This is a genomic window from Metabacillus sp. KJ11-3 (assembly GCF_055808295.1).
Genome location: NZ_CM147865.1, coordinates 4,355,344 through 4,411,679, shown reverse-complemented (window position 1 = coordinate 4,411,679; position 56,336 = coordinate 4,355,344). Strand labels below are relative to the sequence as shown.

63 protein-coding genes, 10 tRNA genes, 3 rRNA genes, 3 pseudogenes and 1 other annotated feature (2 of these 80 only partly in view) are annotated in these 56,336 nt (G+C 39.3%); of the genes and pseudogenes, 74 read left to right on the top strand and 5 right to left on the bottom strand.

Translation table 11 applies throughout. The features are described from left to right. The 50 genes and pseudogenes from nusG to asnA all read left to right on the top strand — a co-directional run. Positions 1-101, top strand: the 3' end of a protein-coding gene (gene nusG / locus AC0L8O_RS22020) for a transcription termination/antitermination protein NusG (RefSeq protein WP_473445327.1). 433 nt of this gene lie to the left of the window's left edge; only the last 101 of its 534 coding nucleotides appear in the window; its start codon lies beyond the left edge, outside the window; it ends in the stop codon at positions 99-101. A 229-nt stretch (positions 102-330) separates the two neighbouring features. After that, complete coding sequence (gene rplK, locus AC0L8O_RS22015; RefSeq protein ID WP_026561207.1) at positions 331-756, top strand: 50S ribosomal protein L11; 426 nt, start codon at positions 331-333, stop codon at positions 754-756. Positions 757-867: 111 nt separating this feature from the next. Continuing rightward, positions 868-1,566, top strand: coding sequence for a 50S ribosomal protein L1 (gene rplA, locus AC0L8O_RS22010; protein WP_026561208.1), 699 nt, complete (start codon positions 868-870; stop codon positions 1,564-1,566). A gap of 48 nt (positions 1,567-1,614) precedes the next feature. After that, positions 1,615-1,754 (top strand) — a sequence feature (ribosomal protein L10 leader region). Between the two features lie 45 nt (positions 1,755-1,799). Next, complete coding sequence (gene rplJ, locus AC0L8O_RS22005) at positions 1,800-2,300, top strand: 50S ribosomal protein L10 (protein WP_473445324.1); 501 nt, start codon at positions 1,800-1,802, stop codon at positions 2,298-2,300. Between the two features lie 65 nt (positions 2,301-2,365). Beyond that, the gene (gene rplL / locus AC0L8O_RS22000; RefSeq protein ID WP_078433096.1) at positions 2,366-2,725 is read left to right on the top strand and encodes a 50S ribosomal protein L7/L12; all 360 of its coding nucleotides are present in this window, start codon (positions 2,366-2,368) and stop codon (positions 2,723-2,725) included. A gap of 116 nt (positions 2,726-2,841) precedes the next feature. Next, positions 2,842-3,444: a class I SAM-dependent methyltransferase gene (locus tag AC0L8O_RS21995; RefSeq protein ID WP_473445322.1), complete on the top strand. Its 603-nt coding sequence runs from the start codon at positions 2,842-2,844 to the stop codon at positions 3,442-3,444. Between the two features lie 354 nt (positions 3,445-3,798). Continuing rightward, a complete protein-coding gene (gene rpoB / locus AC0L8O_RS21990; RefSeq protein ID WP_473445320.1) occupies positions 3,799-7,377 on the top strand; it encodes a DNA-directed RNA polymerase subunit beta in 3,579 nt (1,192 codons plus the stop codon). A gap of 175 nt (positions 7,378-7,552) precedes the next feature. Then, positions 7,553-11,152 (top strand): DNA-directed RNA polymerase subunit beta', encoded by a 3,600-nt coding sequence (gene rpoC, locus AC0L8O_RS21985; RefSeq protein ID WP_473445318.1) that lies wholly within the window; start codon positions 7,553-7,555, stop codon positions 11,150-11,152. A 183-nt stretch (positions 11,153-11,335) separates the two neighbouring features. Next, on the top strand, positions 11,336-11,584 hold the full coding sequence (locus tag AC0L8O_RS21980; protein WP_473445316.1) for a 50S ribosomal protein L7ae-like protein: 249 nt from the start codon (positions 11,336-11,338) through the stop codon (positions 11,582-11,584). A 101-nt stretch (positions 11,585-11,685) separates the two neighbouring features. Beyond that, a complete protein-coding gene (gene rpsL, locus AC0L8O_RS21975) occupies positions 11,686-12,108 on the top strand; it encodes a 30S ribosomal protein S12 (protein ID WP_026561215.1) in 423 nt (140 codons plus the stop codon). 42 nt (positions 12,109-12,150) lie between these two features. Next, positions 12,151-12,621: a 30S ribosomal protein S7 gene (rpsG, locus tag AC0L8O_RS21970; RefSeq protein WP_026561216.1), complete on the top strand. Its 471-nt coding sequence runs from the start codon at positions 12,151-12,153 to the stop codon at positions 12,619-12,621. Between the two features lie 52 nt (positions 12,622-12,673). Beyond that, a complete protein-coding gene (fusA, locus tag AC0L8O_RS21965; protein WP_026561217.1) occupies positions 12,674-14,752 on the top strand; it encodes an elongation factor G in 2,079 nt (692 codons plus the stop codon). Between the two features lie 117 nt (positions 14,753-14,869). Then, positions 14,870-16,060 carry an elongation factor Tu gene (gene tuf / locus AC0L8O_RS21960; protein WP_226530303.1) on the top strand — a complete coding sequence of 397 codons (1,191 nt, stop codon included), beginning with the start codon at positions 14,870-14,872 and terminating at the stop codon, positions 16,058-16,060. A 504-nt stretch (positions 16,061-16,564) separates the two neighbouring features. Beyond that, positions 16,565-16,873, top strand: coding sequence for a 30S ribosomal protein S10 (gene rpsJ, locus AC0L8O_RS21955; RefSeq protein WP_026561219.1), 309 nt, complete (start codon positions 16,565-16,567; stop codon positions 16,871-16,873). Between the two features lie 43 nt (positions 16,874-16,916). Then, positions 16,917-17,546 (top strand): 50S ribosomal protein L3, encoded by a 630-nt coding sequence (gene rplC, locus AC0L8O_RS21950; protein ID WP_473445313.1) that lies wholly within the window; start codon positions 16,917-16,919, stop codon positions 17,544-17,546. A 27-nt stretch (positions 17,547-17,573) separates the two neighbouring features. Then, on the top strand, positions 17,574-18,197 hold the full coding sequence (gene rplD, locus AC0L8O_RS21945) for a 50S ribosomal protein L4 (RefSeq protein ID WP_473445311.1): 624 nt from the start codon (positions 17,574-17,576) through the stop codon (positions 18,195-18,197). Beyond that, positions 18,197-18,484, top strand: coding sequence for a 50S ribosomal protein L23 (gene rplW / locus AC0L8O_RS21940; RefSeq protein ID WP_026561222.1), 288 nt, complete (start codon positions 18,197-18,199; stop codon positions 18,482-18,484). Before rplD ends, rplW begins: the two co-directional genes overlap by 1 nt. Before the next feature lie 27 nt (positions 18,485-18,511). Further along, positions 18,512-19,342: a 50S ribosomal protein L2 gene (rplB, locus tag AC0L8O_RS21935; RefSeq protein WP_026561223.1), complete on the top strand. Its 831-nt coding sequence runs from the start codon at positions 18,512-18,514 to the stop codon at positions 19,340-19,342. A 57-nt stretch (positions 19,343-19,399) separates the two neighbouring features. After that, the gene (rpsS, locus tag AC0L8O_RS21930) at positions 19,400-19,678 is read left to right on the top strand and encodes a 30S ribosomal protein S19 (protein WP_098798321.1); all 279 of its coding nucleotides are present in this window, start codon (positions 19,400-19,402) and stop codon (positions 19,676-19,678) included. A gap of 17 nt (positions 19,679-19,695) precedes the next feature. Continuing rightward, positions 19,696-20,040 (top strand): 50S ribosomal protein L22, encoded by a 345-nt coding sequence (gene rplV / locus AC0L8O_RS21925; protein WP_072581456.1) that lies wholly within the window; start codon positions 19,696-19,698, stop codon positions 20,038-20,040. A 3-nt stretch (positions 20,041-20,043) separates the two neighbouring features. Further along, entirely contained in the window at positions 20,044-20,700 is a 657-nt protein-coding gene (rpsC, locus tag AC0L8O_RS21920) for a 30S ribosomal protein S3 (protein WP_078433104.1), read from the top strand. Positions 20,701-20,702: 2 nt separating this feature from the next. After that, positions 20,703-21,137, top strand: a complete 435-nt coding sequence (rplP, locus tag AC0L8O_RS21915; RefSeq protein WP_473445307.1) for a 50S ribosomal protein L16 — start codon at positions 20,703-20,705, stop codon at positions 21,135-21,137. Continuing rightward, positions 21,127-21,330, top strand: a complete 204-nt coding sequence (gene rpmC / locus AC0L8O_RS21910) for a 50S ribosomal protein L29 (protein WP_078433105.1) — start codon at positions 21,127-21,129, stop codon at positions 21,328-21,330. Before rplP ends, rpmC begins: the two co-directional genes overlap by 11 nt. Positions 21,331-21,350: 20 nt before the next feature. After that, positions 21,351-21,614 (top strand): 30S ribosomal protein S17, encoded by a 264-nt coding sequence (gene rpsQ / locus AC0L8O_RS21905; RefSeq protein WP_026561229.1) that lies wholly within the window; start codon positions 21,351-21,353, stop codon positions 21,612-21,614. A 39-nt stretch (positions 21,615-21,653) separates the two neighbouring features. Continuing rightward, complete coding sequence (gene rplN / locus AC0L8O_RS21900; protein WP_026561230.1) at positions 21,654-22,022, top strand: 50S ribosomal protein L14; 369 nt, start codon at positions 21,654-21,656, stop codon at positions 22,020-22,022. A gap of 37 nt (positions 22,023-22,059) precedes the next feature. Continuing rightward, positions 22,060-22,371 carry a 50S ribosomal protein L24 gene (rplX, locus tag AC0L8O_RS21895; protein ID WP_078433106.1) on the top strand — a complete coding sequence of 104 codons (312 nt, stop codon included), beginning with the start codon at positions 22,060-22,062 and terminating at the stop codon, positions 22,369-22,371. Between the two features lie 24 nt (positions 22,372-22,395). Next, entirely contained in the window at positions 22,396-22,935 is a 540-nt protein-coding gene (gene rplE, locus AC0L8O_RS21890; protein WP_026561232.1) for a 50S ribosomal protein L5, read from the top strand. Positions 22,936-22,959: 24 nt separating this feature from the next. Further along, complete coding sequence (gene rpsN, locus AC0L8O_RS21885) at positions 22,960-23,145, top strand: 30S ribosomal protein S14 (protein ID WP_010285078.1); 186 nt, start codon at positions 22,960-22,962, stop codon at positions 23,143-23,145. A 31-nt stretch (positions 23,146-23,176) separates the two neighbouring features. Then, positions 23,177-23,575: a 30S ribosomal protein S8 gene (gene rpsH, locus AC0L8O_RS21880; RefSeq protein ID WP_026561233.1), complete on the top strand. Its 399-nt coding sequence runs from the start codon at positions 23,177-23,179 to the stop codon at positions 23,573-23,575. A 30-nt stretch (positions 23,576-23,605) separates the two neighbouring features. After that, positions 23,606-24,145 carry a 50S ribosomal protein L6 gene (gene rplF, locus AC0L8O_RS21875; RefSeq protein ID WP_473445302.1) on the top strand — a complete coding sequence of 180 codons (540 nt, stop codon included), beginning with the start codon at positions 23,606-23,608 and terminating at the stop codon, positions 24,143-24,145. A 33-nt stretch (positions 24,146-24,178) separates the two neighbouring features. Beyond that, positions 24,179-24,541, top strand: a complete 363-nt coding sequence (rplR, locus tag AC0L8O_RS21870) for a 50S ribosomal protein L18 (RefSeq protein WP_026561235.1) — start codon at positions 24,179-24,181, stop codon at positions 24,539-24,541. A gap of 23 nt (positions 24,542-24,564) precedes the next feature. Further along, positions 24,565-25,065 (top strand): 30S ribosomal protein S5, encoded by a 501-nt coding sequence (gene rpsE, locus AC0L8O_RS21865; RefSeq protein ID WP_078433109.1) that lies wholly within the window; start codon positions 24,565-24,567, stop codon positions 25,063-25,065. A 12-nt stretch (positions 25,066-25,077) separates the two neighbouring features. After that, complete coding sequence (rpmD, locus tag AC0L8O_RS21860) at positions 25,078-25,260, top strand: 50S ribosomal protein L30 (protein ID WP_026561237.1); 183 nt, start codon at positions 25,078-25,080, stop codon at positions 25,258-25,260. Between the two features lie 31 nt (positions 25,261-25,291). Next, positions 25,292-25,732 (top strand): 50S ribosomal protein L15, encoded by a 441-nt coding sequence (gene rplO / locus AC0L8O_RS21855; protein ID WP_473445299.1) that lies wholly within the window; start codon positions 25,292-25,294, stop codon positions 25,730-25,732. Next, positions 25,732-27,024, top strand: a complete 1,293-nt coding sequence (gene secY / locus AC0L8O_RS21850) for a preprotein translocase subunit SecY (protein WP_026561239.1) — start codon at positions 25,732-25,734, stop codon at positions 27,022-27,024. Before rplO ends, secY begins: the two co-directional genes overlap by 1 nt. A gap of 58 nt (positions 27,025-27,082) precedes the next feature. Further along, positions 27,083-27,737, top strand: a pseudogene (locus AC0L8O_RS21845) (adenylate kinase). Then, positions 27,734-28,480 carry a type I methionyl aminopeptidase gene (gene map / locus AC0L8O_RS21840; RefSeq protein ID WP_473445297.1) on the top strand — a complete coding sequence of 249 codons (747 nt, stop codon included), beginning with the start codon at positions 27,734-27,736 and terminating at the stop codon, positions 28,478-28,480. Before AC0L8O_RS21845 ends, map begins: the two are co-directional and overlap by 4 nt. Before the next feature lie 287 nt (positions 28,481-28,767). Beyond that, positions 28,768-28,986 carry a translation initiation factor IF-1 gene (infA, locus tag AC0L8O_RS21835; protein WP_003348578.1) on the top strand — a complete coding sequence of 73 codons (219 nt, stop codon included), beginning with the start codon at positions 28,768-28,770 and terminating at the stop codon, positions 28,984-28,986. Between the two features lie 36 nt (positions 28,987-29,022). After that, positions 29,023-29,136 (top strand): 50S ribosomal protein L36, encoded by a 114-nt coding sequence (rpmJ, locus tag AC0L8O_RS21830; RefSeq protein WP_003156543.1) that lies wholly within the window; start codon positions 29,023-29,025, stop codon positions 29,134-29,136. A gap of 22 nt (positions 29,137-29,158) precedes the next feature. Then, the gene (gene rpsM / locus AC0L8O_RS21825) at positions 29,159-29,524 is read left to right on the top strand and encodes a 30S ribosomal protein S13 (protein ID WP_026561242.1); all 366 of its coding nucleotides are present in this window, start codon (positions 29,159-29,161) and stop codon (positions 29,522-29,524) included. Positions 29,525-29,546: 22 nt separating this feature from the next. Beyond that, the gene (gene rpsK, locus AC0L8O_RS21820; protein ID WP_026561243.1) at positions 29,547-29,936 is read left to right on the top strand and encodes a 30S ribosomal protein S11; all 390 of its coding nucleotides are present in this window, start codon (positions 29,547-29,549) and stop codon (positions 29,934-29,936) included. Positions 29,937-30,116: 180 nt separating this feature from the next. Next, on the top strand, positions 30,117-31,061 hold the full coding sequence (locus AC0L8O_RS21815; protein WP_026561244.1) for a DNA-directed RNA polymerase subunit alpha: 945 nt from the start codon (positions 30,117-30,119) through the stop codon (positions 31,059-31,061). A 110-nt stretch (positions 31,062-31,171) separates the two neighbouring features. Then, positions 31,172-31,567, top strand: a complete 396-nt coding sequence (rplQ, locus tag AC0L8O_RS21810) for a 50S ribosomal protein L17 (protein WP_026561245.1) — start codon at positions 31,172-31,174, stop codon at positions 31,565-31,567. Positions 31,568-31,914: 347 nt separating this feature from the next. Beyond that, a complete protein-coding gene (locus tag AC0L8O_RS21805; protein WP_473445292.1) occupies positions 31,915-32,754 on the top strand; it encodes an energy-coupling factor ABC transporter ATP-binding protein in 840 nt (279 codons plus the stop codon). Continuing rightward, positions 32,730-33,597 (top strand): annotated as a pseudogene (locus AC0L8O_RS21800) (energy-coupling factor ABC transporter ATP-binding protein). The gene AC0L8O_RS21805 and the pseudogene AC0L8O_RS21800 overlap by 25 nt, the downstream one beginning before the upstream one ends. Further along, the gene (locus AC0L8O_RS21795) at positions 33,594-34,391 is read left to right on the top strand and encodes an energy-coupling factor transporter transmembrane component T family protein (RefSeq protein ID WP_473445290.1); all 798 of its coding nucleotides are present in this window, start codon (positions 33,594-33,596) and stop codon (positions 34,389-34,391) included. The pseudogene AC0L8O_RS21800 and the gene AC0L8O_RS21795 overlap by 4 nt, the downstream one beginning before the upstream one ends. A gap of 10 nt (positions 34,392-34,401) precedes the next feature. Continuing rightward, entirely contained in the window at positions 34,402-35,142 is a 741-nt protein-coding gene (gene truA / locus AC0L8O_RS21790; protein ID WP_473445288.1) for a tRNA pseudouridine(38-40) synthase TruA, read from the top strand. A gap of 153 nt (positions 35,143-35,295) precedes the next feature. Then, positions 35,296-35,733, top strand: a complete 438-nt coding sequence (gene rplM / locus AC0L8O_RS21785; RefSeq protein WP_026561250.1) for a 50S ribosomal protein L13 — start codon at positions 35,296-35,298, stop codon at positions 35,731-35,733. Between the two features lie 21 nt (positions 35,734-35,754). Then, a complete protein-coding gene (rpsI, locus tag AC0L8O_RS21780) occupies positions 35,755-36,147 on the top strand; it encodes a 30S ribosomal protein S9 (RefSeq protein WP_078433120.1) in 393 nt (130 codons plus the stop codon). A 282-nt stretch (positions 36,148-36,429) separates the two neighbouring features. Further along, positions 36,430-37,443, top strand: a complete 1,014-nt coding sequence (gene asnA / locus AC0L8O_RS21775) for an aspartate--ammonia ligase (RefSeq protein ID WP_473445285.1) — start codon at positions 36,430-36,432, stop codon at positions 37,441-37,443. Positions 37,444-37,492: 49 nt separating this feature from the next. On the opposite strand, the gene AC0L8O_RS21770 is transcribed toward asnA, so the two are convergent. The 3 genes from AC0L8O_RS21770 to AC0L8O_RS21760 all read right to left on the bottom strand — a co-directional run bounded on the left by AC0L8O_RS21770 (position 37,493) and on the right by AC0L8O_RS21760 (position 38,988). Beyond that, positions 37,493-37,795 (bottom strand): hypothetical protein, encoded by a 303-nt coding sequence (locus tag AC0L8O_RS21770; RefSeq protein WP_473445283.1) that lies wholly within the window; start codon positions 37,793-37,795, stop codon positions 37,493-37,495. Positions 37,796-37,846: 51 nt separating this feature from the next. After that, the gene (locus AC0L8O_RS21765) at positions 37,847-38,149 is read right to left on the bottom strand and encodes a DUF5634 family protein (protein WP_473445281.1); all 303 of its coding nucleotides are present in this window, start codon (positions 38,147-38,149) and stop codon (positions 37,847-37,849) included. 86 nt (positions 38,150-38,235) lie between these two features. Continuing rightward, positions 38,236-38,988: a uracil-DNA glycosylase family protein gene (locus tag AC0L8O_RS21760; RefSeq protein WP_473445280.1), complete on the bottom strand. Its 753-nt coding sequence runs from the start codon at positions 38,986-38,988 to the stop codon at positions 38,236-38,238. Positions 38,989-39,232: 244 nt separating this feature from the next. On the opposite strand from AC0L8O_RS21760, the gene AC0L8O_RS21755 reads away from it, so the two are divergent. The 3 genes from AC0L8O_RS21755 to AC0L8O_RS21745 all read left to right on the top strand — a co-directional run bounded on the left by AC0L8O_RS21755 (position 39,233) and on the right by AC0L8O_RS21745 (position 41,608). After that, positions 39,233-39,670: a DUF2521 family protein gene (locus AC0L8O_RS21755; protein WP_473445278.1), complete on the top strand. Its 438-nt coding sequence runs from the start codon at positions 39,233-39,235 to the stop codon at positions 39,668-39,670. Between the two features lie 84 nt (positions 39,671-39,754). Beyond that, a complete protein-coding gene (gene cwlD / locus AC0L8O_RS21750) occupies positions 39,755-40,468 on the top strand; it encodes an N-acetylmuramoyl-L-alanine amidase CwlD (protein WP_473445277.1) in 714 nt (237 codons plus the stop codon). 78 nt (positions 40,469-40,546) lie between these two features. Next, positions 40,547-41,608, top strand: coding sequence for an Mrp/NBP35 family ATP-binding protein (locus tag AC0L8O_RS21745; protein WP_473445275.1), 1,062 nt, complete (start codon positions 40,547-40,549; stop codon positions 41,606-41,608). Positions 41,609-41,627: 19 nt separating this feature from the next. On the opposite strand, the gene gerD is transcribed toward AC0L8O_RS21745, so the two are convergent. Continuing rightward, the gene (gene gerD, locus AC0L8O_RS21740) at positions 41,628-42,284 is read right to left on the bottom strand and encodes a spore germination lipoprotein GerD (protein WP_473445273.1); all 657 of its coding nucleotides are present in this window, start codon (positions 42,282-42,284) and stop codon (positions 41,628-41,630) included. A 147-nt stretch (positions 42,285-42,431) separates the two neighbouring features. Here gerD and AC0L8O_RS21735 point away from each other — a divergent pair, with 147 nt between their 5' ends. Next, positions 42,432-43,043 carry a KinB-signaling pathway activation protein gene (locus tag AC0L8O_RS21735; protein WP_473445271.1) on the top strand — a complete coding sequence of 204 codons (612 nt, stop codon included), beginning with the start codon at positions 42,432-42,434 and terminating at the stop codon, positions 43,041-43,043. A gap of 86 nt (positions 43,044-43,129) precedes the next feature. Here the strand turns inward: AC0L8O_RS21735 and pdaB are convergent, their stop codons facing one another. Next, complete coding sequence (gene pdaB, locus AC0L8O_RS21730) at positions 43,130-43,894, bottom strand: polysaccharide deacetylase family sporulation protein PdaB (protein ID WP_473445269.1); 765 nt, start codon at positions 43,892-43,894, stop codon at positions 43,130-43,132. 110 nt (positions 43,895-44,004) lie between these two features. Here pdaB and AC0L8O_RS21725 point away from each other — a divergent pair, with 110 nt between their 5' ends. The 20 genes and pseudogenes from AC0L8O_RS21725 to glmS all read left to right on the top strand — a co-directional run. Further along, on the top strand, positions 44,005-44,184 hold the full coding sequence (locus tag AC0L8O_RS21725) for a hypothetical protein (protein ID WP_473445267.1): 180 nt from the start codon (positions 44,005-44,007) through the stop codon (positions 44,182-44,184). 253 nt (positions 44,185-44,437) lie between these two features. Next, positions 44,438-45,987, top strand: a 16S ribosomal RNA gene (locus AC0L8O_RS21720). 358 nt (positions 45,988-46,345) lie between these two features. After that, positions 46,346-49,275: ribosomal RNA gene (locus AC0L8O_RS21715) — 23S ribosomal RNA — on the top strand. 251 nt (positions 49,276-49,526) lie between these two features. Continuing rightward, a 5S ribosomal RNA gene (gene rrf, locus AC0L8O_RS21710) occupies positions 49,527-49,642 on the top strand. Together the 16S, 23S and 5S rRNA genes with 10 tRNA genes alongside form the textbook arrangement of a ribosomal RNA operon. A 9-nt stretch (positions 49,643-49,651) precedes the next feature. Next, positions 49,652-49,726, top strand: a tRNA-Asn gene (locus AC0L8O_RS21705). A gap of 2 nt (positions 49,727-49,728) precedes the next feature. After that, a tRNA-Thr gene (locus tag AC0L8O_RS21700) sits at positions 49,729-49,801 on the top strand. A 17-nt stretch (positions 49,802-49,818) separates the two neighbouring features. Then, a tRNA-Glu gene (locus tag AC0L8O_RS21695) sits at positions 49,819-49,893 on the top strand. Between the two features lie 9 nt (positions 49,894-49,902). After that, a tRNA-Val gene (locus tag AC0L8O_RS21690) sits at positions 49,903-49,978 on the top strand. Between the two features lie 39 nt (positions 49,979-50,017). Next, positions 50,018-50,090 (top strand) — tRNA-Thr (locus tag AC0L8O_RS21685). 17 nt (positions 50,091-50,107) lie between these two features. Beyond that, a tRNA-Tyr gene (locus AC0L8O_RS21680) sits at positions 50,108-50,191 on the top strand. Positions 50,192-50,272: 81 nt separating this feature from the next. Continuing rightward, positions 50,273-50,347, top strand: a tRNA-Gln gene (locus AC0L8O_RS21675). 3 nt (positions 50,348-50,350) lie between these two features. Continuing rightward, positions 50,351-50,423: transfer RNA gene (locus tag AC0L8O_RS21670), tRNA-Lys, on the top strand. Positions 50,424-50,427: 4 nt separating this feature from the next. Beyond that, positions 50,428-50,502, top strand: a tRNA-Gly gene (locus AC0L8O_RS21665). Between the two features lie 10 nt (positions 50,503-50,512). Next, a tRNA-Ala gene (locus tag AC0L8O_RS21660) sits at positions 50,513-50,588 on the top strand. 158 nt (positions 50,589-50,746) lie between these two features. Further along, on the top strand, positions 50,747-51,373 hold the full coding sequence (sigW, locus tag AC0L8O_RS21655; RefSeq protein WP_473445265.1) for an RNA polymerase sigma factor SigW: 627 nt from the start codon (positions 50,747-50,749) through the stop codon (positions 51,371-51,373). A gap of 14 nt (positions 51,374-51,387) precedes the next feature. Next, positions 51,388-51,990 carry an anti-sigma factor family protein gene (locus AC0L8O_RS21650; RefSeq protein WP_026562108.1) on the top strand — a complete coding sequence of 201 codons (603 nt, stop codon included), beginning with the start codon at positions 51,388-51,390 and terminating at the stop codon, positions 51,988-51,990. Between the two features lie 112 nt (positions 51,991-52,102). Further along, a pseudogene (gene cdaA / locus AC0L8O_RS21645) lies at positions 52,103-52,933 on the top strand (diadenylate cyclase CdaA); the annotation flags it as partial. Beyond that, complete coding sequence (locus tag AC0L8O_RS21640) at positions 52,934-54,184, top strand: CdaR family protein (RefSeq protein WP_473449083.1); 1,251 nt, start codon at positions 52,934-52,936, stop codon at positions 54,182-54,184. 26 nt (positions 54,185-54,210) lie between these two features. Next, positions 54,211-55,557, top strand: coding sequence for a phosphoglucosamine mutase (gene glmM, locus AC0L8O_RS21635; RefSeq protein ID WP_026562106.1), 1,347 nt, complete (start codon positions 54,211-54,213; stop codon positions 55,555-55,557). Between the two features lie 468 nt (positions 55,558-56,025). Next, positions 56,026-56,336, top strand: the start of a protein-coding gene (gene glmS, locus AC0L8O_RS21630) for a glutamine--fructose-6-phosphate transaminase (isomerizing) (RefSeq protein WP_473445262.1). Its footprint extends 1,495 nt past the window's final position; 311 of the gene's 1,806 nt are visible here — the first part of the coding sequence; its start codon is at positions 56,026-56,028; its stop codon lies off the right edge, out of view.

The window sequence follows — 56,336 nt, the reverse complement described above, 5'->3', positions numbered from 1 at the left end:
AAGAAATTGACCTTGATAAGAATAAACTAAAAGTTCTTGTTAATATGTTTGGTCGTGAAACACCGGTAGAATTAGATTTTGCGCAGGTTGATAAATTATAATCTGAAAAAACTTGAAATCATTTACGAAAAGTGGTAATATTTCATAGGTCAGTATGTCTCAATGGTTTGGGATATAATTTTGATCAGAAATTTCATTTCTGTATGTATAAGGGTAGGTAAACTTAATGTGAGTTGCCCTAATTTTACCGTTTAATTGAGATTGAATGGTTAGATGAGTGGGAGGGTTTTAACCCATTTACCACATCACGGACTTAAGGAGGTGTGTCTCGTGGCTAAAAAAGTAATTAAAATTGTAAAATTGCAAATTCCTGCAGCGAAAGCTAATCCAGCACCACCAGTTGGTCCTGCATTAGGTCAAGCTGGTGTTAATATCATGGGATTCTGTAAAGAGTTTAACGCTCGTACAGCTGATCAAGCTGGTTTAATCATTCCAGTTGAAATCACGGTATTCGAGGACCGTTCATTTACATTTATTACGAAAACTCCACCTGCTGCTGTATTACTTAAGAAAGCAGCTGGAATTGAGTCTGGTTCTGGTGAGCCAAACCGTAATAAAGTAGCGACTGTTAAACGTGACAAAGTACGTGAAATCGCTGAAACAAAAATGCCTGATTTAAACGCAGCAAGCGTTGAATCAGCAATGCGTATGGTTGAAGGTACTGCACGTAGTATGGGTATCGTTATCGAAGACTAATAATGAATTAGTCTGGTATGTTTTAGGGGGTTGCGAGTTTGCTTAAAAACAAGTTCGCAACCTTTATTCGTGGGAGGTTATTCCGCTAAAACCACTAAGGAGGAAATAAAAATGGCTAAAAAAGGTAAAAAGTTTTTAGAAGCTGCTAAACTTGTAGACCGTGCTAAATTTTACCCGGTACAAGAAGCAGTTGAACTAGTGAAAAAAACTAGTGTAGCAAAATTTGATGCGACTGTAGAAGTTGCTTTCCGTTTAGGAGTAGACCCTAAGAAAGCTGACCAACAAATCCGTGGAGCAGTAGTACTTCCAAATGGTACTGGTAAAACTCAACGTGTGTTAGTTTTTGCTAAAGGTGAAAAAGCGAAAGAAGCTGAAGCAGCTGGTGCAGATTATGTAGGAGATGCTGATTACATCAACAAAATCCAACAAGGTTGGTTTGAATTTGACGTAATCGTAGCTACACCTGACATGATGGGTGAAGTTGGTAAATTAGGTCGTGTATTAGGACCAAAAGGTTTAATGCCAAACCCTAAAACTGGTACAGTTACATTTGATGTAACAAAAGCTGTTAATGAAATCAAAGCTGGTAAAGTTGAATACCGCCTTGATAAAGCTGGTATCATCCACGTACCTATCGGAAAAGTTTCTTTTGAAGATAGCAAACTTGTTGAGAACTTCACAACAGTTTATGAAACTTTACTAAAAGCTAAGCCATCTGCAGCTAAAGGAACTTACATGAAGAGCGTAAATGCTACTTCTACTATGGGCCCTGGTGTGAAAGTAGATTCTTCTAGCTTCGCTGTAAAATAATAACTATTGACTTCATAAAGAAGTTTATATATAATTATCAATGTTGTTTAAACGAATATCGCTATACCGTAGACAGTAGGTGCAATTAGCTTAAATATCCTACCGAGGTGTATTTACGAATAAAGCATGTTTTGCTTATTGTATATACAAAACCTCCATGTCTATCGTGGAGGTTTTTTAATGACCAACACCGAACGGTACTAGTGTTACATGAATCTACAGGAGGTGTAACAATGAGCGCAATTATCGAACAAAAGAAACAGATCGTAGATGAGATTTCTACTAAGTTCCGTGAAAGTAAGTCTACAATCGTTGTAGATTACCGTGGACTAACTGTTAGTGAAGTAACTGAATTACGTAAGCAATTACGTGAAGCTGGAATTGACTTCAAAGTTTACAAAAACACAATGACTCGCCGTGCTGTTGAGCAAGCTGAGATTACTGGTCTTAACGATGTTTTGACTGGACCTAACGCTATTGCTTTCAGTAATGAGGACGTTGTTGCTCCAGCAAAAATCATTAACGATTTTGCTAAAAAGCACGAAGCTCTTGAAATCAAAGCTGGTGTTATCGAAGGTAATGTTGCATCTGTTGAAGAAGTGAAAGCTCTTGCTGAACTTCCATCACGCGAAGGCTTACTTTCTATGTTGCTTAGCGTTCTTCAAGCTCCTATTCGTAACTTTGCTCTTGCTACTAAAGCAGTTGCAGATCAAAAAGAAGAACAAGGTGCTTAATCTGAACGAAGTTGCATGTGTATGACAATAAAACTATTAATTGAAAAATCAAGGAGGAAATTATAATGACTCAAGAACAAATCATTGAAGCAGTTAAAAATATGACTGTTTTAGAATTAAACGACTTAGTTAAAGCAATCGAAGAAGAGTTTGGTGTAACTGCTGCAGCTCCTGTAGCTGTTGCTGCTGCTGGTGGTGAAGCTGCTGCAGAACAAACTGAATTTGACGTAGTACTTGCAAGTGCTGGCGGACAAAAAATCAAAGTTATCAAAGTTGTACGTGAAGCTACTGGCTTAGGCTTAAAAGAAGCTAAAGAATTAGTAGACAACGCTCCAAAAGCTCTTAAAGAAGGCGTTTCTAAAGAAGAAGCTGAAGAATTAAAAGCTAAACTTGAAGAAGTTGGAGCTTCTGTAGAAGTTAAGTAATTTATGATAATAAAAAGCTCGCCATCATAGGCGGGCTTTTTATTTATCAAAAATATACCTGGTATAAAATAGCGCAAGTATGTAAATCCTATACTTTTGAAAGAGGAGGAACGATCATGAGTGATCATTATTATTCAGAAAAGCCTACTGTACAAAGTGAGCGAAAGACTTGGTCTTTTTTGTTAAAAGGCCACCTCTTCACATTTCATAGTGATCGTGGGGTGTTTTCAAAAAATGAAGTTGATTTTGGTTCCCGTCTTTTAATAGAAGCGTTTGCTCTTCCTGAAATTGAAGGGGATTTTTTAGATGTTGGATGCGGATACGGACCGATTGGTCTCTCGGTTGCGAAATATTTTAACAGACATGTAGATATGATAGATATTAATGAACGTGCCGTAGAATTAGCTAAAGATAATGCGATATTAAACAAGGTTGAGAATGTGAAAATCTTTCAAAGTAATCTGTTTGAAAACATACAGGATGATCAGGTATATGCAGCTATTTTGACAAATCCACCTATACGTGCCGGGAAAAAAGTTGTTCATCAGATTTTTGAAAGAAGTTATGATCATTTATCTGATGGTGGAGAGCTTTGGGTTGTAATCCAGAAGAAACAGGGAGCGCCTTCTACAATCGATAAACTAAATGAAATGTTTGGAGAAGTTGATGTTGTAGAGAAGAAAAAAGGCTATTATATCATTAAAGCTAAAAAATGTTGACTCCAAATTCCTGTTGTGTTAGTATTATAAAATGCCAATATATAATTTCCATAACTATCTATTTTTTGAGGAAAATGATGTATAAAAGATAGCTTTTTGGAGATACTTATAAAATCAAAAGTACGTTTAAATTGTGGTTTTCTTACTAGAAACCCTTTTTATTTTTTGTTTTTTCCTTGCGTCTGTACTAGAATTTCCTATGTTTTTATTTCAGATATTTTATTGGTAGTATATTAAGATATTATGTTTAAAGAGAATGATCTTATGTGAGTTCTCTTATTCGTCTGTCTAAAAAAAGGTATACATAATGGTACGACGCAAAACCTATTACGCTTGATTTGAGGGGTGAATGAGTTGACAGGTCAACTAGTTCAGTATGGACGACACCGCCAACGCAGAAGTTATGCACGCATTAGTGAAGTGTTAGAATTACCAAATCTTATTGAGATTCAAACCTCTTCCTATCAGTGGTTTCTTGATGAGGGCTTGAGAGAAATGTTCCAGGATATTTCTCCTATTGAGGATTTCACTGGTAACCTCTCGCTAGAGTTTATTGATTATAGCTTGGGAGAACCTAAGTATCCTGTAGAGGAATCAAAAGAACGCGATGTTACCTACTCAGCGCCATTACGTGTGAAGGTGCGTTTGATTAACAAGGAAACTGGTGAAGTAAAAGATCAGGATGTCTTTATGGGAGATTTTCCTCTCATGACAGAAACAGGTACATTTGTGATTAATGGAGCAGAGCGCGTTATCGTGTCTCAATTGGTCCGTTCACCAAGTGTTTATTACAGTGGTAAAGTAGACAAAAATGGTAAAAAAGGCTTTACTGCGACTGTTATCCCAAACCGTGGAGCATGGTTAGAATACGAAACAGATGCGAAAGATGTTGTTTATGTACGTATTGATCGTACGCGTAAATTACCAGTGACTGTCTTGTTACGTGCTCTTGGGTTTGGCTCTGATCAAGAAATCACCGACTTACTGGGTGAAAATGAGTACTTACGTAATACTCTTGATAAGGATAATACGGAAAGTACAGAGAAGGCTCTGCTTGAAATCTATGAGCGTCTTCGTCCGGGTGAGCCACCAACTGTGGATAATGCCAAGAGTTTGTTAGATTCAAGATTTTTCGATCCAAAGCGCTATGATCTAGCAAATGTAGGTCGCTATAAAATTAATAAAAAGCTTCACATTAAGAATCGTCTTTTCAACCAAAGATTAGCTGAAACGCTTGTAGATCCTGAAACTGGTGAGATTATTGCAGAAAAAGGTGCAATGATTGACAGAAGAACACTTGATCGTATTCTTCCGAACCTGGAGAGTGGTGTAGGGTTTAAAAAAGAACAACCATCAGGCGGCGTTGTTGAAGAAGAAGTAACGATTCAGTCTATCAAGATTTATGCGCCAAATGACCCAGATGGTGAAAAGGTCATTAATGTATTAGGTAATGCATATGTAGAAGAGGCGGTTAAAAACATTACTGTTGCTGATATTTTAGCTTCTATCAGCTACTTCTTTAACCTATTACATGGTGTAGGTGATACAGATGACATCGACCATCTAGGAAATCGCCGATTACGTTCTGTTGGTGAGTTATTACAAAATCAATTCAGAATTGGTTTATCAAGAATGGAACGTGTAGTTCGTGAGAGAATGTCTATTCAGGATACGAATACAATCACGCCACAACAATTAATTAATATTCGCCCGGTTATAGCGTCTATTAAGGAATTCTTTGGTAGCTCTCAATTATCTCAGTTCATGGATCAAACAAATCCTTTAGCTGAGTTAACTCATAAACGTCGTTTATCAGCACTTGGACCGGGTGGTTTAACTCGTGAACGTGCAGGTTTCGAAGTTCGAGACGTTCACTACTCTCACTATGGTCGTATGTGTCCAATTGAGACACCTGAGGGTCCGAACATCGGATTAATCAACTCACTTTCTTCATATGCAAAAGTTAATCGTTTCGGTTTCATTGAAACTCCGTATCGTAGAGTTGACCCTGAAACAGGAAAAGTAACAGCAAGAATCGATTACTTAACAGCTGATGAAGAGGATAACTATGTTGTTGCCCAAGCAAACGCGAGATTAGCTGATGATGGATCATTTATCGATGATGATATCGTTGCTCGTTTCCGTGGGGAGAATACAGTTGTTAATAAAGATCGTATCGACTATATGGATGTGTCTCCTAAGCAGGTCGTTTCTGCTGCAACAGCTTGTATTCCATTCTTGGAAAATGATGACTCAAACCGTGCATTAATGGGTGCGAACATGCAACGTCAAGCAGTACCATTAATGAATCCTGAAGCTCCAATTGTTGGAACAGGTATGGAATATGTTTCTGGTAAAGATTCAGGAGCAGCTGTTATCTGTAAATATCCTGGTATTGTAGAGCGTGTGGAAGCGAAAAATGTATGGGTTCGTCGTTATGAAGAAGTGGATGGTCAAAAGGTAAAAGGTAATTTAGATAAATATAGCATGTTGAAATTTATCCGTTCGAACCAAGGTACTTGTTACAACCAACGCCCGATTGTTAGTGAAGGTGATGAAGTAGTAAAAGGTGAAATCCTTGCGGATGGACCGTCTATGGAAAAAGGTGAACTTGCATTAGGAAGAAACGTAATGGTTGCCTTCATGACATGGGATGGTTATAACTATGAGGATGCTATCATCATGAGTGAGAGACTTGTAAAAGATGATGTATACACTTCTATACACATTGAAGAATATGAGTCTGAGTCTCGTGATACAAAACTAGGACCTGAAGAAATTACACGTGATATCCCGAACGTTGGGGAAGATGCTCTAAGAAACTTAGATGAGCGTGGAATTATTCGTATCGGTGCAGAAGTAAAAGACGGAGATCTACTAGTAGGGAAAGTTACTCCTAAAGGTGTAACTGAACTAACAGCAGAAGAAAGACTTTTACATGCCATCTTCGGAGAAAAAGCTCGTGAAGTACGTGATACTTCATTACGCGTACCACATGGTGGAGAAGGAATCATCTTAGATGTTAAAGTATTTAACCGTGAAGATGGTGATGAATTACCACCAGGTGTTAACCAATTAGTCCGTGTATATATTGTCCAAAAGCGTAAAATCTCTGAAGGAGATAAGATGGCGGGACGACATGGTAACAAAGGGGTTATCTCACGTATTCTTCCTGAGGAAGATATGCCGTACTTACCAGATGGAACACCTGTGGATATCATGTTAAATCCATTAGGGGTACCTTCTCGTATGAATATCGGTCAGGTATTAGAGTTGCATTTAGGTATGGCTGCTCGCAGATTAGGCATTCATGTTGCATCCCCAGTATTTGATGGTGCTCGTGAGGAAGATGTATGGTCAACATTAGAAGAAGCTGGGATGGCACGTGATGCAAAAACAGTTCTTTATGATGGACGTACAGGTGAACCATTCGATAACCGTGTATCTGTAGGGATCATGTACATGATCAAACTTGCACACATGGTTGATGACAAGTTACATGCTCGTTCAACTGGACCATACTCACTAGTTACACAACAACCACTAGGTGGTAAAGCACAGTTTGGTGGTCAGCGTTTCGGTGAGATGGAGGTATGGGCACTTGAAGCATACGGTGCTGCATATACTTTACAAGAGATCTTAACTGTGAAATCGGATGATGTTGTTGGTCGTGTGAAAACATATGAAGCGATCGTAAAAGGTGAGAATGTACCAGAACCGGGTGTTCCTGAGTCATTTAAAGTATTAATTAAAGAACTTCAAAGCTTAGGTATGGATGTTAAAATGCTCTCAAGTGATGAGCAGGAAATAGAAATGAGAGACCTTGATGATGATGAAGATACACAACAAGCAGAAGGTCTTTCCGTTAATGAAACTGTAGAACCTGAGCCTGAAGTTGAGGAATTGGAAAAAGATACTGTAGCGAAAGAATAATTTTGTGATAGTTGCCTAACATGATGTGATAAACGAACGGGGAGAATTCATCTCTCCGTTCATAAAATTTCACCTCTAGGTACATACAATTTTCCGTTTGTGATAGATCTTAAAAATTCAATAAATAGCACTTAAATTAGGGTATAACCTGAAGACGAAAAGGGAGGTAGGCCCCTTGATAGATGTAAATAATTTTGAATATATGAGCATCGGCTTGGCTTCACCTGACAAGATTCGCTCTTGGTCCTTTGGTGAAGTTAAGAAACCAGAAACAATCAATTACCGTACATTGAAGCCAGAGAAGGATGGTCTATTTTGTGAACGCATATTTGGACCAACAAAAGACTGGGAATGTCATTGTGGTAAATATAAAAGAGTTCGTTACAAAGGTGTAGTTTGTGATCGCTGTGGTGTAGAAGTAACTCGTGCAAAAGTTCGTCGTGAAAGAATGGGACACATTGAGCTTGCTGCTCCTGTATCTCATATTTGGTATTTTAAAGGTATTCCTAGCCGTATGGGATTAGTATTAGATATGTCTCCACGTGCGCTTGAGGAAGTCATTTATTTTGCTTCTTACGTGACGACTGACACAGGGGATACTCCATTAGAGAAGAAACAACTTCTATCTGAAAAAGAATATAGAGCTTACCGTGAAAAGTACGGTAACACTTTCCAAGCAGCAATGGGTGCTGAAGCTATTAAAAAACTTTTATCAGATATTGACCTTGATAAAGAAGTTGATACATTAAAAGAAGAACTAAAAACAGCACAAGGGCAACGGAGAACACGTGCAATTAAGCGATTGGAAGTTCTTGAAGCTTTCCGTAACTCCGGTAATGATCCATCCTGGATGATCCTAGATGTGCTACCTGTTATCCCACCTGAACTACGTCCAATGGTACAGCTTGATGGCGGACGTTTTGCAACATCCGATCTGAACGATCTATACAGACGTGTTATTAACCGTAATAACCGTTTGAAAAGATTATTAGATCTTGGCGCACCTAGCATTATTGTGCAAAATGAAAAACGTATGCTTCAGGAAGCAGTAGATGCGTTGATTGATAATGGTCGTCGTGGTCGTCCTGTAACAGGACCAGGTAATCGTCCATTAAAATCACTTTCTCATATGCTTAAAGGAAAACAAGGGCGTTTCCGTCAAAACCTATTGGGAAAACGTGTTGACTATTCAGGACGTTCGGTTATCGTCGTTGGTCCTAACCTAAAAATGTACCAATGTGGATTACCAAAAGAGATGGCTCTGGAGCTTTTCAAGCCGTTTGTTATGAAAGAGCTAGTAGAAAAAGGATTAGCTCATAACATAAAGAGTGCGAAACGAAAAATTGAGAGAGTACAACCGGAAGTATGGGATGTATTAGAGTCAGTTATTAAAGAACATCCAGTATTACTTAACCGTGCCCCTACTCTTCATAGATTAGGAATTCAAGCTTTTGAGCCAACACTAGTAGAAGGTCGTGCAATTCGTCTTCACCCTCTTGTATGTACTGCATATAATGCTGACTTTGATGGTGACCAAATGGCTGTTCACGTTCCCCTTTCTGCAGAAGCTCAAGCTGAAGCACGTATTCTAATGCTAGCTGCACAAAACATCCTTAATCCTAAGGATGGAAAACCAGTAGTTACACCTTCTCAGGATATGGTACTAGGTAACTATTACTTAACTCTTGAGCGTGCGGGTGCAATTGGTGAAGGAATGATCTTTAAAGATACAGATGAAGCATTGCTTGCTTATCAAAACGGATATGTACATTTACATACACGTGTTGCTGTTCAGGCATCTTCATTAAACAAACAAGCGTTTACTGAAGAACAAAATAAAATGCTTCTTGTTACGACGGTTGGTAAGTTGATTTTTAATGAAATCTTACCTGAATCATTCCCGTACATGAATGAGCCGACTAAGCAAAACATTGAGGAGAAAACTCCTGAAAAGTATTTTATTGATCCTACAGTGAATGTGAAAGAGCATGTTTCAACTCTTGAGGAAATAGCTCCATTCAAAAAGGGTATCCTCGGTAAGATTATTGCTGAAATCTTTAAGAAATTCCATATTACTGAGACATCTAAAATGCTTGATCGCATGAAGAATCTCGGCTTTAGATATTCAACAAAAGCAGGTATTACCGTTGGTGTATCTGATATCATAGTTCTAAAAGAAAAACAAGAAATCATTAGTGAAGCACAGACAAAGGTTGATAATGTATTAAAGCAGTTCCGAAGAGGTTTAATTACTGAAGACGAACGATACGAACGTGTTATCTCCATTTGGAGTGCGGCTAAAGATAATATCCAAGGCAAGCTGATGGCGTCTCTTAATAAGCGTAACCCAATCTTCATGATGAGTGATTCAGGTGCCCGTGGTAACGCATCTAACTTTACTCAGCTAGCTGGTATGCGTGGTCTTATGGCCAACCCGGCTGGACGTATTATTGAGTTACCAATTAAGTCTAGTTTCCGTGAAGGATTAACCGTATTAGAGTACTTCATCTCAACACACGGTGCCCGTAAAGGTCTTGCGGATACAGCCCTTAAAACAGCTGACTCAGGTTACTTAACTCGTCGACTTGTTGATGTTGCGCAAGATGTTATCATACGTGATGATGATTGCGGAACAGATCGTGGTATCTTGGCTGAGGCAATTAGAGAAGGTACGGAAATTATCGAGAAGTTAGACGAACGTCTAATTGGACGTTATTGCCGTAAGGCTGTAAAGCATCCTGAAACAGGTGCTGTTCTTGTAGACGAAAATGAGCTAATTACTGAGGATATTGCAGTTGAAATTATCAACGCCGGCATTGATAAGGTTTGGATCCGTTCTGCATTTACATGTAACACCAGACATGGTGTATGTAAAAAATGTTACGGAAGAAACCTTGCAACTGGTAGTGAAGTAGAAGTTGGAGAAGCAGTGGGTATTATCGCTGCTCAATCAATCGGTGAACCTGGTACGCAGTTAACAATGCGTACATTCCATACGGGTGGGGTTGCCGGAGATGATATCACTCAAGGTTTACCTCGTATTCAGGAGTTATTTGAAGCTAGAAACCCTAAAGGTCAAGCGATTATTTCTGAAATTAGTGGTGTTGTAGCTGAAATCAATGAAGTACGTGATAAACAACAAGAGATTGTCATCCAGGGTGAAGTAGAATCCCGTTCTTATACAGCTCCGTATAATGCAAGACTTAAGGTTACTCAAGGTGATAAAATCGAGAGTGGTCAAGTCTTAACAGAAGGTTCTATTGATCCTAAAGAATTACTAAAAGTGAAGGATTTACAAGCAGTTCAACAGTATCTGTTACGTGAAGTTCAAAAAGTATACCGTATGCAAGGGGTAGAAATTGGTGATAAACACGTAGAGGTTATGGTACGACAAATGCTTCGTAAAGTCCGTGTTATGGATGCAGGTGATACAGACGTTTTACCAGGTACTTTATTGGATGTTCATCAGTTTACTGATGCGAATAAACAAGTACTGTTAGACGGTAAACGTCCTGCAACAGGTCGCCCTGTATTACTTGGTATTACAAAAGCATCTCTAGAAACAGATTCCTTCTTATCTGCAGCATCATTCCAAGAAACAACTCGAGTTCTTACAGATGCAGCAATTAAAGGAAAACGCGATGAATTACTCGGTCTTAAAGAGAATGTTATCATTGGTAAACTTGTTCCTGCGGGTACTGGTATGCCGAGATATCGTCAAGCAGAGCCAATTGCAAAGGTCGAACAACCTGAGGAAGTTGTATCTGTTGATTAAGATCTAAAATGACTACTGTAGCTCATTGAGGGAATTTCCCTCAATGAGTGATTTAACTAATTAGATAAACATGCAGAAAAAGGTAATAAAGTTTTTTTAATGCGTGTTGACATCTATCATGTTCAATGTTACTATATTCAAGGTGCTCAATCTTAAACCTGTTGCTTTGGAGGATATTTGATTATGTCTTATGATAAAGTATCACAGGCAAATGAAATCATTGTTGGTACTAAGCAATCAGTTAAAGCTCTCTTAAACAATGATGTTAAGGAAATAGTCATTGCTGAGGATGCTGATGAACGAATTGTACAAAAAGTCGTTCAAACAGCAGAACATAAGCAAGTGCCCTTAATTAAAGTTGAATCTATGAAAAAGCTTGGAAAAGCTTGTGGAATAGAAGTTGGAGCTGCAGCTGTAGCTATAATCCGGTAAAAAAGATGTTTTTGCAAGTTTAATATTGCAGAAACTTTGTTTTTGCCTAAATATGAACCACCTGGATGTGTGGTATTAATGATGAAGGGAGGAAAACTAAAATGCCTACTATTAATCAATTAGTGCGTAAAGGTCGCGTAAGTAAAATTGAGAAATCAAAATCACCTGCATTAAACAAAGGTTACAACAGCTTCAAAAAAGAGCAAACAAACGTATCTTCACCTCAAAAACGTGGTGTATGTACTCGTGTAGGTACGATGACGCCGAAGAAACCAAACTCAGCGCTTCGTAAATATGCTCGTGTTCGTTTAACAAACGGAATTGAAGTTACAGCATACATTCCTGGTATTGGACACAACTTACAAGAGCACAGTGTTGTTCTTATCCGTGGTGGACGTGTAAAAGATTTACCGGGGGTACGTTATCACATCGTTCGTGGTGCGTTAGATACTGCTGGTGTTGATGGTCGTATGCAAGGCCGTTCTAAATACGGTACAAAACGTCCGAAAGCAGCTAAAAAATAATAAACATTTAAAATAAAACCCAAAATGAAAGGAGGACATAACATGCCACGTAAAGGTCCTGTAACAAAAAGAGACGTATTACCAGATCCACTTTACAATTCAAAGCTTGTTACACGTTTAGTAAACAGAATTATGATCGACGGAAAAAGAGGTAAAGCACAATCTGTACTTTACAATGCTTTCGATCTAATTAAAGAACGTTCAGGTAACGATGCAATGGAAGTGTTCGAACAAGCACTTAAAAACATCATGCCAGTTCTTGAAGTTAAAGCACGTCGTGTTGGTGGTGCTAACTACCAAGTACCTGTAGAAGTACGCCCAGATCGTCGTACTACTTTAGGTTTACGTTGGTTAGTAAACTACGCTCGTCTTCGTGGAGAAAAAACGATGGAAGAGCGTTTAGCTAACGAAATTCTTGACGCTGCTAACAACACTGGTGCAGCAGTTAAGAAACGTGAAGATACTCATAAAATGGCTGAAGCAAATAAAGCATTTGCTCACTATCGCTGGTAATCAATACACTTTAAATACACTAAATTTCCTATAAGGAAGGAGAAATTACCCAATGGCAAGAGAGTTCTCCTTAGCAAATACACGTAATATTGGGATCATGGCTCACATTGATGCTGGTAAAACAACAACAACTGAGCGTGTACTTTATTACACTGGTCGTATTCATAAAATTGGTGAAACTCATGAAGGTGCATCACAGATGGACTGGATGGAGCAAGAACAAGAGCGTGGAATCACGATCACATCTGCTGCAACAACTGCACAGTGGAAAGGCCATCGTGTAAACATCATCGATACTCCAGGACACGTAGACTTCACAGTAGAGGTTGAACGTTCACTGCGTGTACTTGATGGTGCTGTAGCAGTACTTGATGCTCAATCAGGTGTTGAGCCTCAAACGGAAACAGTTTGGCGTCAAGCTACAACATATGGAGTACCACGTGTTGTGTTCGTTAATAAAATGGACAAAATCGGTGCGGACTTCCTATATTCTGTGAAAACATTACATGAACGCCTTCAAGCTAATGCTCACCCAATCCAATTACCAATTGGTGCGGAAGATCAATTCGAAGGTATCATTGACTTAGTTGAAATGAATGCTACGTTCTATGGTAATGACTTAGGAACTGATATCCAAGTGGGAGAAATTCCTGAAGAATACCAAGATCAAGCAAATGAATACCGAGAAAGCTTAGTAGAAGCAGTAGCTGAACTTGATGAAGAATTAATGGAAAAATACCTTGGTGGTGAAGAAATCACTAACGAAGAGCTAAAAGCAGCAATTCGTAAAGGTACATGTAGCGTTGATTTCTATCCAGTTATCTGTGGATCAGCTTTCAAAAACAAAGGTGTTCAAAAAATGCTAGATGCTGTTATTGACTATCTTCCATCACCATTAGATGTACCTGCTATTAAAGGTATCGTTCCTGATACAGATGAAGAAGTTACTCGCGAATCTAGTGACGAAGGTCCGTTTGCTGCTTTAGCATTTAAAGTAATGACAGACCCTTACGTTGGTAAACTTACATTCTTCCGCGTTTACTCTGGTACATTAAGTTCTGGATCTTATATCCAAAACTCAACGAAAGGGAAACGTGAACGTGTAGGTCGTATCCTTCAAATGCACGCTAACAGCCGTGAAGAAATCTCTGAGGTTCACTCAGGAGATATCGCAGCAGCTGTAGGTTTGAAAGATACAACAACTGGTGATACTCTGTGTGACGACAAAAACCTTGTTATCCTTGAGTCTATGGAATTCCCAGAACCAGTTATCCAACTTTCTGTTGAACCAAAATCTAAAGCAGACCAAGACAAAATGACAACTGCTTTACAAAAACTTCAAGAAGAAGATCCAACTTTCAGAGCACATACTGATGCAGAAACTGGTCAAACAATTATTGCTGGTATGGGTGAGCTTCACTTAGATATTCTAGTTGATCGTATGAAACGTGAATTCAAAGTAGAAGCAAACGTTGGTGCACCTCAGGTTGCGTATCGTGAAACATTCCGCCAAGGCGCTAAAGTTGAAGGTAAATTCGCTCGTCAATCTGGTGGACGTGGACAATTTGGACACGTGTGGATCGAATTCGAGCCGAACGAAGAAGGTAAAGGTTTTGAGTTCGAAAACAAAATCGTTGGTGGGGTAGTACCTCGTGAATACGTACCTGCTGTTCAAGCTGGTCTTGAAGATGCAATGCAAAACGGTGTATTAGCTGGTTATCCATTAGTTGATGTTAAAGCTGCATTAGTTGATGGTTCTTACCATGATGTTGACTCAAGTGAAATGGCGTTTAAAGTTGCTGCTTCATTAGCACTTAAAAATGCTGTATCAAAATGTAGCCCTGTAATTCTTGAGCCTGTTATGAAAGTTGAAGTAGTAGTGCCTGAAGAATACATGGGTGATATCATGGGCCAAGTTACAGCACGTCGTGGACGCGTTGAAGGTATGGAAGCTCGTGGGAATGCACAAGTTGTTCGTGCAATGATTCCACTTTCTGAAATGTTTGGTTATGCTACAGCATTACGTTCAAGTACTCAAGGTCGTGGTGTCTTCACTATGCACTTTGATCACTATGAAGAAGTACCAAAATCTGTTTCAGAAGAAATTATCAAAAAAAATAAAGGTGAGTAATTGATTTTTACCCCTTTTATGAAGTATAACTACTTATGTGAGAACAGAAAGTGAGAGTCTCGCTTTCTGTTACATATATTATCCTAAAAAATACAATCTCTAAGGAGGATTTTTAGAATGGCTAAAGAAAAATTCGACCGTTCCAAAACGCATGCTAATATCGGTACTATCGGACACGTTGACCATGGTAAAACAACTTTAACAGCTGCAATCACAACTGTACTAGCTAAACGTAGTGGTAAAGGTGCTGCTATGGCTTATGATATGATCGACGCTGCTCCAGAAGAGCGCGAGCGTGGAATCACAATCTCAACTGCACACGTTGAGTATGAAACTGAAACTCGTCACTATGCACACGTTGACTGCCCAGGACATGCTGACTATGTTAAAAACATGATCACTGGTGCTGCACAAATGGATGGCGGAATCTTAGTAGTATCTGCTGCTGACGGCCCAATGCCACAAACTCGTGAGCACATCCTTTTATCTCGTCAAGTAGGTGTTCCATACCTTGTTGTATTCTTAAACAAATGTGACATGGTAGATGACGAAGAATTACTAGAATTAGTTGAAATGGAAGTTCGTGATTTACTATCTGAGTACGAATTCCCTGGTGATGATGTACCTGTAGTTAAAGGTTCTGCTCTTAAAGCTCTTGAAGGAGAAGCTGAGTGGGAAGAAAAAATCGTTGAACTAATGAACGCTGTTGATGAGTATATCCCAACTCCAACACGTGACACTGACAAACCGTTCATGATGCCAGTTGAGGATGTATTCTCTATCACTGGTCGTGGAACAGTTGCTACTGGTCGTGTTGAGCGTGGACAAGTTAAAGTTGGTGACGTAATCGACATCATCGGTTTAACTGAAGAGCCAAAATCAACAACTGTAACAGGTGTTGAAATGTTCCGTAAGCTTCTTGATTATGCTGAAGCTGGTGACAACATTGGTGCACTACTTCGTGGTGTTGCACGTGATGATGTACAACGTGGACAAGTACTTGCTAAACCAGGTACAATCACTCCACACACAAAGTTCAAAGCAGAAGTTTACGTTTTATCAAAAGAAGAAGGTGGACGTCACACTCCATTCTTCACTAACTACCGTCCTCAGTTCTACTTCCGTACAACTGATGTAACTGGTATCTGCCAACTTCCTGAAGGCGTAGAAATGGTTATGCCTGGAGATAACGTTGAAATGACTGTTGAGCTTATCGCTCCAATCGCGATTGAAGAAGGTACTAAATTCTCAATCCGTGAAGGTGGACGTACTGTAGGCGCAGGCGTTGTTGCAACTATCCAAGAATAATTAGATAAACATAAAAAAAGACGAGCAAAATTGCTCGTCTTTTTTTATTCTATATATTAGATTTATTGTAGCTGACAATTAAATTTTATAGTTGTTTCTATTTAAATATAAAATATACGATTTGTTTAACCGATAGTTCCTTTTTCTACTATTAAAATAATCTACCTTATTAAAGTCATGGAAAAGAAGATATAAGTAGGTAACTTAAAATTGATCATTCCTGTTTATATCTACAGGAAAAAGTTACAGATTAAATCATTATGGATATTCTTGATATTCGTAAATAATCTATGTATAATATGAAAAGTGCGTAAGAGTAATAGGTATTTTTAAATTTATTCTTGCATCTATTATAGGTTTTATGTATAATAGACAATGTTGGTCTTTGACTGCGATGAAGCAGGAGGTTGCCGATACACACGGCCGCTTTGCCATGGCGTGTGTAGGGAAAATTCTTGCGGAGAAAATGTCTATTTTAAAAGTAGGCGAAAAGGAGGGAAAATAATGGCAAAACAAAAGATTCGTATTCGTTTAAAAGCATATGATCACAGAATTCTTGATCAATCTGCAGAGAAAATTGTTGAAACTGCAAAACGTTCTGGTGCAAATGTATCTGGTCCGATTCCACTACCAACTGAAAGATCAGTTTACACGATCCTACGTGCGGTTCATAAATACAAAGATTCTCGTGAGCAATTCGAAATGCGTACGCATAAGCGTTTAATTGATATCATCAGCCCAACACCACAAACTGTTGATGCTCTAATGCGTTTAGACTTACCGTCTGGTGTTGACATTGAAATCAAATTATAATTCTTAAAATAAATAAGAAAAAGACTATTAGGAGGTGTGACTCATGACCAAAGGAATCTTAGGAAGAAAAATTGGTATGACGCAAGTATTTGCAGAAAACGGTGATCTAATTCCGGTAACTGTTATCGAAGCTGCTCCCAACGTTGTTCTTCAAAAGAAAACTGTTGAAACTGATGGGTATAACGCAGTTCAATTAGGTTTTGAAGACAAACGTGAAAAGTTATCGAACAAACCTGAAAAAGGCCACGTTGCGAAAGCTGATACTGCACCTAAGCGCTTCGTTAAAGAACTTCGTGAAGCAAGCTTAGAGCAAATCGAAGTTGGTCAAGAAGTCAAAGTTGATATTTTCACAGCAGGTGAAACTGTAGATGTAACAGGAATTTCTAAAGGGAAAGGTTTCCAAGGCTCAATCAAACGCCACGGACAATCTCGTGGACCTATGTCCCACGGTTCTCGTTACCATCGTCGCCCAGGTTCTATGGGACCTGTAGCACCTAACCGTGTATTCAAAAATAAATTATTACCTGGTCGTATGGGTGGAGAACGTATTACAGTTCAAAACTTAGAGATCGTTAAAGTAGATGCAGAACGCAACCTACTATTAATCAAAGGTAACGTTCCAGGACCTAAAAAAGCCCTAATCACTGTGAAAAGCGCAGTTAAATCTAAATAATTTCACTAGGAAAGGAGGAATTGGGTAATGCCGAAAGTAGCATTATTAAACCAAGCTGGATCAAACGTTGGAGAAATCGAACTAAATGAATCTGTGTTTGGTATTGAACCTAATCAGCATGTATTATTTGAAGCGGTTATCATGCAAAGAGCTTCCTTACGTCAAGGAACTCACAAAGTAAAAAATCGTTCTGAAGTAGCAGGCGGAGGTCGTAAACCTTGGCGCCAAAAGGGTACTGGTCGTGCTCGTCAAGGATCTATCCGTTCTCCACAATGGCGCGGCGGTGGTATCGTATTCGGACCAACTCCACGTTCATATGCATATAAATTACCTAAAAAAGTACGCCGTTTAGCTATCAAATCAGCTTTATCATCTAAAGTAGTTGACAACAGCATCGTTGTATTAGAAGACTTAGCTCTTAACGCTCCTAAAACAAAAGAAATGGCTTCAGTATTAAAAGGTCTTTCTGTTGAGAAAAAAGCGTTAATCGTTACAGCTGACAACAACGAAAATGTTGCATTATCAGCACGTAATATCCCTGGAGTAACTGTAGTTACTGCAAATGGTGTTAACGTACTTGATGTACTAAATCATGATAAATTGATTATGACGAAAGCAGCGGTGCAAAAAGTAGAGGAGGTGCTTGCATAATGAAAGATCCTCGTGATATTATTAAGCGCCCCGTAATCACTGAACGTTCAACTGATTTAATGTCAGAGAAAAAATACACGTTTGAAGTTGATGTTAAGGCTAATAAAACTGAAGTTAAAGATGCGATCGAATCAATCTTTGGTGTAAAAGTTGAAAAAGTAAACATCATGAATTACAAAGGTAAATTCAAACGCGTTGGTCGTTACAGCGGTCTAACTAACCGTCGTCGTAAAGCGATCATTAAGCTTACAACTGATAGCAAAGAAATCGAATTATTCGAAGTATAATTTTAATAGAAAAGGAGGGATATCGATATGGCGATTAAAAAATACAAACCAACCTCAAACGGTCGTCGTGGTATGACAGTATCTGATTTTGCTGAAATTACGACAGACCAACCGGAAAAGTCGTTACTTGCACCACTTCACAGAAAAGGTGGACGTAATAACCAAGGTAAATTAACAGTTCGTCACCAAGGGGGCGGACACAAGCGCCAATATCGTGTGATCGATTTTAAACGCGACAAAGATGGTATACCAGGACGCGTTGCTACAATCGAATACGATCCAAATCGTTCTGCAAACATCGCACTTATCAACTATGTTGATGGTGAAAAAAGATACATTCTTGCACCTAAAAACCTTCAAGTAGGTTTAGAAGTTATGTCTGGTCCTGAAGCGGATATTAAAGTAGGGAATGCACTTCCATTACAAAACATCCCAGTAGGTACTGTAGTACACAACATCGAATTAAAACCTGGTAAAGGCGGACAATTAGTTCGTTCAGCAGGTACATCTGCTCAAGTATTAGGTAAAGAAGGTAAATATGTACTTGTACGTTTAAACTCTGGTGAAGTTCGTATGATTCTTGCTACTTGCCGCGCAACAGTAGGTCAAGTTGGTAACGAGCAACATGAACTTATCAACATTGGTAAAGCAGGTCGTTCTCGTTGGTTAGGTAAACGCCCAACTGTTCGTGGATCTGTAATGAACCCTAACGATCACCCACACGGTGGTGGTGAAGGACGCGCTCCTATCGGACGTAAATCACCAATGTCTCCTTGGGGTAAACCAACTCTTGGAGCTAAAACTCGTAAGAAGAAAAACAAATCAGATAAGTTTATCGTGCGTCGTCGTAAAAAATAACGTGATTGAACTACGGTTCATTCGAACCGTAGCACGATCGCGAAGGGAGGTACAATCATGGGCCGTAGCTTAAAAAAAGGACCATTCGTTGATGATCATTTAATTAACAAGGTTGAAAAGTTAAATGAAACTGAGAAAAAGCAAGTTATTAAAACTTGGTCTCGTCGTTCTACAATTTTCCCACAATTCATTGGTCACACTATCGCTGTTTATGATGGACGTAAACATGTTCCTGTATATGTAACTGAAGACATGGTAGGTCATAAACTAGGTGAATTCGCACCTACTCGTACTTACAAAGGTCATGCTAGTGATGACAAAAAAACAAGACGTTAATGAGAGGAGGCATTTAAATGCAACAATCTAAAGCTGTCGCAAGAACAGTTCGTATTGCTCCTCGTAAAGCTCGTTTAGTTCTAGATCTTATTCGAGGTAAGCAAGTAGGTGAAGCAGTGGCGATTTTAAATCACACACCAAAGGCTGCTTCTCCAATCATAGAGAAAGTTTTAAAATCAGCAGTGGCAAACGCTGAGCATAACTATGAAATGGACATTAATAGCTTAGTTGTATCTGAAGCTTATGCAAACGAAGGTCCAACTCTTAAACGTTTCCGTCCACGCGCTATGGGTCGTGCAAGTGCTATTAACAAGCGCACAAGCCACATCACAATCATCTTAACAGAAAAGAAGGAGGGATAATCCGTGGGTCAAAAGGTAAATCCAGTCGGTCTTCGTATTGGAGTTATTCGTGATTGGGAGTCAAAATGGTTCGCTGGTAAAGACTACTCAACTCTTTTACATGAAGATATCAAAATTCGTGAATATGTTACTAAACGTCTTAGTGATGCATCTGTTTCTAAAATCGAAATCGAGCGTGCAGCTAACCGTGTAAATATTACTATCCACACTGCTAAACCTGGTATGGTAATCGGTAAAGGTGGTACGGAAGTTGAAGCTCTACGTAAAGCTCTTAACCAATTAACTGGTAAACGAGTTCACATCAACATTTTAGAAATCAAAAAAGCTGATTTAGATGCTAAATTAGTTGCCGAAAATATTGCACGTCAATTGGAAAACCGTATTTCTTTCCGTCGTGCTCAAAAACAAACAATTCAACGTGCTATGCGTGCTGGTGCACAAGGTATCAAAACTCAAGTTTCTGGTCGCCTAGGCGGAGCAGATATTGCACGTGCTGAGCATTATAGCGAAGGAACAGTTCCACTACACACACTTCGTGCTGATATCGATTATGGAACAGCTGAAGCTGATACAACTTACGGTAAATTAGGCGTAAAAGTTTGGATCTATCGTGGAGAGGTTCTTCCTACTAAGAAGAAAAAAGAGGAAGGAGGAAATTAATTATGTTATTGCCAAAACGCGTAAAATATCGTAGAGAGCACCGTGGAAAAATGCGCGGTCGCGCTAAAGGCGGTACTGAAGTACATTTCGGTGAGTTCGGAATTCAAGCTCTAGAAGCTTCTTGGATTACAAACCGCCAAATCGAGGCAGCTCGTATCGCGATGACTCGTTACATGAAACGTGGCGGAAAAGTTTGGATTAAAATCTTCCCTTCTAAGCCTTATACAGCTAAACCTTTAGAGGTTCGTATGGGATCTGGTAAAGGTGCTCCAGAAGGTTGGGTAGCAGTTGTAAAACCAGGTAAAGTAATGTTTGAAATCTCAGGTGTATCTGAAGAGATAGCACGTGAAGCATTACGTTTAGCTTCTCATAAATTACCGATCAAAACGAAGTTCGTAAAACGTGAAGAAATTGGTGGTGAATCAAATGAAAGCTAATGATATTCGTGACCTAACCACTGCTGAAATTGAACAAAAAGTAAAATCTCTTAAAGAAGAGTTATTTAACCTTCGCTTTCAATTAGCGACAGGACAATTAGAAAATACTGCTCGCATCCGTGAAGTTCGTAAATCGATCGCTCGTATGAAAACTGTTATCCGTGAAAGAGAGCTCGCTGCTAATAATCGTTAATAAGAGAGGAGGTTTACAGAATGAGTGAACGTAACCAACGTAAAGTGTATACTGGTCGTGTTGTTTCTGACAAAATGGATAAAACTATCACAGTACTTGTTGAAACATACAAAACACATCCACTATACGGTAAACGTGTAAAATACTCTAAGAAATTAAAAGCTCATGATGAAAACAACCAAGCTAAAACAGGTGACATCGTAAAGATTATGGAAACTCGTCCATTATCAGCTACAAAACGTTTCCGTTTAGTAGAAGTTGTACAAGAAGCTATCATTATTTAATATTGTTCGGATAGTTAATTCCGAAGGGAGGTAACATAAGTGATCCAACAAGAATCTCGTTTAAAAGTTGCTGACAACTCTGGTGCTCGTGAAGTATTAACAATCAAAGTATTAGGTGGTTCTGGTCGTAAAACTGCTAATATCGGTGATGTAATTGTTTGTACGGTAAAACAAGCAACACCAGGTGGCGTTGTCAAAAAAGGTGATGTTGTTAAAGCTGTAATCGTTCGTACGAAGAGTGGTGCTCGTCGTTCAGATGGTTCTTACATCAAATTTGACGAAAATGCATGTGTTATCATTCGTGATGACAAAGGCCCTCGTGGTACTCGTATTTTCGGACCAGTTGCTCGTGAACTACGCGAAAACAACTTCATGAAAATCGTTTCTTTAGCTCCAGAAGTTCTATAATAAATTTCGATTGCCTTACTAAGGAGGTGCAACGAGGATGCATGTTAAAAAAGGTGATAAAGTAATGGTTATCTCTGGTAAGGATAAAGGTAAACAAGGCGTTGTTCTTGCTTCTTATCCTAAAAAAGATCGTGTACTTGTAGAAGGTATTAATATCGTGAAAAAACACGCTAAGCCATCTCAAGCTAACCCACAAGGTGGAATCTTAAACCAAGAGGCACCTATCCATGTATCAAATGTTATGCCACTTGATCCTAAATCTGGTGAACCGACTCGTGTTGGTTTTAAAGTGGTAGACGGTAAAAAGGTACGTGTAGCAAAAAAATCTGGTGAAACTTTAGATAAATAGTAAATCAGGAAGGGAGGTATATAGATGAACCGCCTTAAAGAAAAGTATCAAAGTGAAATCACTCCTTCATTAATGAAGAAGTTCTCATATAAATCAGTAATGCAAGCTCCAAAATTAGAGAAAATCGTTATCAACATGGGTGTTGGTGATGCAGTTTCAAACTCAAAAGCATTAGATGTAGCTGTTGAAGAGTTAACTCAAATCACTGGTCAAAAACCTGTTGTAACTAAAGCAAAAAAATCAATCGCGGGCTTCCGTCTTCGTGAAGGTATGCCAATCGGTGCAAAAGTTACACTACGCGGTGAGCGTATGTACCAATTCTTAGATAAATTAATCTCTGTTTCATTACCACGTGTACGTGACTTCCGTGGGGTATCAAAGAAATCTTTTGATGGCCGTGGAAACTACACTCTAGGTGTGAAAGAGCAATTAATCTTCCCTGAGATTGATTATGATAAAGTAAACAAAGTTCGCGGTATGGATATCGTTATCGTAACTACTGCGAATACTGATGAAGAAGCACGCGAACTATTAACATCGTTCGGCATGCCGTTCCAAAAATAATCGCTAGTAAAGGGAGGCGAAATTGTGGCTAAAAAATCAATGATTGCTAAGCAAAAACGCACGCAAAAGTTTAAAGTACAAGAGTACACTCGCTGCGAACGTTGCGGACGTCCACACTCAGTACTACGCAAATTTAAGCTTTGCCGTATTTGTTTCCGTGAACTTGCTTATAAAGGTCAAATTCCAGGCGTGAAAAAAGCTAGCTGGTAAAACCGTAAAACGGGAAGGAGGTTATTTAGTAATGGTTATGACAGATCCTATTGCAGATATGCTTACTCGCATTCGTAATGCGAATATGGTACGTCACGAAAAACTTGAGTTTCCTGCATCTACAATCAAGAAGGAAATTGCAGAAATTCTTAAACGTGAAGGTTTCGTACGTGATGTTGAATATGTAGAAGATAACAAACAAGGTATCATTCGTATTTTCTTAAAATACGGTGCCAACAATGAGCGTGTAATCACTGGTCTAAAAAGAATCAGTAAACCAGGTTTACGTGTATATGCTAAAACTGGAGAAGTACCACGTGTACTTAACGGATTAGGTATTGCGATCGTTTCAACTTCTCAAGGTGTTTTGACTGACAAAGAGGCTCGTGCAAAACAAACTGGTGGAGAAGTATTAGCATACGTTTGGTAAAAAGTTTAAAAAAGAATGGAGGTGTAATGAATGTCTCGTATTGGTAAGAAAATACTTGAAATCCCTGCCGGTGTTACGATTAACATCGCTGAGGATAATACTGTAACAGTTAAAGGACCTAAAGGTGAATTAACTCGTACATTCAGCCCTGATATGAAAATCGTTATTGAAGATAATGTATTAACAGTTGCTCGTCCTTCAGATGTGAAGGAGCACCGTGCATTACACGGTACTACTCGTAGTCTATTAGGTAACATGGTTGAAGGTGTTTCTAAAGGATTTGAAAGAGGTTTAGAACTTATCGGTGTTGGTTACCGTGCTTCAAAATCAGGTAACAAATTAGTTCTAAACGTAGGTTACTCTCACCCTGTTGAAATCACACCTGAATCCGGTATTGAAATCGAAGTACCATCACAAACAAAAGTTCTTGTAAAAGGAACTGATAAAGAGCGTGTTGGTGCAATTGCAGCTAACATTCGTGACGTTCGTCCACCAGAGCCTTATAAAGGTAAAGGTATTCGCTATGAAGGCGAACATGTGCGTCGTAAAGAAGGTAAAACTGCGAAGTAATATCGCCTAGATGATAAGAAAGGAGTGACCTAAATGATTACTAAAGCTGATAAAAATGTTGTACGTAAAAAAAGACATGCTCGTGTTCGTGCTAAATTAGAAGGCACTGCAGTTCGTCCTCGTCTAAACGTATATCGTTCTAACCAACACATTTACGCTCAAGTAATTGATGATTCAAATTCTGTTACTTTAGTAAGTGCATCTACTTTAGATAAAGATCTTAATTTAGATTCTAAAAGCAATGTTGATGCTGCTCAAAAGGTTGGAGAATTAGTAGCTAAACGTGCTATCGAAAAAGGCGTTAAAACAGTTGTATTTGATCGCGGGGGTTATTTATACCATGGTCGTGTTAAAGCTCTAGCTGAAGCTGCTCGCGAGGCTGGACTTGAATTTTAATTGCAAAAGGAGGGACATAAAGAATGCGTCGTATTGATCCAAACAAATTAGAGCTTGAAGAACGCGTAGTTACGGTAAACCGCGTTGCTAAAGTTGTTAAAGGTGGTCGTCGTTTCCGCTTTGCAGCACTTGTTGTTGTAGGTGATAAAAACGGTCATGTAGGTTTCGGTACTGGTAAAGCACAAGAGGTACCAGAAGCGATCCGTAAAGCAATTGAGGATGCTAAGAAAAATTTAATCGAGGTACCTATGGTAGGTACAACGATTCCTCACCAAATTATCGGACAGTTTGGTGCTGGTAACATCCTTTTAAAACCTGCATCTGAAGGTACTGGAGTTATCGCAGGAGGACCTGTTCGTGCGGTACTTGAGTTAGCTGGTGTAGCTGATATTCTTTCTAAATCTTTAGGTTCAAACACTCCAATCAACATGATTCGTGCTACAATTTCTGGATTAAATGAACTTAAGAGTGCTGAAGAAGTTGCGAAGTTACGTGGAAAAACGGTAGAAGAACTGTTAGGATAAGGAGGGAAAACAATGGCGAATAAGTTAGAAATTACCCTCACTCGCAGTGTGATTGGTCGTCCTGAAGACCAACGTATTACTGTTAAAACACTTGGTCTTAAAAAGTTACATCAAACTGTAGTCCAAGAAGATAATCCTGCGATTCGCGGTATGATTAATAAAGTTGCTCACTTAGTTACAGTTAAAGAACAATAATAGAAATATAAATAAATAAGGAGGTGTCCCGATGAAACTTCATGAGTTGAAACCAGCAGAAGGTTCACGTAAAACACGTAATCGTGTTGGTCGTGGTATCGGTTCTGGTAACGGTAAAACAGCTGGTAAAGGTCATAAAGGACAAAATGCTCGTTCTGGTGGTGGAGTTCGTCCAGGATTCGAAGGTGGTCAAACTCCTTTGTTCCAACGCTTACCTAAACGTGGATTTACGAACATTAACCGCAAGGACTTTGCAATTGTTAACCTTGATGTCCTAAATCGTTTTGAAGATGGCACAGAGGTTACTCCAGAATTCTTACTTGAAACAGGTGTTGTAAGTAATGTTAAGTCTGGTGTTAAAATCCTTGGTAACGGTCAGTTAGAGAAAAAACTTACTGTAAAAGCTAACAAGTTCTCTGCTTCTGCTAAAGAAGCAATTGAATCTGCTGGCGGTACAGCTGAGGTGATCTAATGTTTAAAACAATCTCCAATTTTATGCGCGTGGGTGATATTAGAAGTAAGATCATATTCACCCTTTTAATGTTAGTTGTATTTCGTATTGGAACGTTCATTCCTGTGCCAAATGTTAATGCTGATGTATTAAGAGCTCAGGATGAACTGAATGTATTCGGAATTCTTAATACCTTCGGTGGTGGTGCACTTTTTAATTTCTCTATTCTCGCAATGGGGATTATGCCGTACATCACAGCTTCGATCATCGTTCAACTTTTACAGATGGATGTTGTCCCGAAGTTTACTGAATGGTCTAAACAAGGTGATGTTGGGCGACGTAAGCTTGCTCAATTTACAAGATACTTTACGATAATATTAGGTTTCATCCAGGCGTTAGGTATGTCCTATGGATTTAACACCCAGTCAGGTGGGATGTTAATTGAAAATCCAGGTATAGGCACATACTTATTAATTGCGATTGTCTTAACTGCTGGTACAGCATTCTTGATGTGGTTAGGAGAACAAATCACTTCTAAGGGTGTTGGTAATGGAATTTCCATTATCATTTTTGCTGGGATTGCAGCTGGAATCCCCTCAACTGTTAACCAAATTTATGCACAACAATTTGAAGATGCAGGTGACCAATTATTTATTAAAATAGTGACGGTTGCCATTCTACTATTAGCAATTTTAGCTGTTGTGGTTGGAGTCATCTTTATCCAACAAGCACTTCGTAAAATACCAATTCAATATGCAAAAGGATCCAGTAATAAAAATATGGGTGGAGGACATACAACTCATCTCCCTTTAAAAGTGAATCCTGCCGGTGTAATTCCTGTTATCTTTGCAGTGTCTTTTATTATTACACCGCCAACAATTGCAGCATTCTTTGGTCCAAACGATGTCACAGATTGGATTCAGAAAACCTTTGACTACACTCAGCCTGTAGGTATGATTGTCTACATCGCTTTAATACTTGCTTTCACATACTTTTATACATTTGTTCAAGTTAACCCTGAACAAATGGCTGAAAACTTGAAGAAACAAGGCGGTTATATTCCTGGAATCCGTCCGGGAAAAAGCACGCAGGAATATGTTACAAAGGTATTATATCGTTTAACTTTTGTTGGTTCTCTTTTCTTAGCAGCTATAGCTGTTCTTCCTGTTTTCTTTATTAAATTTGCTGACCTTCCTCAATCTGCTCAGATTGGTGGAACAAGTTTACTTATCGTTGTGGGTGTTGCCTTAGAGACGATGAAGCAGCTTGAAAGTCAGTTAGTGAAACGTCATTATAAAGGCTTTATTAAATAATGAGGATATGGGAAATCCTTCCCATTCCCTCTAAATAGAGACTGAGGGGGGAATACAAATGAATCTAGTATTGATGGGTCTTCCAGGTGCTGGTAAAGGTACTCAAGCTGAACGTATTGTAGAAAAATACAATATCCCTCATATCTCGACAGGAGATATGTTCAGAGCTGCTATGAAAGAAGAAACAGAACTAGGTCTACAAGCAAAATCTTTTATCGACAAGGGTGAATTAGTACCAGATGAAGTAACAATTGGTATTGTTCGTGAGCGATTAGGCAAAAATGATTGTCAAAAAGGTTTTCTGTTAGACGGTTTTCCTAGAACAGTAGCTCAGTGCAGATGCGCTTGAGGGAATTCTATCAGAGCTTAACAAACAGATTGATTACGTTATTAATATTGAAGTGAACAAAGATATCTTAATGGAACGTTTAACTGGTCGTCGAATCTGTAAACAGTGTGGAGCAACGTACCATTTAGTATTTAACCCACCTGCTAATGAGGGCAAGTGTGATAAATGTGGTGGAGAGCTCTATCAACGTGCAGATGATAACGAAGAAACGGTTGCAAATCGTTTGGAAGTTAACCTTCAACAAACTCAACCTCTATTAGACTTCTATAACGAAAAAGGTTATTTACGAAACATAGATGGTGAGCAGGATATCGACATGGTATTTAATGATGTTGATCAGCTGGTTGGAGGACTAGGTGCATGATCATTTGTAAGACTCAGCGTGAACTTGATATTATGCGAGAAGCCGGCCGCATTGTGGCTTTAACTCATAAAGAGTTGAAAAAACATGTTAAATCTGGTATTACTACAAAAGAATTGGATGCAATTGCCGAAAAGTTTATTCGTGCAAATGATGCAATTCCTTCTTTTAAAGGGTATAATGGTTTCCGCGGAAGTATATGTGCTTCAGTAAATGAAGAACTTGTTCACGGGATACCGGGTGACCGCGTATTAAATGAAGGGGATATCATTAGTATCGACATTGGTGCGAATTATAATGGATATCATGGTGATTCTGCCTGGACATACGCTGTTGGCAAAATTTCCGATGAAGCCCAAAAACTGTTAGATGTAACAGAACAATCTTTATTTAAGGGCTTGGAGGAAGCAAAAGCTGGAGTTCGATTGTCCAATATCTCTCATGCAATTCAGACATTTGTCGAACAACACGGTTTTTCGGTTGTTAGAGAATATGTTGGTCATGGAGTAGGGCAGGAATTGCATGAAGATCCACAAATTCCACATTATGGTCCACCTAATAAAGGACCTAGATTAAAGCCAGGTATGGTATTAGCGATCGAACCTATGGTTAATGCAGGTACCCGATATGTTAAAACGTTGGCAGATGATTGGACTGTTGTTACAGTAGACGGTAAGTATTGTGCTCATTTCGAGCATACAATTGCCATTACTGAAAATGGCTTTGAGATTCTGACAATAGAGTAAATGAAGGTGACATTGCTTATTTTAGATCGGGACTTCCATTCCTGGTGTGTATGTGCTTGTCTAGCACCGACTGGATGAGCTATAATATATGCGCCAATTGAAAAGGAATTCGTTTTTTGACGGAGAAAAGCGAAAGTTTCTCTCTCTGATTAAAGGGATGATCATCATCAAGAATTACTAATTAGCGTATCTCCAGAAGTTCAGACAGTATAATGGAAACATGTCGTATGACAAATGGAAGTTTGTCGATGAGCAAGTTACTGATTTGAAGAAGGGAGAACAGTTCAATGGCAAAAGACGATGTAATTGAAGTTGAAGGAACTGTTGTTGAAACATTACCAAATGCAATGTTTAAGGTAGAACTAGAGAACGGTCATACGGTTTTAGCGCATGTATCCGGAAAGATTCGCATGCATTTCATTCGTATTTTACCAGGAGACAAAGTTACGGTAGAATTATCTCCATATGATTTAACTCGTGGCAGAATTACGTACCGTTTTAAATAATTTAGCACTCCGTACTACTAAGGAGGTATTAAAATCATGAAGGTCAGACCATCTGTTAAACCGATTTGTGAAAAATGTAAAGTCATTCGCAGAAAAGGCAAAGTCATGGTTATTTGTGAGAATCCTAAACATAAGCAAAAACAAGGTTAATCTATAAGGAGGTGCAAGCATAATGGCTCGTATTGCAGGTGTTGATATTCCTCGCGACAAACGTGTTGTGATTTCTTTAACATATATTTTTGGAATCGGACGCTCTACTGCTCAGAAAGTTTTAGCTGAAGCTGGTGTTTCTGAAGATACACGTGTACGTGATTTAACGGAAGAAGAATTAGGGAAAATTCGTGATGTAATCGATAAGTTAAAAGTTGAGGGTGACCTTCGTCGTGAAGTTTCACTTAATATTAAACGTCTAATCGAAATCGGTTCATTCCGTGGTATCCGTCACCGTCGTGGCTTACCAGTTCGCGGACAAAACACGAAAAACAATGCTCGTACACGTAAAGGACCACGTCGTACTGTAGCAAACAAGAAAAAATAAGGTAAAAGGAGGTTAACCAATAATGGCACGTAAAACGAATACTCGTAAACGTCGTGTAAAAAAGAATATTGAAAGTGGAGTTGCTCATATCCGTTCAACATTCAATAACACGATCGTGACAATTACTGACACTCATGGTAATGCAATTTCATGGTCAAGTGCTGGTGCGTTAGGTTTTAGAGGTTCTCGTAAATCTACTCCTTTCGCTGCACAAATGGCTGCGGAAACTGCTGCAAAAGCATCACAGGATCATGGATTAAAAACTCTAGAAGTTACTGTTAAAGGACCTGGTGCAGGACGTGAAGCTGCAATCCGTTCATTACAAGCTGCAGGCCTTGAAGTAACTGCAATTAGAGACGTAACTCCTGTTCCACATAATGGATGCCGTCCACCAAAACGTCGTCGTGTGTAAATTTTCTGTATAGATTTTGTATCCCTGTCAATAATGGGTTATGATACAGTATATAAGTTCTAGCAGAATTCACTCTGTTGTTGTGCACATTCGGGAACTTTTGAATGGGGAATTTCGGTTAGACGCTAGTTTAATGAATTGTCTAGCCGGGGTTTCGACGTTTTGAAGGAGGGTTTATAGATGATAGAAATTGAAAAACCAAAAATCGAAACGGTTGAAATCAGCGATGATGCCAAATATGGTAAATTCGTCGTCGAGCCACTTGAGCGTGGATATGGTACAACTTTGGGTAACTCCTTACGTCGTATCCTTTTATCCTCACTCCCTGGTGCCGCTGTAACATCGATCCAAATAGATGGCGTACTTCATGAGTTTTCAACGATCGAAGGTGTTGTTGAAGATGTTACTTCGATTATCTTAAACATTAAAAAGCTTGCTCTTAAAATCTATTCAGATGAAGAAAAGACGCTTGAAATTGATGTTCAAGGCGAAGGTAGTGTTACTGCATCAGATATTACTCATGATAGTGATGTAGAAATTCTGAATCCAGATCTTCATATCGCTACTCTTGCTTCAGATGCAAGCTTCAGAATGAGGCTTACAGCTAAGCGTGGACGTGGTTACACTCCAGCTGATTCAAATAAAAGAGAGGACCAACCTATTGGTGTTATCCCGATCGATTCGATCTTTACTCCAGTTTCACGTGTTTCCTACCAAGTAGAAAAAACTCGTGTTGGTCAAGTTGCTAACTATGATAAGCTGACTCTTGATGTTTGGACAGATGGAAGTACTGGCCCTAAAGAGGCGATTGCTCTTGGTTCAAAGATCCTAACTGAACACTTAAATATTTTTGTAGGGCTTACTGATGAAGCTCAGAATGCAGAAATTATGGTGGAAAAAGAAGAGGATCAGAAAGAAAAAGTTCTAGAGATGACGATTGAAGAATTAGATCTATCTGTTCGTTCTTACAACTGTTTAAAACGTGCCGGTATTAATACCGTACAAGAGCTTGCTCATAAAACAGAAGAAGACATGATGAAAGTTCGTAATCTTGGTCGTAAATCTTTAGAAGAAGTTAAGGCGAAATTAGAAGAACTAGGTTTAGGTCTTCGAAAAGACGACTGATGACTAGTTTGTAATAAACTAGCGTTTTCGTATGCTATCATTAGAGAATAGCTTTCAGCCTATAAATCCATGAAATAACATTCATTATTTAATGAAGGAGGGGACATCTCATGTCATACAGAAAATTAGGCCGTACTAGTGCGGGTCGTAAAGCTATGCTTCGTGACCTAACTACTGATCTAATCATCAGTGAGCGTATCGAAACTACTGAAGCTCGTGCGAAAGAATTACGTTCAACTGTTGAAAAGATGATTACACTAGGTAAGCGCGGTGACCTTCATGCACGTCGTTTGGCTGCATCATATGTACGTAACGAAGTTGCTGAGGTTGTATCTGTTACAACTGAAGAAGGTAAAACTAAGGATAAACCTAAATATGCTTTAGAAAAACTTTTCAGTGATATCGCTCCACGTTACGAAGACCGTCAAGGTGGTTACACTCGTATTATGAAACTTGGACCTCGTCGCGGAGACGGTGCTCCAATGGTCATCATTGAATTAGTTTAATATATTTATCACAAGGGCGTGACAGTTTCATAACTGGATCAATGCCCTTTTTTTATATGATCATATAGATTGAAAATCTTTTGTTATAGTTTTGGGGTTTATAGATATTTTAAACTTTGGCTATGCCCACGACATCCAGCTCCGAAGCATTGGATGTGCGAGTGCAGTTAGTGCGACAGGACGTCGCTTGTTTTGGCTGTCAGGTCAGCGCCTAGTCCCTCTAGGGTCTAGTCACAAATGAATTGAAGACAAAGAACGCCTTCTATTCATTTGCGCCTTATTTGCCCAAGGCTGTTCAAGGCGCTTACGCTTTAGTTATTAGCAAGAAAGATTAGGAGAGACGAGAAATGAGTGAGACAATCATCAGTGTGGAAAACATTACTTTTCATTATGATCAAACAGCTCCTCCTGCATTAGATGATGTTTCTATACAAGTTAAAAAGGGAGAATGGCTTGCGATCGTTGGACATAATGGTTCAGGTAAATCCACATTAGCAAGAATTTTAAATGGACTTTATCTACCTGACACAGGAAAAATCAACGTGTGCGGAATTGATTTATCGCAAGATACTGTGTGGGATGTTCGTAAACACGTAGGAATGGTCTTTCAGAATCCGGATAACCAATTTGTTGGAACTACTGTAAAAGATGATGTAGCATTCGGTTTAGAGAATAATGGAGTTAAAAGAGACGAAATGGTAAAAAAAATTGAATGGGCGACTAAAAAGGTAAGAATGGATCAGTTTCTAGAACATGAGCCACATCACCTTTCAGGAGGGCAAAAGCAACGTGTAGCGATAGCTAGTGTAATCGCTGTTCAACCTGATATTATTATCCTGGACGAAGCTACTTCAATGTTGGATCCTATCGGTAGAGAAGAAGTTATCCAAACAGTCCGTGAACTGAAAGAACAAAGTGACTTGACTGTTATCTCGATTACCCATGATTTAGAAGAGGCTTCAAAGGCTGATAGAATAATTGTCATGAATGGTGGGAAAAAATTCACAGAAGGTAATCCTGATGAAATTTTCCAATTAGATGATCAGTTGGTCAAAATTGGGTTAGATTTACCATTTCCACTTCAATTAAGCAAACGGCTAAGAGAAGCCGGTATTCCTATTAAGGATCATCATTTAACTGAGGAAGGGTTGGTGGAAGAGCTATGGACATTACATTTAAAAATGTAGAGCACCGATATCAGTGCTCGGACACCATTTGAAAAATTAGCGTTATATGATGTGAATTTATCCGTTAAAAAGGGGTCTTATGTATCTATTATTGGGCACACTGGTTCTGGTAAGTCAACAATACTTCAACATTTAAATGGATTGTTAAAGCCAACAGAAGGATCTATTCAAATTGGAGACCACGTTATTGAGGCAGGTAAAAAACAAAAGAATTTAAAAGAAGTGAGAAGACTAGTAGGAATTGTCTTTCAATTTCCGGAACATCAACTGTTTGAAGAAACGGTTGAGAAGGATATTGCGTTTGGACCAATGAACTTTGGTGTTAATGAGAAGGATGCATATGAAAGAGCAAGAGAGTCTTTACAACTTGTTGGTTTACCAGAATCAATACTTCAGAAATCACCGTTTGACTTAAGTGGTGGCCAAATGAGAAGAGTAGCCATTGCCGGTGTTTTAGCAATGGGTCCTGAAGTGCTTGTATTGGATGAACCAACAGCTGGATTGGATCCTAAAGGTCGAAAAGAAATGATGGATTTATTTTATCGTCTCAAAGAAGAGAGAAATCTTACAATTATCCTGGTCACTCATAGTATGGAAGATGCTGCGAAATATGCTGATGAAATGATAGTCATGCATAAAGGCACGATTGCTATGCGAGGTACCCCTAGAGAAATCTTTAGCCAAGGCGAAAAGTTAGCTTCTTACGGATTGGATTTGCCCGAAACTGTTAAATTTCAACAAAAGCTAAAGGATAAAGGGTTGGCTTTTGAGGAAATCCCTCTCACTCTAGATGAGGCTGTTATGCAAATAAAAGCTCTTATGAAAGAGGAGGATCATCTATGATGAATAGTATGATAATCGGGAAATATGTTCCAGGTGATTCTCCTGTTCATAGAATGGATCCCAGAGCGAAGTTATTAATGATATTCGCTTTTGTCTTTATCGTTTTTTTAGCTAATAATTTACTCACGTATATCCTTTTAGGTATCTACACATTAATTTTCATACTTATGACAAAGTTACCTATTCAATTTTTAATTAGAGGGCTAAGGCCTGTTTTGTGGGTTATTCTCTTTACTTTCCTTTTACATCTATTCGTAACGAAGGAAGGGAATGTATTGCTTGATCTGGGTTTTATGAAAATATTTGAAGAGGGATTGATCCAGGGAATATATATATCTCTTCGTTTCTTTTATCTTATATTAATTACCACGATCTTAACGTTAACCACAACACCTATTGAAATTACAGATGGGATGGAGAGCCTATTAGGACCTCTGAAAAAAGTGAGATTACCTGTACATGAGCTTGCTTTAATGATGTCCATCTCGTTAAGATTTATCCCAACCTTAATGGAAGAAACAGATAAAATCTTAAAAGCACAAATGGCTAGAGGCGTAGACTTCACTGGAGGTCCTATAAAGGATAGATTTAAGGCCATAGTACCATTACTTGTTCCACTCTTTATCAGCGCATTTAAGCGTGCAGAAGAGCTTGCTACAGCTATGGAGGCACGGGGATACAGAGGGGGAGAAGGAAGAACGAAGCTTAGACAATTACACTGGGGCCTTATAGACACAGTATTTCTTATTTTATTAGTCGTATTAGGGCTGGCTTTACTATATTTGCGTACGTAGGAGTAAAAGAATGAGGGTTAAATGTATTGTTTCTTATGATGGCACACACTTTAGCGGCTATCAAGTTCAACCGAATAAAAGGACAGTACAAAGTGAAATAGAGGCTGTTCTAACGAAGCTTCATAAAGGCCAATCAGTGAAAGTACATGCTTCTGGTAGAACAGATGCAAATGTACATGCGCTAGGACAGGTTATTCACTTTGACACAACATTAACAATTCCTCCTGAAAAGTGGCCATATGCCCTGAATAGTCTATTACCAATTGATATTGTCATTTTGGAAGCTGAGTATGTTGCAGATCACTTTCATTCACGATTTAATGCTAGAAAAAAGGAATATCGTTATAAAATCTCAACACAAAAAATACCCAATGTATTTAAAAGAGATTATACCTACCATTTTCCTTATGCTTTAGATATAAAATCAATGAAAGAGGCTTGTCATCACCTCTGTGGTACACATGATTTTACTAGTTTTTGTGTTGCGAAAACCGAAGTAGAGGACAAAGTTAGAACGATTTATTCAATAGATTTAATTGAAGAGGGAACAGACATTACTTTTTGTTTTACAGGGAATGGTTTCCTCTATAATATGGTCCGAATATTAACGGGAACATTATTAGAAGTAGGCCAAGGTAAAAAAACACCTGATCAAATCCCTTTTATACTTGAAGGGAAGGATCGATCCCTAAGTGGTAAAACAGCACCGGGTCATGGATTATATTTATGGAAAGTTTATTATGACAACTAAACCAGGTGTAACATTCCCTTGACATTAGGTTCTATACAGTATATCATATCTAATGGTATGTATTTCAACCCCACGAATAAGCCCCGGAAACTTATCGTGTTATGAAATAGAATAGGAACCATCTTTATTTTAATCATTAGGAGGAAAACACATATGCGTACAACGTTTATGGCAAACGCTGCAAATATCGAACGTAAATGGTACGTAGTAGATGCTGAAGGCAAAACTTTAGGTCGCCTTTCAAGTGAAGTTGCATCTATTCTACGTGGTAAGCACAAACCAACTTACACACCACACGTTGACACTGGAGATCATGTAATTCTAATCAACGCTGAGAAAATTGAATTAACTGGTAAAAAATTAACTGATAAAATTTATTACCGTCATAGCCAATTCCCTGGCGGATTAAAGTCAAGAACTGCATTAGAAATGCGTACGAACTATCCTGAGAAAATGCTTGAATTAGCAATCAAAGGTATGCTTCCAAAAGGTTCTTTAGGTCGTCAAATGGCTAAAAAATTACATGTATATGCTGGTAGCGAACATCCACACCAAGCACAACAACCAGAAGTTTACGAACTTCGCGGATAATTATAAGAGGAGGTTATTAATTTGGCACAGGTTCAATATTACGGTACAGGCCGTCGTAAAAGCTCAGTAGCACGTGTACGTTTAGTACCAGGCGAAGGTCGTATTGTTGTAAATAGTCGTGATATTAAAGAATATATCCCATCAGCAGCACTAATCGAAGATATTAAACAACCATTAAACTTAACTGAAACTGCAGGTAGCTATGATGTACTTGTTAATGTTTCAGGTGGTGGATATGCAGGTCAAGCAGGCGCTATCCGTCATGGTATCTCTCGTGCTTTATTAGAAGCAGATCCAGAATACCGTGCATCACTTAAGCGCGCTGGTTTATTAACTCGTGACGCTCGTATGAAAGAACGTAAAAAATACGGTCTTAAAGGCGCTCGTCGTGCACCTCAGTTCTCAAAACGTTAATTTTACGTTTCAAAGGCTCTCAAGCTATATGCTTGGGAGCTTTTTTATATATTGAGAAATTTCTCCATTAGTTAATCTTACAGTAACGTCATAGCGCTACAATTGAACTATGTACACTACTTTTGTCTTTAAGCAAGAAATCTATAAGAAAACCTCTAAAATTTCTCTTCATCATCTGTTTTAAAACAAAATAGGCTAATATTTAGTTTACTTTAATGGGTGACGTTCATAGTTTAAATTAGTCAAGACCCTAGAAATTGAAACTGGAGGCTTTTTATAAGAATGAGTAAAACGTTTATTTCCCTAAAAGACTATAAAAAGATACTGAATCTAATTGAAACGGAAAAGGCTATAAAAAAGTTAAAAGATCATTTTGAAATGTATTTATCAGAATCACTAAATTTAATTAAGATCTCAGCTCCGTTAATGGTAAGAGAAGGCCGAGGAATAAATGATAATTTAAATGGCGTAGAGCGGATTGTTTCTTTCGATGCAGCGGATTTTGGAAAAAGTAGAATAGAAATTGTCCAATCATTGGCCAAGTGGAAAAGAGTTGCAATTGGACGTTATGGCTTCAAGGTAGGTGAGGGTCTATATACAAATATGAATGCAATAAGAAGAGATGAACAGTTGGACCATCTTCATTCTTTGTACGTAGACCAATGGGATTGGGAAAAGTCGATTAGCCAGGAGGAACGCAATGAGGAAATGTTAAAACAAGAAGTAAACAAAATTTACGGTGCCATCAAACAAACAGAACTTTATATGTATGAACAATATTCCGAACTTCAGCCAACACTTCCTAACAAAATTGTTTTTATTACTACACGAGAGCTCGAACAACATTATCCTCATTTATCACCAAAGGAAAGAGAAAATGAAATTGCTAAAGAACAAGGTGCTGTATTTATTATGGGGATTGGAGGTACTCTGCCATCCGGTGAAAAGCATGATGGACGATCTCCAGATTATGACGACTGGACATTAAATGGGGATATCATCCTTTGGAATCCTATATTAAAAAGTGCATTTGAGATATCATCAATGGGTATTAGAGTTGATCGAAAGGCACTTTTGAAACAATTAAGAGCTTCAAATTGTGAAGAACGTAAAGCACTTGAATATCATCAAGCGATTCTGAATGAAAAACTTCCTTTTACAATTGGTGGAGGAATTGGACAGTCACGGTTGTGTATGTTCCTTTTAAAAAAGGCACATATTGGGGAGGTTCAAGCTTCAGTATGGAGTGAAGAAATAATCAAAGAATGTATAGAAAGAAATATTTCCTTGCTATGAATAAATGTTGATATTTTAGTATGAAAAAAAGACATCAAGAGATGTCCCTTTAATTTTTTCTACCACTATTTGCTTCATTATACGGTTCCTCTGTTTCTTTGCTTTTTTCATCGTGAGTTGGATGTGCCCCAGGATCTTGTCTAGGTAAGTCTTCATGGAAATTGCGATCTTCATACACAAAATTGCTATAGAATTGTTGTCCGTGTTTCCATGGAGTTTCCTTATTCTTTACAGGTTCTGTTTTTCCTTCAGGTGATCCGAAAGGACCTTCCGGATACTCCTCTGCAGTTAAAAAGGTTCTTTGAGTCTCAACATTTGAAAAGTCAGTGTAAAATTCATCCTCGTTTCTCAAAATTAATTACTCCTTTTAAAGTAGTGTGTCATCTTCATAATTTGACCAATTCTATAGTGAACGCAAAGCTTCATCCAATCCTTTATACCCATTCACATCTTTTGAGTTAGGCTCATCTGTTTCAACTGTCCATTCATTATTAGCAGCTAACAGTTGACCACTTTCATTTTTTAAGTATGGGGTATGTACCATAAAGGTTTTTCCATCTTTTCTTATTGTATATCCCATATGGTATTGATCCTTTTGTCCTTGTTCTTCAAAAACACCGATATCTTCAATGTCATATTTACTTATTAATGGTTGAAAAGCTTTTTGAAGATCATTCATTACTTCATCACGATTACTAAATTTCATTTTTAAAAACGTCCTTTCAAATTGTTTATTCTTAATATGCCTATCAAGCTGTTTTTTCATCATAAAAAGAAAGAAAAAGCATCTTGTTAAGAATTTCTTTCCCATTTATAAATGATAGATGAAAATACGTTTTTATTCTGATTAAATTGTCTTATTCGATGACCGTTTGCACCAGATGGGTGTGGAAATCCGAACAGATATACATGCTTGGTAAGGATTCCGCTTTTGAGAATATGTTGTAAAATCTCTTCAACCATTCTTCCTAAAGGGATAACCAGAGCACTATTTTTTATTTGATTTAACTCATCTACAAAATTCCCATAGGCATATGTTGTTAAAAGTGGAGACTGCTTTACTTTGGGTTTATGTCCAGTATAGTTTTTATTTTGAAAAAACACAGGGTATTTTATAACAGATGTTGTATGGATAAGATCTCTATTTACACCAAATAAAGAAGCGGCGTCTGATATATGAAGTACTTGAGAGAGATTAGTTTGGTCAAGCATATCAATCAAATTTTTCCTCATTGTTCCTGAAAAACTCGCGGCTCTTTTTGTTTGTTCTAAGATGTGATCGAGTGAAAGATCTTGTTTTAAAGCTAAGTATTGTTTTATTTGTTCAAAGGCTACCTTCATCTGGTGCCAGCCTGGAGTAATTCCAACTATGATGAGTTTTGCTTGATCATTTACATATTCATTATGCGGTGAGTAATACATGGATAATGCATTTTCACTTGCAATTAAAAATGCATCTGTTAATAAATCCTGTTTTGTCAATGGTTTTGTAATATCAAGTAATTGTATAGCGGGTAAAAAAGTTTGAAGTTTTGCTTCTTTCATCAATTTCCGCTCCTAATATAAATAATGTGTGTTTAATTTTTATTCTAAAGGTGTTTTTTATTACACCTCATTTATTGGAAATTGATTTTTAATTTAACCAATAACGTTTAATAACGTTCATTTCTTGGGAAATATTTTTATTTCTCAACTAGACCAATTCTTCTTATCTAGATGAAATTGGAAGACATTTAACGAATGATAAAAAAGGACTGATAAACAATAGATAGAAAGGGAGGTATAGACATTGACTGAGATCATTTCTTTAAAGCAAAAGAGACACCAAAAGGAATTAAAATATGAAAGAAAAATGCTCAAAGAATTAAATTTAACAGAGATTAAGGCCAAAATAGATCATTGTTTTAGAAGCTTTGAAGGAAAATTCAAAAAGACGATCATTGAAGACGGGTGTATTGACTTTGCAATAGAGGCATTTTTGCTAGGAGCAAAATATAGTCGCTTTGGTTATTATGGAGAATCGATGCAGTCTGCAAATAAACGTTGTCAGTTTGAAGAAAAAAGGTTAATTGATGATTTCTTTGACTATTTAATGACTTGGGGAAAAATAAAAGAAGGCGAATTGTCTATTGAAGAACTTTTTTTAGCGTGTGAGTATTTTATCCATTCGTGGTGGGAACAGGGCTATACAAAGGGGGAGAAACGATATAAATTGAGACTACATTAATAGTAATGAAAACCCATTGAACTTTATCATATTCCTTCCGGTTGTCCCATATATTTAACCTGAGGACGAGCAGGAGGGAATGAGATGAAGAAAAAAATAAAATGGGTGGCTTTTATAAGTGGCTTTATTGTGTTATTAATTTTATTTCAATGGCAATTTACGAACAATAATTCATGGGATTCTTGGAACTTACCACTAACAGGAAAAGTTATATATATCGATCCAGGTCATGGTGGCCCGGATGGTGGGGCTGTTGGTAATAATTCTTTAGAAAAGGATATCTCATTAAGTATTTCGTTAATTATAAGAGATTATCTTCAAGAGCAGGGGGCACTTGTGTTACTAACTCGAGAAGAGGATGTAGATCTTGCAGATGAGGATACAAAAGGATATAGCAGACGAAAAGGAGAAGATTTAAAAAAGCGGGTGAAGATCATTAATGAGTCTGAGGCTGATTTATTTTTAAGTATCCACCTAAATGCTATTCCCTCAGCAAGATGGAGTGGGGCACAAACGTTCTATAGCGGGAGATATATTGAAAATGAACATGTTGCAAAATTTATTCAAGATGAGTTAAGAAGAAATCTCGAGAATACAACTAGAGTTGCAAAACCTATAGATGGTGTTTACCTGCTTAAAAATGTTGAAAAGCCGGGTGCTTTAGTTGAAGTTGGCTTTTTGTCTAATCCAAATGAGGAAGAACTGCTTTCTACAAAGGTATACCAAGAGAAGGTTGCTGCATCCATCTATAATGGAGTTTTAAGATATTTTTCAAATGAGAAAAATCCACCCGAGTGAAGTAATCACTGATATTCTGTCTTTAAATTAAAATATGGTATACTAATGTAAACGACTTCATGATAAGGGTGGAATAGTATGCTAAAAGAAGAAGCACTGCGCACAGTAATTGGACAACTCAAAGATCCTTTCTTACATATATCATTAGAAGAGTTAAAAGCTATAGAGGAAATTAAAATTAAGCAAGAGAAAAAACACGTTAGTTTAAGAATAAGTATCTCAAAAATGAACACTCCAGAGCAACTACAGTTACAACAGCATATCGTTGCATTAGTAAAAGAAGAAGGTGCTGAATCAGTAGGTCTGCGCTTTCAGGAGCTGCCGCAGGATACAATTGAATCCTATTATGATAAAACCGAAGATAAATCAAATTCTTTATTATCACCTGGGAACAAAACAACGTTTGTTGCAATTGCCAGTGGAAAAGGTGGCGTTGGTAAATCAACAGTATCAGTAAATTTAGCTGTAGCTTTAGCACGCCTAGGTAAAAAAGTTGGTCTGATTGATGCAGATATTTACGGATTTAGTGTTCCTGATATGATGGGGATCACGAAACGTCCGGAAGTTATAGGAGAAAAAATCATTCCAGTTGAACGTTTTGGTGTCAAAGTTATATCAATGGGGTTCTTTGTTGAAGATAATGCCCCAGTCATTTGGAGAGGTCCAATGTTGGGGAAGATGTTAAATAACTTCTTTTCCGAAGTTGAATGGGGAGATCTTGACTATCTTCTTTTAGATTTACCTCCGGGAACTGGTGATGTTGCTTTAGATGTGCACTCTATGCTGCCTGCTTGTAAAGAGATTATTGTCTCCACACCACATCCAACTGCTGCGTTTGTAGCGGCTAGAGCTGGGGCTATGGCGCTTCAAACAGACCATGAAATCATTGGAGTTGTAGAAAACATGGCCTATTTTGAAAGTGCAAAAACCGGGGAGAAGGAATATGTATTTGGCCGAGGCGGCGGAGAAAAGCTAGCTGAAGAACTAAGAGTACCCTTACTAGGAAAAATCCCTTTGCAACAGCCTGATTGGAATGATGATGATTTCGCACCTTCTGTATATGCTGCAGATCATACGATTGGAAAAATCTATACAGATATCGGAAAGGAAGTCACAAAGATAGTACCTGTCAAAGCATAAAAAGCGCCCAAGGCGCTTTTTATATTTTTGCAAGGATGCAAGGGTTAACTTCCCCACCTGCACCCTGTTCTTGACCGCCGCCACTGCCTTGATCTTTTTCTTGGCCTTGTTGGCTACCACCTGATTGTTGCCCAGCTTCTTCTGCTGCTTTTAAAAGAGTCTCCTGGATTTTTACTTTGTAAAGTGGACTTGATAAAGTCTCCATTACAATGTCTTGTAAATGTTTTCTGAATTCCTGACTTTTTGCAGCCTCGAGCATACTCTTTTCCATCTCAGGATCTTTCAATACATCTATTAGCATCTTTTGATACTCAGGATCAGTCATTAATCCTTTAATTACTTTTTCATGTTCATCTTTAATGCTTGTTGCGAAGCTTTCGACAAACTTAGGATCCTCAAAGACCTTTTTCCAAAATTCTGCACCCTTGTCTGAGGTCATCGTTGTTTCAATTGTTTCTTTGACTACATTTTGATCCATGATTAGGACTTGCTTCATTTCTTCATCCTTCATTACTTCCTGTAATGCTTTTTTACCATCATCTGTTTTAAGTATATCGACAACCATTTTCTTTGTTTCTTCATAGTCCATTTGTGTTCCGGATTCTTCCCTTGGAGCACAGGCGGATAATGCCAAAATACAAACAATGAGAGTCATGAGGAGCGAGTATCTCTTCATGGTAATCCTAGCTCCTTTCAATATTTACTTACTAGTTATATTTTGATTTAGAAAAGAGAATTTATACGAGGAAAATAGCATTCATATGGCTTTTTTTGAAAAGGATTGGTAAAATCAAAATGGAGTAATGTGATGGAGGATGTAAACGTGAACAGTAGAAATTGGGTACGGTTGTTTTTAAGCACGCTGCTTGTTGGAGGATTAACAACAGGTGTAATTGGATTTCTTCTTAAGTGGGCAGAATATAAGGATTTATTTTTGAACTTTGATATCATTGAGATTCTCTCGGTTTTATTTTGGCTATTTGGTGTAGGACTTATATTTAGTGTCATCAGTCAGATGGGTTTTTTTGCTTACTTAACAGTTCATCGATTTGGACTTGGGATATTTAAGTCAGCTTCGCTATGGAATTTTGCTCAAATCATTCTTATCCTCTTCGTCCTATTTGATTTGGCCTATTTCCGTTTTCAATTATTCGCTAATGAAGGAGACACCTATATTTCGTACATATTTTTGGCCCTTTATGTGCTTATAGTTGGATTGATTGTTGCGTTCTTTAAAAGAAAAGATACAAATAAGGGGGCATTTGTTCCAGCCTTATTCTTTATGATTGTTGTCACTGTTATTGAGTGGTTCCCTGCTCTGCGTGTAAATCAAGAGGACTGGTTATTGCTAATGCTGATTCCTTTGCAAGTATGTAACGCATATCAATTAATCATGTTGCCTAGATTCACCCATACAAAAAAGAGTCAGCGCTAAGCTGCTCTTTTTTTACAGGTAAGGAAGTTTAAGGTTTATGAGTTAGTTCTATAAAGCATCGGCTGTTTATAGCTATCTGGCTTATGCTATTTAACTTCTGAAGACTTTGTTTCAGCATTTGCAATAAGTTCATCGACTGTCACATTTTGAAGCCCTTTACTTCTAATTTCTTTAATAATTGTTGGTAATGCTTGAGCTGTTTGTTTTGCGGAGTCTGATGCATGTAGAAGAACGATATCTCCACCTTTAATAGTAGATGTCGTATTTTTTATTATTTCTTCTACACCTGGATTTTGCCAATCGTCAGAGTCTACGCTGTAATGAACAACAGTCAACCCTTGTTGATCTGCAATTTTAAGTACATCTTTATTAAATCCTCCACTGGGTGGTCGGAGTAAAGTGATGTCCTTCATTCCTAATTGTGTAAAAACTTCCTTAGCCAATGCAAGGTCTTTTCTAACTTCATTCGGTTCTAAATCCCGATAATCTTCATAATTGTATCCCATACTTCCAATTTGATGACCATCCTCTTGAATCCGTTTTACAACATCCGGATGTCTTTCAGCCCAAGAAGCAGATAAAAAGAATGTAGCATTATTTAGGTTTTGCTTTTTTAATGTGTCCAAAACAGTTGCAGCTTTTGCATCTCCCCAACTAATATCAAAAGTTAAAGCAATTTCTTTATTCTTCGTTTCACCTCTATAGACTGCTTTTGGCCCCTCAGATGTTGAAAACACAGGATAGTTCAAAGTGTTCTCCACAAATAAGATACCTGCTGTAAAAAAAGCAGCTAGCATAATGAGTGCAAGTTGTTTAATTTTCTTCATATGAATGACATGAAATTGATTCATTACGATCCCCCTTAAAACAGCATACTCTTGAGACAAGTCTATGCTTGGACTTCAATTAAAATGATTAAAAACCCAAATAATTAGAAAGAATGTAAGGGGAGGTTTACAAAATGATTTATTACCTGTTACATGAAAAAGAGAAAATTGAACTTGAAAGCATAATTAGTCGTGAGATTAAGGAAGTTCATCAACTTATAGGAACTACTGATAGTTCCGATTGGATAAAAAGAAGAGCCCTTCAAGAAAGAATAAATGTTTTATTTAGTATCAAAAAAAAGTTTGAAAATTAGGTTGACCTTAGAAATTAAAGGTGTTATATTAATAAACGTCGCTGCTGAGCGACTATAGAAACTTCTTTAAAAAAATAACAAAAAAAGAAGTTGACACACAATTTACTAAGTGTTATATTAATAAAGTCGCTTCTGAGAGAACGACAAACAAATGATCTTTGAAAACTAAACAAAACCAAGCGTGCCAACGTTAATTTCGATTAACAAAAACGTACTATATAGTACAAAACTTTTATGAGCTATATCAAACACTTTATTGGAGAGTTTGATCCTGGCTCAGGACGAACGCTGGCGGCGTGCCTAATACATGCAAGTCGAGCGAATCTGAGGGAGCTTGCTCCCAAAGATTAGCGGCGGACGGGTGAGTAACACGTGGGTAACCTGCCTGTAAGATTGGGATAACTCCGGGAAACCGGAGCTAATACCGGATAACATTTCGAACCGCATGGTTCGGGATTGAAAGACGGCTTCGGCTGTCACTTACAGATGGACCCGCGGCGCATTAGCTAGTTGGTGAGGTAACGGCTCACCAAGGCAACGATGCGTAGCCGACCTGAGAGGGTGATCGGCCACACTGGGACTGAGACACGGCCCAGACTCCTACGGGAGGCAGCAGTAGGGAATCTTCCGCAATGGACGAAAGTCTGACGGAGCAACGCCGCGTGAACGATGAAGGCCTTCGGGTCGTAAAGTTCTGTTGTTAGGGAAGAACAAGTACCAGAGTAACTGCTGGTACCTTGACGGTACCTAACCAGAAAGCCACGGCTAACTACGTGCCAGCAGCCGCGGTAATACGTAGGTGGCAAGCGTTGTCCGGAATTATTGGGCGTAAAGCGCGCGCAGGCGGTTTCTTAAGTCTGATGTGAAAGCCCACGGCTCAACCGTGGAGGGTCATTGGAAACTGGGGAACTTGAGTGCAGAAGAGGAGAGTGGAATTCCACGTGTAGCGGTGAAATGCGTAGAGATGTGGAGGAACACCAGTGGCGAAGGCGACTCTCTGGTCTGTAACTGACGCTGAGGCGCGAAAGCGTGGGGAGCGAACAGGATTAGATACCCTGGTAGTCCACGCCGTAAACGATGAGTGCTAAGTGTTAGAGGGTTTCCGCCCTTTAGTGCTGCAGCAAACGCATTAAGCACTCCGCCTGGGGAGTACGGTCGCAAGACTGAAACTCAAAGGAATTGACGGGGGCCCGCACAAGCGGTGGAGCATGTGGTTTAATTCGAAGCAACGCGAAGAACCTTACCAGGTCTTGACATCCTTCGCTACTTCTAGAGATAGAAGGTTCCCCTTCGGGGGACGAAGTGACAGGTGGTGCATGGTTGTCGTCAGCTCGTGTCGTGAGATGTTGGGTTAAGTCCCGCAACGAGCGCAACCCTTGATCTTAGTTGCCAGCATTCAGTTGGGCACTCTAAGGTGACTGCCGGTGACAAACCGGAGGAAGGTGGGGATGACGTCAAATCATCATGCCCCTTATGACCTGGGCTACACACGTGCTACAATGGATGGTACAAAGGGCTGCAAGACTGCGAAGTCAAGCGAATCCCATAAAACCATTCTCAGTTCGGATTGCAGGCTGCAACTCGCCTGCATGAAGCCGGAATCGCTAGTAATCGCGGATCAGCATGCCGCGGTGAATACGTTCCCGGGCCTTGTACACACCGCCCGTCACACCACGAGAGTTTGTAACACCCGAAGTCGGTGGGGTAACCGTAAGGAGCCAGCCGCCTAAGGTGGGACAGATGATTGGGGTGAAGTCGTAACAAGGTAGCCGTATCGGAAGGTGCGGCTGGATCACCTCCTTTCTAAGGATATGAGGCATGCTTGGTATTTTGTTTAGTTTTGAGAGATCATATGATCTTTCAATAAGTAAGAAAACACATAGGAGTGAAAATGCATTTAGCATTTGAGTATCCTGTGATTTATGTTCCTTGAAAACTAGATAACGAAAACAATTCAAGTAATTCACTGAGTTTAAACGCTTAGTTTAGTGATTCTCTTAATAATAGAACGGATATTCAGTAAGTACTGATATCCTAAGGCGAAGGAGAAGCAAAGAGTACGAGGCGGCGAGTGTTTGAGGAGCGGAGTGGACGTATTTTGTCCATGAGCACCGCAGAACGCGAAGCCAACGAAGTAATCTGCAGCTTATCGTTCGCCGAAGGTTAAGTTGTTAAGGGCGCACGGTGGATGCCTTGGCACTAGGAGCCGATGAAGGACGGTACTAACACCGATATGCTTCGGGGAGCTGTAAGTAAGCTTTGATCCGGAGATTTCCGAATGGGGAAACCCACTGCTCGTAATGGAGTAGTATTTTCACCTGAATACATAGGGTGATAAAGGCAGACCCGGGGAACTGAAACATCTAAGTACCCGGAGGAAGAGAAAGCAAACGCGATTTCCTGAGTAGCGGCGAGCGAAACGGAATTAGCCCAAACCAAGAGGCTTGCCTCTTGGGGTTGTAGGACACTCTATACGGAGTTACAAAGGAACGGAGTAAATGAAGAGGTCTGGAAAGGCCCGTCAAAGAAGGTAACAACCCTGTAGTTGAAACTTCGTTCCCTCCAGAGTGGATCCTGAGTACGGCGGGACACGAGAAATCCCGTCGGAAGCAGGGAGGACCATCTCCCAAGGCTAAATACTCCCTAGTGACCGATAGTGAACCAGTACCGTGAGGGAAAGGTGAAAAGCACCCCGGAAGGGGAGTGAAAGAGATCCTGAAACCGTGTGCCTACAAGTAGTCAAAGCCCGTTAATGGGTAATGGCGTGCCTTTTGTAGAATGAACCGGCGAGTTACGATCCCGTGCAAGGTTAAGTTGATAAGACGGAGCCGCAGCGAAAGCGAGTCTGAATAGGGCGAATGAGTACGTGGTCGTAGACCCGAAACCAGGTGATCTACCCATGTCCAGGGTGAAGTTCAGGTAACACTGAATGGAGGCCCGAACCCACGCACGTTGAAAAGTGCGGGGATGAGGTGTGGGTAGCGGAGAAATTCCAATCGAACCTGGAGATAGCTGGTTCTCTCCGAAATAGCTTTAGGGCTAGCCTTGAAATGAGAGTCTTGGAGGTAGAGCACTGATTGGACTAGGGGCCCCCATCGGGTTACCGAATTCAGTCAAACTCCGAATGCCAAAGACTTATGTTCAGGAGTCAGACTGCGAGTGATAAGATCCGTAGTCAAGAGGGAAACAGCCCAGACCACCAGCTAAGGTCCCAAAGTATACGTTAAGTGGAAAAGGATGTGGAGTTGCTTAGACAACCAGGATGTTGGCTTAGAAGCAGCCACCATTTAAAGAGTGCGTAATAGCTCACTGGTCGAGTGACTCTGCGCCGAAAATGTACCGGGGCTAAACGTATCACCGAAGCTGTGGACTGTTCTTTTAGAACAGTGGTAGGAGAGCGTTCTAAGGGCTGAGAAGCCAGACCGTAAGGACTGGTGGAGCGCTTAGAAGTGAGAATGCCGGTATGAGTAGCGAAAGAGGGGTGAGAATCCCCTCCACCGAATGCCTAAGGTTTCCTGAGGAAGGCTCGTCCGCTCAGGGTTAGTCGGGACCTAAGCCGAGGCCGAAAGGCGTAGGCGATGGCCAACAGGTAGAAATTCCTGTACCACCTCCTCACCATTTGAGCAATGGGGGGACGCAGAAGGATAGGGTAAGCGCGCTGTTGGATATGCGCGTCCAAGCAGTTAGGCTGACAATGAGGCAAATCCCATTGTCACATAAGCTGAGCTGTGATGGCGAGGGAACTATAGTACCGAAGTTCCTGATTCCACACTGCCAAGAAAAGCCTCTAGCGAGGTGAGAGGTGCCCGTACCGCAAACCGACACAGGTAGGCGAGGAGAGAATCCTAAGGTGAGCGAGAGAACTCTCGTTAAGGAACTCGGCAAAATGACCCCGTAACTTCGGGAGAAGGGGTGCTTTTTAGGGTGAATAGCCCGGAAAAGCCGCAGTGAATAGGCCCAGGCGACTGTTTAGCAAAAACACAGGTCTCTGCGAAGCCGCAAGGCGAAGTATAGGGGCTGACGCCTGCCCGGTGCTGGAAGGTTAAGGGGAGAGGTTAGCGCAAGCGAAGCTTTGAACCGAAGCCCCAGTAAACGGCGGCCGTAACTATAACGGTCCTAAGGTAGCGAAATTCCTTGTCGGGTAAGTTCCGACCCGCACGAAAGGCGTAACGATCTGGGCACTGTCTCAACGAGAGACTCGGTGAAATTATAGTACCTGTGAAGATGCAGGTTACCCGCGACAGGACGGAAAGACCCCGTGGAGCTTTACTGTAGCCTGATATTGAATTTTGGTACAGCTTGTACAGGATAGGTAGGAGCCTGAGAAGCCGGAGCGCCAGCTTCGGTGGAGGCGTCGGTGGGATACTACCCTGGCTGTATTGAAATTCTAACCCACAGCCCTGATCGGGCTGGGAGACAGTGTCAGGTGGGCAGTTTGACTGGGGCGGTCGCCTCCTAAAATGTAACGGAGGCGCCCAAAGGTTCCCTCAGAATGGTTGGAAATCATTCGTAGAGTGTAAAGGCACAAGGGAGCTTGACTGCGAGACCTACAAGTCGAGCAGGGACGAAAGTCGGGCTTAGTGATCCGGTGGTTCCGCATGGAAGGGCCATCGCTCAACGGATAAAAGCTACCCCGGGGATAACAGGCTTATCTCCCCCAAGAGTCCACATCGACGGGGAGGTTTGGCACCTCGATGTCGGCTCATCGCATCCTGGGGCTGTAGTCGGTCCCAAGGGTTGGGCTGTTCGCCCATTAAAGCGGTACGCGAGCTGGGTTCAGAACGTCGTGAGACAGTTCGGTCCCTATCCGTCGTGGGCGTAGGAAATTTGAGAGGAGCTGTCCTTAGTACGAGAGGACCGGGATGGACGCACCGCTGGTGTACCAGTTGTCTTGCCAAAGGCATAGCTGGGTAGCTATGTGCGGAAGGGATAAGTGCTGAAAGCATCTAAGCATGAAGCCCCCCTCAAGATGAGATTTCCCATAGCGTAAGCTAGTAAGATCCCTGAAAGATGATCAGGTTGATAGGTCAGAGGTGGAAGCGCGGTGACGTGTGGAGCTGACTGATACTAATCGATCGAGGACTTAACCTAAATAGAAAAGCGGAAGAAGCCCGCTTAAATCCATAGGGCATTGGAGCGATCGAGTTGAAGTCGTTCTTTGACTTCGTCGAGAGAGTGAAATGACCGTAGGATTTGGCTTCTGTAGCTGGACAAAGTAAGAGCATAAACTCAGTTAGTGAATTGAATTGTGTATCGTTATCTAGTTTTGAAGGAATATAAAAGTTTCAAAAAAACACTTGAAATATTCTTCTAATTTAGTATAATAATTTTTGTCACAAATATCTGGTGATGATGGCGAAGAGGTCACACCCGTTCCCATGCCGAACACGGAAGTTAAGCTCTTCAGCGCCGATGGTAGTTGGGGGTTTCCCCCTGTGAGAGTAGGACGTTGCCAGGCTTTGATTATTCCGCAGTAGCTCAGTGGTAGAGCTATCGGCTGTTAACCGATCGGTCGCAGGTTCGAGTCCTGCCTGCGGAGCCATTGCTTCCATAGCTCAGTTGGTAGAGCACTTCCATGGTAAGGAAGAGGTCACCGGTTCGAGCCCGGTTGGAAGCTTAAGAAAACACTTATACGGCCCATTGGTCAAGCGGTTAAGACACCGCCCTTTCACGGCGGTAACACGGGTTCGAATCCCGTATGGGTCACCATTTAAAATTGGAGGATTAGCTCAGCTGGGAGAGCACCTGCCTTACAAGCAGGGGGTCGGCGGTTCGATCCCGTCATCCTCCACCATGAAATTTTAATACTCAAAATAATATATACTCTATTTACGCCGGTGTAGCTCAATTGGTAGAGCAACTGACTTGTAATCAGTAGGTTGGGGGTTCAAGTCCTCTCGCCGGCACTCTTTCTTCTCAATTCGGAGGGGTAGCGAAGTGGCTAAACGCGGCGGACTGTAAATCCGCTCCTTAGGGTTCGGCAGTTCGAATCTGCCCCCCTCCACCATTTATAATAAAATATAAAATTCATCTAATGAATTGTGAATACTTTCACTATTAAAGGGGAAAGTATTACTATCATAATTAATGGGCTATAGCCAAGCGGTAAGGCATCGCACTTTGACTGCGACATGCGTTGGTTCGAATCCAGCTAGCCCAGCCATTAGAGCCATTAGCTCAGTTGGTAGAGCATCTGACTTTTAATCAGAGGGTCGAAGGTTCGAGTCCTTCATGGCTCATAATGCGGAAGTAGTTCAGTGGTAGAACACCACCTTGCCAAGGTGGGGGTCGCGGGTTCGAATCCCGTCTTCCGCTCCAACGGCACCATGGGGCCTTAGCTCAGCTGGGAGAGCGCCTGCTTTGCACGCAGGAGGTCAGCGGTTCGATCCCGCTAGGCTCCACCAAAATTGTATATAATGATTTTACATATATTAAGCGATAAACAATGTTTATCGCTTTTTTGATGCACTGTTAATTAACATAACGGAAAAGAAATGAAAAGAAATAAAAGTTTTCTCCATACATCAACCAAAATTTGTTAAAATAATTTATGTGAAAAAAAATGAAACTTAGCAGCATCCTATTACGTATAAAAGATAGCCGCAGAGTGCGGGGGTATGATAAATATGGAGACACTGATAAAAAAAGAATTAAACAAGTAAAAAAGGGCGATCAAAATGCATTTGCTGAAATAGTAGATATTTATAAGGACAAAATTTATCAACTATGCTATCGAATGCTTGGGAATGCACATGAAGCAGAAGACATTGCACAAGAAGCGTTTATAAGAGCATATGTTAATATTCATACGTATGATATGAATAAAAAGTTTTCAACCTGGTTATACCGTATTGCAACGAATCTTTCTATTGACAGAATTAGAAAAAAGAAACCGGATTTCTATTTAGATGCAGAGGTTTCCGGTACGGATGGTTTAAACATGTATTCCCAAGTAGCAGCGGATGTATCGTTACCAGAGGATGAACTTGAAACATTAGAGTTACAGCAAACGATCCAAGGTGAGATTTTAAAATTACCTGATAAGTATCGAACGGTTATTGTCCTAAAGTATATTGATGAATTATCACTAAATGAAATTAGCGAGATTTTAACCATCCCTGTTGGGACTGTTAAAACTCGTATACATCGGGGCAGGGAAGCATTGAGAAAGCAATTAAGGCATTTATAAAGAGGTGAATAAAGATGAGCTGTTCTTCAGAATATGTACAACTTTTGCATAAATATTTAGATCATGAACTAACATCTGCTGAAGAAAAAGTTGTAAAAGAACATCTTCACAGCTGTGAAGATTGTTATCAGCATTTTCATGAACTTGAGAAAGCAGTAGCTTTTGTTCAGAGTACGTCACATATAGAAGCTCCATTAAACTTTACTGAAGGAGTTATGAACAGCCTTCCCAAAGAAAAAAGAACTGTATCATGGAATCGCTGGTTTAAAGGGCATCCGCTTTTAACTGCTGCATCCCTATTTATCCTTTTGATGGTAGGTAGCTTATTCTCTGCATGGAATGAGGATCAACACTTCAGCGTTTCAACACAGAAAAATCTTGTTGTTGAAAATAGTAAAGTCATTGTGCCAAAAGATGAAGTTGTTAAAGGTGATGTTGTTGTCAAAAATGGAACCTTGGAAATAGAGGGTACTATTGAAGGTAATGTAACTGTTATTAATGGAGAGCAATATATGGCATCTGCCGGAAACGTAACCGGAGATATTGAAGAAGTTGATGAATTATTTGAATGGTTATGGTATCACGTTAAAAGGATATCAAAGGACGTAGTAAGTTAACGGAAGGGTCATCGTTATGGTGGCCTTTTTACATACATCTATATAAAATGATATAATGGGATAGTTGTCAGAAAGTAATAAAGAATAAAGCTAACTCATGGAGGACAAGTGAATGGGGTATGAGGTTTTACCAATATTGAATGACATACCAATATTGCATTACCTCGGTATAGCTATTGATATTCTCCTTGTATGGTACGTTATATATAAATTAATTATGGTTGTAAGGGGAACAAAAGCTGTTCAGTTGTTAAAAGGGATAACGGTTATTATTGTCGTCCGTATGTTAAGTCAATATCTTGGTTTAAGTACTTTGCAATGGTTGATGGACCAAGCTTTAACATGGGGATTCTTAGCAATTATTATCATTTTCCAACCAGAGCTACGCAGAGCTTTGGAGCAGCTGGGAAGAGGTCGATTGTTTTCAAGGAGTGGCTTGCCGGGAGAAGAAGATCCTGAAGTCACTGTAGAAGCAATTGTAAAAGCAACAGATTATATGGCAAAAAGGCGTATTGGTGCACTAATGTCAATTGAAAAAGAAACAGGTATGAGCGACTATATCGAAACAGGAATTTCATTAAATTCAAGAATATCCTCTGAGCTCTTAATAAACCTGTTTATTCCTAATACACCACTACATGATGGTGCGGTTATCATACAGAAAAACCAAGTAGCAGCTGCTGCATGTTATCTACCCTTATCAGAGAGTCCTTTTATTTCTAAAGAACTCGGAACAAGACATAGAGCAGCATTAGGAATTAGTGAAGTAACAGATAGCTTAACAATTATTGTCTCGGAAGAAACAGGCAATGTGTCTGCTGCCAGAAATGGTGAATTACATCGGAACTTATCTCAAGATGAGCTAAGGGATATTCTCCAAAAAGAACTTTATACGCAAACGAAAGTTGTTTCCTCAAACCGTTGGCACTGGAGGGGGAAAAAGATGGATAAGTTGATGAATAATCATTGGGTTATGAGAGTGATCGCCCTGTTCTTAGCTTTAATGCTTTATGCATCTGTAAATATTGAATCAGGTACACAGGCAAATAAATCGACATCACCATTAAAAACTTCAACTTCTTCTTCACTAGAGACAGCAGTAGTTACAGATATACCGGTTGTTACATACTTTGATGAAGAAGATCTAGTGGTAACCGGGGTACCGGAAACCGTAAATGTTACTTTAGAAGGTCCAACTGGTGCATTGCTAAAGGCGAGACAGCAAAAAGACTTTGAAGTTTATGCAGAGTTAACTAATTTATCAATCGGTTCACATCGGGTGAATTTAAAAATTAAAAATTTATCCAGTGATTTAAAAGCAAAGATAAGTCCTTCAGTCATTACAGTTTCAATTGAAGAAAAGATATCAAAGGATTTTCCGGTTGAAGTGGAATATATAAATGAAGATAAATTAGAAGAGGGTTATTCACCTGATCAACCAATTGTTAGTCCAAATAGTGTCCGTGTTACTGCATCAAAAGAAATTATTGACCGCATATCAAAGGTTCAAGCGACTATTAATTTAGAAGGTGCAAAAGAGACAATAAATAAGGAATCCAGAATTACCATCTATGATAGTGACGGCAATATATTACCTGTCGAAGTGGAACCGTCTGTAGTCGACGTGACAGTTCCTGTAAAGAGTCCAAGTAAGGTTTTACCTTTTAAAGTTGTACGGGAAGGAGAACTTAAAAAGGGACTTAGCATTTTAAGTATGGAAACTAATCCGAAGGAAATTACAGCATATGGACCACTAGATGTGCTGGAAAATTATGATTTTATAGATGGGGTAAAGGTGGATTTATCCGAAATTGAAAAAGATACTGTGCTAGAAGTGGATGTTCCTCTACCAGAAGGAATTGAAAAGATAAGTCCAGAAACGGTGAAAATTGAAATAGATGTAGATGAACAACAAGAGAAATCATTCTCGGATAAAAAAATTGAAGAAGTCGGAATGGCAGAAGGAAAGGTGTTTGACTTTCTAGATCCTGATATTGGAGAATTGGATATTAAAATCTATGGTGCTCCAAGTGTAATAAACGAAATTAATTCTGCGGATATCGAGTTATATATAAACCTTTCCAATTTAAGTGATGGAGAACATGAAGTACAAGTTCAAGTTAATAGTCCACAAAATATTACTTGGTCATTAGAGCAAGAAAAAGTAAAAGTGAGAATTTCATCTGCCTCCTAGGCAGATAAAATAAAGGAGCGAAACCAATGGGAAAGTATTTTGGTACAGATGGAGTACGAGGAGTTGCAAATAGTGAATTAACACCGGAGTTGGCCTTTAAAATCGGGCGATTTGGCGGATATGTTTTAACTAAGGATAAAGAAAGACCAAAAGTCCTAATAGGTCGTGATACTCGTATTTCAGGTCATATGCTTGAAGGTGCTTTAGTGGCGGGGTTATTATCAATTGGGGCCGAGGTCATGCGTTTGGGTGTAATCTCAACGCCGGGTGTTGCCTTTCTAACGAAAGCACTGGGAGCTGAGGCCGGTGTGATGATCTCTGCGTCTCATAATCCAGTCGAAGACAATGGAATTAAGTATTTCGGTCCAGATGGATTCAAATTATCTGATGAGCAAGAGCTTGAAATTGAGCGTCTAATGGACGAAGAACAAGATACATTACCAAGACCTGTAGGAAAAGAGTTAGGACAAGTTAATGATTACTTTGAAGGTGGTCAAAAGTACCTGCAATTCCTAAAGCAAACAGTGGATGAAGACTTTACTGGTATCCATGTTGCATTAGACTGTGCCCATGGTGCAACGTCTTCACTTGCTACACATCTATTTGCTGACTTAGACGCAGATGTTTCAACAATGGGAACTTCTCCTAATGGGTTAAACATAAATGAAGGCGTGGGATCTACACATCCGGAAGCGTTAGCTGCCTTCTTAAAGGAGAAAAATGCTGATATTGGACTGGCATTTGATGGAGATGGTGATCGTCTTATCGCGGTAGATGAAAATGGAGATATCGTTGACGGAGATCAAATTATGTACATATGTGCAAAGCATTTGAATAGCGAAGGACGATTAAAGAAAAGCACAGTTGTTTCAACTGTAATGAGTAATTTAGGTTTCTATAAAGCACTTGAAGAGCAGGATATTAAAAGTATTCCAACAGCAGTCGGTGACCGTTATGTAGTGGAAGAAATGAAAAATAATGACTATAATTTAGGTGGAGAGCAATCAGGTCATATTATCTTTTTAGATTATAATACTACAGGTGATGGTCTATTAAGCGGTTTGCAATTAGTTAATATCATGAAGTTAACTGGTAAGAAATTGTCAGAGCTCGCAAATGAAATGAAAAAATATCCACAATTACTTATTAATGTAAAAGTAACAGATAAGTACAAAGTAACAGAAAATGAAAAAGTAAGTGAAATAATCTCTGAGGTTGAAAAAGAGATGGGTGGAAACGGACGTATTTTAGTTCGCCCTTCCGGTACAGAGCCGCTGGTACGTGTTATGGCTGAAGCACCGACAGAGGAGCAATGCCGTGATTATGTGGAACGAATTGTAGCAGTTGTTAAGGAAGAAATGGGATTAGATTAAGAGGCGGGTTAACCCCGTCTTCTTTCATTTTATTAAGGATGGTCGTTGTTAACATAATAGCTAAAAAAACATATAAATAAGGTATGTCGATTAATTTTAAACATTAAGGATGGTAAAAATTGATTGACGACTTATTTTCTTCTGTTGTATCATTAATTTTGTTGTTTTACTTATACTAACAGGAAGGAGTAATAGGAGATTTGTTTGTATTCACCTAAAGCGCCTGAACTAAGCGTGAACGTAACAGCTTAGTTGACGAGGATGGAGGTTATCGAAATTTCGGCGGATGCCTCCCGGCTGGTATGGTTACAGCCGTAAGCTTTTCCTTAAACCAAAGAGGTAACTTTTTGAACAAAGGGAAAAGTATAGCCTTCCAAAAAAATAAAAACATGTGTGAGGGGACAGTGATGTCTCCATTTAAAAAAATTGGCTCCTGTCCCTGGTTTCACACTATGGGAGGAAAAAAACATGTGCGGAATCGTAGGTTATATTGGAAACAATGACTCAAAGGAAATTTTATTAAAGGGTCTTGAAAAATTAGAGTATCGTGGATATGACTCTGCAGGAATCGCTGCAATGAATCAAGAAGGAGTTCACATTTTTAAAGAAAAAGGACGGATTGCAAAGCTTCGTGAAATCGTAGACGAAAAGGTTGAAGCTTCGACTGGGATTGGGCACACAAGATGGGCAACTCATGGTGTACCTAGCCAAATAAATGCACACCCACATCAAAGTACTACTTCAAGATTTACGCTTGTACACAATGGTGTAATTGAGAA

Coding starts and splice junctions, on each gene's coding strand:
- truA (WP_473445288.1), top strand. CDS start 34,402: ATGAGGGTTAAATGTATTGTTTCTTATGATGGCACACACTTTAGCGGC.
- rplJ (WP_473445324.1), top strand. CDS start 1,800: ATGAGCGCAATTATCGAACAAAAGAAACAGATCGTAGATGAGATTTCT.
- AC0L8O_RS21725 (WP_473445267.1), top strand. CDS start 44,005: ATGATTTATTACCTGTTACATGAAAAAGAGAAAATTGAACTTGAAAGC.
- AC0L8O_RS21760 (WP_473445280.1), bottom strand. CDS start 38,988: ATGAAAGAAGCAAAACTTCAAACTTTTTTACCCGCTATACAATTACTT.
- rpmD (WP_026561237.1), top strand. CDS start 25,078: ATGGCGAATAAGTTAGAAATTACCCTCACTCGCAGTGTGATTGGTCGT.
- AC0L8O_RS21745 (WP_473445275.1), top strand. CDS start 40,547: ATGCTAAAAGAAGAAGCACTGCGCACAGTAATTGGACAACTCAAAGAT.
- AC0L8O_RS21640 (WP_473449083.1), top strand. CDS start 52,934: ATGGATAAGTTGATGAATAATCATTGGGTTATGAGAGTGATCGCCCTG.
- AC0L8O_RS21815 (WP_026561244.1), top strand. CDS start 30,117: ATGATAGAAATTGAAAAACCAAAAATCGAAACGGTTGAAATCAGCGAT.
- gerD (WP_473445273.1), bottom strand. CDS start 42,284: ATGAAGAGATACTCGCTCCTCATGACTCTCATTGTTTGTATTTTGGCA.
- AC0L8O_RS21650 (WP_026562108.1), top strand. CDS start 51,388: ATGAGCTGTTCTTCAGAATATGTACAACTTTTGCATAAATATTTAGAT.
- rpmC (WP_078433105.1), top strand. CDS start 21,127: ATGAAAGCTAATGATATTCGTGACCTAACCACTGCTGAAATTGAACAA.
- rplM (WP_026561250.1), top strand. CDS start 35,296: ATGCGTACAACGTTTATGGCAAACGCTGCAAATATCGAACGTAAATGG.
- rplF (WP_473445302.1), top strand. CDS start 23,606: ATGTCTCGTATTGGTAAGAAAATACTTGAAATCCCTGCCGGTGTTACG.
- rplW (WP_026561222.1), top strand. CDS start 18,197: ATGAAAGATCCTCGTGATATTATTAAGCGCCCCGTAATCACTGAACGT.
- rplD (WP_473445311.1), top strand. CDS start 17,574: ATGCCGAAAGTAGCATTATTAAACCAAGCTGGATCAAACGTTGGAGAA.
- infA (WP_003348578.1), top strand. CDS start 28,768: ATGGCAAAAGACGATGTAATTGAAGTTGAAGGAACTGTTGTTGAAACA.
- tuf (WP_226530303.1), top strand. CDS start 14,870: ATGGCTAAAGAAAAATTCGACCGTTCCAAAACGCATGCTAATATCGGT.
- sigW (WP_473445265.1), top strand. CDS start 50,747: ATGAAACTTAGCAGCATCCTATTACGTATAAAAGATAGCCGCAGAGTG.
- rplE (WP_026561232.1), top strand. CDS start 22,396: ATGAACCGCCTTAAAGAAAAGTATCAAAGTGAAATCACTCCTTCATTA.
- rpsM (WP_026561242.1), top strand. CDS start 29,159: ATGGCTCGTATTGCAGGTGTTGATATTCCTCGCGACAAACGTGTTGTG.
- rpsE (WP_078433109.1), top strand. CDS start 24,565: ATGCGTCGTATTGATCCAAACAAATTAGAGCTTGAAGAACGCGTAGTT.
- rpsG (WP_026561216.1), top strand. CDS start 12,151: ATGCCACGTAAAGGTCCTGTAACAAAAAGAGACGTATTACCAGATCCA.
- rpmJ (WP_003156543.1), top strand. CDS start 29,023: ATGAAGGTCAGACCATCTGTTAAACCGATTTGTGAAAAATGTAAAGTC.
- cwlD (WP_473445277.1), top strand. CDS start 39,755: ATGAAGAAAAAAATAAAATGGGTGGCTTTTATAAGTGGCTTTATTGTG.
- rplA (WP_026561208.1), top strand. CDS start 868: ATGGCTAAAAAAGGTAAAAAGTTTTTAGAAGCTGCTAAACTTGTAGAC.
- map (WP_473445297.1), top strand. CDS start 27,734: ATGATCATTTGTAAGACTCAGCGTGAACTTGATATTATGCGAGAAGCC.
- AC0L8O_RS21805 (WP_473445292.1), top strand. CDS start 31,915: ATGAGTGAGACAATCATCAGTGTGGAAAACATTACTTTTCATTATGAT.
- rplB (WP_026561223.1), top strand. CDS start 18,512: ATGGCGATTAAAAAATACAAACCAACCTCAAACGGTCGTCGTGGTATG.
- rpsL (WP_026561215.1), top strand. CDS start 11,686: ATGCCTACTATTAATCAATTAGTGCGTAAAGGTCGCGTAAGTAAAATT.
- rpsQ (WP_026561229.1), top strand. CDS start 21,351: ATGAGTGAACGTAACCAACGTAAAGTGTATACTGGTCGTGTTGTTTCT.
- rplL (WP_078433096.1), top strand. CDS start 2,366: ATGACTCAAGAACAAATCATTGAAGCAGTTAAAAATATGACTGTTTTA.
- rplX (WP_078433106.1), top strand. CDS start 22,060: ATGCATGTTAAAAAAGGTGATAAAGTAATGGTTATCTCTGGTAAGGAT.
- secY (WP_026561239.1), top strand. CDS start 25,732: ATGTTTAAAACAATCTCCAATTTTATGCGCGTGGGTGATATTAGAAGT.
- AC0L8O_RS21765 (WP_473445281.1), bottom strand. CDS start 38,149: ATGAAATTTAGTAATCGTGATGAAGTAATGAATGATCTTCAAAAAGCT.
- pdaB (WP_473445269.1), bottom strand. CDS start 43,894: ATGAATCAATTTCATGTCATTCATATGAAGAAAATTAAACAACTTGCA.
- AC0L8O_RS21995 (WP_473445322.1), top strand. CDS start 2,842: ATGAGTGATCATTATTATTCAGAAAAGCCTACTGTACAAAGTGAGCGA.
- asnA (WP_473445285.1), top strand. CDS start 36,430: ATGAGTAAAACGTTTATTTCCCTAAAAGACTATAAAAAGATACTGAAT.
- rplV (WP_072581456.1), top strand. CDS start 19,696: ATGCAACAATCTAAAGCTGTCGCAAGAACAGTTCGTATTGCTCCTCGT.
- rplP (WP_473445307.1), top strand. CDS start 20,703: ATGTTATTGCCAAAACGCGTAAAATATCGTAGAGAGCACCGTGGAAAA.
- rplQ (WP_026561245.1), top strand. CDS start 31,172: ATGTCATACAGAAAATTAGGCCGTACTAGTGCGGGTCGTAAAGCTATG.
- AC0L8O_RS21795 (WP_473445290.1), top strand. CDS start 33,594: ATGATGAATAGTATGATAATCGGGAAATATGTTCCAGGTGATTCTCCT.
- rpsK (WP_026561243.1), top strand. CDS start 29,547: ATGGCACGTAAAACGAATACTCGTAAACGTCGTGTAAAAAAGAATATT.
- rpsH (WP_026561233.1), top strand. CDS start 23,177: ATGGTTATGACAGATCCTATTGCAGATATGCTTACTCGCATTCGTAAT.
- rpsJ (WP_026561219.1), top strand. CDS start 16,565: ATGGCAAAACAAAAGATTCGTATTCGTTTAAAAGCATATGATCACAGA.
- rplC (WP_473445313.1), top strand. CDS start 16,917: ATGACCAAAGGAATCTTAGGAAGAAAAATTGGTATGACGCAAGTATTT.
- rplR (WP_026561235.1), top strand. CDS start 24,179: ATGATTACTAAAGCTGATAAAAATGTTGTACGTAAAAAAAGACATGCT.
- glmM (WP_026562106.1), top strand. CDS start 54,211: ATGGGAAAGTATTTTGGTACAGATGGAGTACGAGGAGTTGCAAATAGT.
- fusA (WP_026561217.1), top strand. CDS start 12,674: ATGGCAAGAGAGTTCTCCTTAGCAAATACACGTAATATTGGGATCATG.
- AC0L8O_RS21980 (WP_473445316.1), top strand. CDS start 11,336: ATGTCTTATGATAAAGTATCACAGGCAAATGAAATCATTGTTGGTACT.
- rpsS (WP_098798321.1), top strand. CDS start 19,400: ATGGGCCGTAGCTTAAAAAAAGGACCATTCGTTGATGATCATTTAATT.
- rplO (WP_473445299.1), top strand. CDS start 25,292: ATGAAACTTCATGAGTTGAAACCAGCAGAAGGTTCACGTAAAACACGT.